The organism is Plantactinospora sp. B24E8, from assembly GCF_039871735.1.
In the GTDB taxonomy this organism is placed as follows: domain Bacteria; phylum Actinomycetota; class Actinomycetes; order Mycobacteriales; family Micromonosporaceae; genus Plantactinospora.
Genome location: NZ_JBDPMH010000001.1, coordinates 227,614 through 282,123 on the forward strand (window position 1 = coordinate 227,614; position 54,510 = coordinate 282,123).

The 54,510-nt window shown below is 71.2% G+C and carries 57 protein-coding genes and 1 pseudogene (1 of these 58 only partly in view); 26 read left to right on the forward strand and 32 right to left on the reverse strand.

Annotated elements, in window-relative coordinates:
- Positions 1–679: the 5' portion of a flagellar basal body protein FliL gene (locus ABGB21_RS01045; RefSeq protein ID WP_347675995.1), read on the reverse strand. It extends 245 nt beyond the left edge of the window; only the first 679 of its 924 coding nucleotides appear in the window; it begins with the start codon at positions 677–679; the stop codon falls past the left edge of the window.
- Between the two features lie 145 nt (positions 680–824).
- Here ABGB21_RS01045 and ABGB21_RS01050 point away from each other — a divergent pair, with 145 nt between their 5' ends.
- The gene (locus tag ABGB21_RS01050; RefSeq protein WP_347655177.1) at positions 825–1,571 is read left to right on the forward strand and encodes an A24 family peptidase; all 747 of its coding nucleotides are present in this window, start codon (positions 825–827) and stop codon (positions 1,569–1,571) included.
- Positions 1,572–1,575: 4 nt separating this feature from the next.
- Here ABGB21_RS01050 and ABGB21_RS01055 read toward each other — a convergent pair whose 3' ends face one another.
- Both ABGB21_RS01055 and ABGB21_RS01060 read right to left on the reverse strand, forming a co-directional pair.
- On the reverse strand, positions 1,576–4,818 hold the full coding sequence (locus ABGB21_RS01055; protein ID WP_347655178.1) for a UvrD-helicase domain-containing protein: 3,243 nt from the start codon (positions 4,816–4,818) through the stop codon (positions 1,576–1,578).
- 193 nt (positions 4,819–5,011) lie between these two features.
- Positions 5,012–6,112, reverse strand: a complete 1,101-nt coding sequence (locus ABGB21_RS01060) for a hypothetical protein (RefSeq protein WP_347655179.1) — start codon at positions 6,110–6,112, stop codon at positions 5,012–5,014.
- A gap of 622 nt (positions 6,113–6,734) precedes the next feature.
- On the opposite strand from ABGB21_RS01060, the gene ABGB21_RS01065 reads away from it, so the two are divergent.
- The 4 genes from ABGB21_RS01065 (at position 6,735) to ABGB21_RS01080 (ending at position 9,523) form a co-directional block, all read left to right on the forward strand.
- Positions 6,735–7,580 carry a hypothetical protein gene (locus ABGB21_RS01065; RefSeq protein ID WP_347675997.1) on the forward strand — a complete coding sequence of 282 codons (846 nt, stop codon included), beginning with the start codon at positions 6,735–6,737 and terminating at the stop codon, positions 7,578–7,580.
- A complete protein-coding gene (locus ABGB21_RS01070) occupies positions 7,580–7,930 on the forward strand; it encodes a type VII secretion target (protein WP_347675999.1) in 351 nt (116 codons plus the stop codon). Before ABGB21_RS01065 ends, ABGB21_RS01070 begins: the two co-directional genes overlap by 1 nt.
- Before the next feature lie 114 nt (positions 7,931–8,044).
- Positions 8,045–8,809 carry a hypothetical protein gene (locus tag ABGB21_RS01075; RefSeq protein WP_347676001.1) on the forward strand — a complete coding sequence of 255 codons (765 nt, stop codon included), beginning with the start codon at positions 8,045–8,047 and terminating at the stop codon, positions 8,807–8,809.
- A gap of 279 nt (positions 8,810–9,088) precedes the next feature.
- Positions 9,089–9,523: a hypothetical protein gene (locus ABGB21_RS01080; protein ID WP_347676003.1), complete on the forward strand. Its 435-nt coding sequence runs from the start codon at positions 9,089–9,091 to the stop codon at positions 9,521–9,523.
- Positions 9,524–9,677: 154 nt separating this feature from the next.
- On the opposite strand, the pseudogene ABGB21_RS01085 reads toward ABGB21_RS01080, so the two are convergent.
- Positions 9,678–10,004, reverse strand: a pseudogene (locus tag ABGB21_RS01085) (MerR family transcriptional regulator); the annotation flags it as partial.
- Positions 10,005–10,102: 98 nt separating this feature from the next.
- On the opposite strand from ABGB21_RS01085, the gene ABGB21_RS01090 reads away from it, so the two are divergent.
- The 3 genes from ABGB21_RS01090 to ABGB21_RS01100 all read left to right on the forward strand — a co-directional run bounded on the left by ABGB21_RS01090 (position 10,103) and on the right by ABGB21_RS01100 (position 12,974).
- On the forward strand, positions 10,103–10,810 hold the full coding sequence (locus ABGB21_RS01090) for an SDR family oxidoreductase (protein WP_347676005.1): 708 nt from the start codon (positions 10,103–10,105) through the stop codon (positions 10,808–10,810).
- A gap of 125 nt (positions 10,811–10,935) precedes the next feature.
- The gene (locus ABGB21_RS01095; RefSeq protein WP_347676007.1) at positions 10,936–11,607 is read left to right on the forward strand and encodes a helix-turn-helix domain-containing protein; all 672 of its coding nucleotides are present in this window, start codon (positions 10,936–10,938) and stop codon (positions 11,605–11,607) included.
- A complete protein-coding gene (locus ABGB21_RS01100; protein WP_347676009.1) occupies positions 11,604–12,974 on the forward strand; it encodes an MFS transporter in 1,371 nt (456 codons plus the stop codon). The genes ABGB21_RS01095 and ABGB21_RS01100 overlap by 4 nt, the downstream gene beginning before the upstream one ends.
- Positions 12,975–13,079: 105 nt before the next feature.
- Here ABGB21_RS01100 and ABGB21_RS01105 read toward each other — a convergent pair whose 3' ends face one another.
- On the reverse strand, positions 13,080–13,307 hold the full coding sequence (locus ABGB21_RS01105; protein WP_347655188.1) for a winged helix-turn-helix domain-containing protein: 228 nt from the start codon (positions 13,305–13,307) through the stop codon (positions 13,080–13,082).
- Between the two features lie 437 nt (positions 13,308–13,744).
- Here ABGB21_RS01105 and ABGB21_RS01110 point away from each other — a divergent pair, with 437 nt between their 5' ends.
- The 3 genes from ABGB21_RS01110 to ABGB21_RS01120 are packed head-to-tail and all read left to right on the forward strand — an operon-like array spanning position 13,745 to position 16,382.
- Positions 13,745–14,035 (forward strand): DivIVA domain-containing protein, encoded by a 291-nt coding sequence (locus ABGB21_RS01110; protein ID WP_347676366.1) that lies wholly within the window; start codon positions 13,745–13,747, stop codon positions 14,033–14,035.
- A complete protein-coding gene (locus ABGB21_RS01115; protein WP_347655189.1) occupies positions 14,032–14,292 on the forward strand; it encodes a hypothetical protein in 261 nt (86 codons plus the stop codon). The genes ABGB21_RS01110 and ABGB21_RS01115 overlap by 4 nt, the downstream gene beginning before the upstream one ends.
- Positions 14,289–16,382 carry a hypothetical protein gene (locus ABGB21_RS01120; protein ID WP_347676011.1) on the forward strand — a complete coding sequence of 698 codons (2,094 nt, stop codon included), beginning with the start codon at positions 14,289–14,291 and terminating at the stop codon, positions 16,380–16,382. Before ABGB21_RS01115 ends, ABGB21_RS01120 begins: the two co-directional genes overlap by 4 nt.
- 13 nt (positions 16,383–16,395) lie before the next feature.
- On the opposite strand, the gene ABGB21_RS01125 is transcribed toward ABGB21_RS01120, so the two are convergent.
- Complete coding sequence (locus ABGB21_RS01125; protein ID WP_347655191.1) at positions 16,396–17,580, reverse strand: low temperature requirement protein A; 1,185 nt, start codon at positions 17,578–17,580, stop codon at positions 16,396–16,398.
- Between the two features lie 151 nt (positions 17,581–17,731).
- Between ABGB21_RS01125 and ABGB21_RS01130 the strand changes: the two genes are divergently transcribed.
- A complete protein-coding gene (locus ABGB21_RS01130; protein ID WP_347676013.1) occupies positions 17,732–18,094 on the forward strand; it encodes a low temperature requirement protein A in 363 nt (120 codons plus the stop codon).
- Here the strand turns inward: ABGB21_RS01130 and ABGB21_RS01135 are convergent.
- The 7 genes from ABGB21_RS01135 to ABGB21_RS01165 all read right to left on the reverse strand — a co-directional run bounded on the left by ABGB21_RS01135 (position 18,006) and on the right by ABGB21_RS01165 (position 24,420).
- Positions 18,006–19,025: a low temperature requirement protein A gene (locus tag ABGB21_RS01135; protein WP_347676015.1), complete on the reverse strand. Its 1,020-nt coding sequence runs from the start codon at positions 19,023–19,025 to the stop codon at positions 18,006–18,008. The genes ABGB21_RS01130 and ABGB21_RS01135 overlap by 89 nt on opposite strands.
- Positions 19,026–19,204: 179 nt before the next feature.
- Positions 19,205–19,579, reverse strand: coding sequence for a hypothetical protein (locus tag ABGB21_RS01140; protein ID WP_347655194.1), 375 nt, complete (start codon positions 19,577–19,579; stop codon positions 19,205–19,207).
- 4 nt (positions 19,580–19,583) lie between these two features.
- Entirely contained in the window at positions 19,584–20,102 is a 519-nt protein-coding gene (locus ABGB21_RS01145; protein ID WP_347676017.1) for a SigE family RNA polymerase sigma factor, read from the reverse strand.
- A 750-nt stretch (positions 20,103–20,852) separates the two neighbouring features.
- Positions 20,853–22,196 (reverse strand): metallophosphoesterase, encoded by a 1,344-nt coding sequence (locus tag ABGB21_RS01150; protein WP_347676019.1) that lies wholly within the window; start codon positions 22,194–22,196, stop codon positions 20,853–20,855.
- A gap of 9 nt (positions 22,197–22,205) precedes the next feature.
- A complete protein-coding gene (locus ABGB21_RS01155) occupies positions 22,206–22,478 on the reverse strand; it encodes a MoaD/ThiS family protein (protein ID WP_347655197.1) in 273 nt (90 codons plus the stop codon).
- Positions 22,475–23,506, reverse strand: coding sequence for a GTP 3',8-cyclase MoaA (gene moaA, locus ABGB21_RS01160; RefSeq protein ID WP_347676368.1), 1,032 nt, complete (start codon positions 23,504–23,506; stop codon positions 22,475–22,477). The genes ABGB21_RS01155 and moaA overlap by 4 nt, the downstream gene beginning before the upstream one ends.
- A gap of 23 nt (positions 23,507–23,529) precedes the next feature.
- Positions 23,530–24,420 (reverse strand): fructosamine kinase family protein, encoded by an 891-nt coding sequence (locus ABGB21_RS01165; RefSeq protein ID WP_347676021.1) that lies wholly within the window; start codon positions 24,418–24,420, stop codon positions 23,530–23,532.
- A gap of 194 nt (positions 24,421–24,614) precedes the next feature.
- Between ABGB21_RS01165 and ABGB21_RS01170 the strand changes: the two genes are divergently transcribed.
- The 3 genes from ABGB21_RS01170 (at position 24,615) to ABGB21_RS01180 (ending at position 26,897) form a co-directional block, all read left to right on the forward strand.
- Entirely contained in the window at positions 24,615–25,778 is a 1,164-nt protein-coding gene (locus tag ABGB21_RS01170; protein ID WP_347676023.1) for a DUF4192 domain-containing protein, read from the forward strand.
- Positions 25,779–25,869: 91 nt separating this feature from the next.
- On the forward strand, positions 25,870–26,580 hold the full coding sequence (locus ABGB21_RS01175; protein WP_347676025.1) for an NTP transferase domain-containing protein: 711 nt from the start codon (positions 25,870–25,872) through the stop codon (positions 26,578–26,580).
- On the forward strand, positions 26,577–26,897 hold the full coding sequence (locus ABGB21_RS01180; protein ID WP_347655201.1) for a DUF6457 domain-containing protein: 321 nt from the start codon (positions 26,577–26,579) through the stop codon (positions 26,895–26,897). Before ABGB21_RS01175 ends, ABGB21_RS01180 begins: the two co-directional genes overlap by 4 nt.
- A gap of 71 nt (positions 26,898–26,968) precedes the next feature.
- On the opposite strand, the gene ABGB21_RS01185 is transcribed toward ABGB21_RS01180, so the two are convergent.
- A complete protein-coding gene (locus ABGB21_RS01185; RefSeq protein ID WP_347676027.1) occupies positions 26,969–27,562 on the reverse strand; it encodes a PadR family transcriptional regulator in 594 nt (197 codons plus the stop codon).
- Between the two features lie 242 nt (positions 27,563–27,804).
- On the opposite strand from ABGB21_RS01185, the gene ABGB21_RS01190 reads away from it, so the two are divergent.
- The 3 genes from ABGB21_RS01190 to ABGB21_RS01200 all read left to right on the forward strand — a co-directional run bounded on the left by ABGB21_RS01190 (position 27,805) and on the right by ABGB21_RS01200 (position 30,899).
- Positions 27,805–28,656 carry a PHB depolymerase family esterase gene (locus ABGB21_RS01190; protein WP_347655203.1) on the forward strand — a complete coding sequence of 284 codons (852 nt, stop codon included), beginning with the start codon at positions 27,805–27,807 and terminating at the stop codon, positions 28,654–28,656.
- Positions 28,657–28,664: 8 nt separating this feature from the next.
- Complete coding sequence (locus tag ABGB21_RS01195; protein ID WP_347676028.1) at positions 28,665–29,606, forward strand: phosphotransferase; 942 nt, start codon at positions 28,665–28,667, stop codon at positions 29,604–29,606.
- Positions 29,607–29,795: 189 nt separating this feature from the next.
- Positions 29,796–30,899, forward strand: a complete 1,104-nt coding sequence (locus ABGB21_RS01200; protein WP_347676030.1) for a hypothetical protein — start codon at positions 29,796–29,798, stop codon at positions 30,897–30,899.
- 84 nt (positions 30,900–30,983) lie between these two features.
- On the opposite strand, the gene ABGB21_RS01205 is transcribed toward ABGB21_RS01200, so the two are convergent.
- The 5 genes from ABGB21_RS01205 to ABGB21_RS01225 all read right to left on the reverse strand — a co-directional run bounded on the left by ABGB21_RS01205 (position 30,984) and on the right by ABGB21_RS01225 (position 35,183).
- Positions 30,984–33,005 (reverse strand): beta-propeller domain-containing protein, encoded by a 2,022-nt coding sequence (locus ABGB21_RS01205; protein WP_347655206.1) that lies wholly within the window; start codon positions 33,003–33,005, stop codon positions 30,984–30,986.
- 127 nt (positions 33,006–33,132) lie between these two features.
- Positions 33,133–33,840 carry a DUF4386 domain-containing protein gene (locus tag ABGB21_RS01210; protein WP_347676032.1) on the reverse strand — a complete coding sequence of 236 codons (708 nt, stop codon included), beginning with the start codon at positions 33,838–33,840 and terminating at the stop codon, positions 33,133–33,135.
- A gap of 115 nt (positions 33,841–33,955) precedes the next feature.
- Positions 33,956–34,180: a helix-turn-helix transcriptional regulator gene (locus ABGB21_RS01215; protein ID WP_347655208.1), complete on the reverse strand. Its 225-nt coding sequence runs from the start codon at positions 34,178–34,180 to the stop codon at positions 33,956–33,958.
- 2 nt (positions 34,181–34,182) lie between these two features.
- Entirely contained in the window at positions 34,183–34,602 is a 420-nt protein-coding gene (locus tag ABGB21_RS01220) for a hypothetical protein (RefSeq protein WP_347676034.1), read from the reverse strand.
- A gap of 122 nt (positions 34,603–34,724) precedes the next feature.
- Entirely contained in the window at positions 34,725–35,183 is a 459-nt protein-coding gene (locus ABGB21_RS01225; protein ID WP_347655210.1) for an Lrp/AsnC family transcriptional regulator, read from the reverse strand.
- Positions 35,184–35,250: 67 nt separating this feature from the next.
- Here ABGB21_RS01225 and ddaH point away from each other — a divergent pair, with 67 nt between their 5' ends.
- Positions 35,251–36,075: a dimethylargininase gene (gene ddaH, locus ABGB21_RS01230; RefSeq protein WP_347655211.1), complete on the forward strand. Its 825-nt coding sequence runs from the start codon at positions 35,251–35,253 to the stop codon at positions 36,073–36,075.
- 49 nt (positions 36,076–36,124) lie between these two features.
- Here ddaH and ABGB21_RS01235 read toward each other — a convergent pair whose 3' ends face one another.
- Both ABGB21_RS01235 and ABGB21_RS01240 read right to left on the reverse strand, forming a co-directional pair.
- Positions 36,125–37,327, reverse strand: coding sequence for an ABC transporter substrate-binding protein (locus ABGB21_RS01235; RefSeq protein WP_347655212.1), 1,203 nt, complete (start codon positions 37,325–37,327; stop codon positions 36,125–36,127).
- Between the two features lie 83 nt (positions 37,328–37,410).
- Entirely contained in the window at positions 37,411–38,148 is a 738-nt protein-coding gene (locus ABGB21_RS01240; protein WP_347655249.1) for an alpha/beta hydrolase, read from the reverse strand.
- A 223-nt stretch (positions 38,149–38,371) separates the two neighbouring features.
- Between ABGB21_RS01240 and ABGB21_RS01245 the strand changes: the two genes are divergently transcribed.
- Positions 38,372–38,965, forward strand: coding sequence for a bacterial proteasome activator family protein (locus tag ABGB21_RS01245; protein ID WP_347655213.1), 594 nt, complete (start codon positions 38,372–38,374; stop codon positions 38,963–38,965).
- A gap of 33 nt (positions 38,966–38,998) precedes the next feature.
- Here the strand turns inward: ABGB21_RS01245 and ABGB21_RS01250 are convergent, their stop codons facing one another.
- Complete coding sequence (locus ABGB21_RS01250; protein ID WP_347655214.1) at positions 38,999–39,910, reverse strand: alpha/beta hydrolase; 912 nt, start codon at positions 39,908–39,910, stop codon at positions 38,999–39,001.
- 67 nt (positions 39,911–39,977) lie between these two features.
- Between ABGB21_RS01250 and ABGB21_RS01255 the strand changes: the two genes are divergently transcribed.
- A complete protein-coding gene (locus tag ABGB21_RS01255; RefSeq protein WP_347676036.1) occupies positions 39,978–40,526 on the forward strand; it encodes a helix-turn-helix domain-containing protein in 549 nt (182 codons plus the stop codon).
- On the opposite strand, the gene ABGB21_RS01260 is transcribed toward ABGB21_RS01255, so the two are convergent.
- Entirely contained in the window at positions 40,474–41,940 is a 1,467-nt protein-coding gene (locus ABGB21_RS01260; protein ID WP_347676038.1) for an MFS transporter, read from the reverse strand. The genes ABGB21_RS01255 and ABGB21_RS01260 overlap by 53 nt on opposite strands.
- 123 nt (positions 41,941–42,063) lie before the next feature.
- Between ABGB21_RS01260 and ABGB21_RS01265 the strand changes: the two genes are divergently transcribed.
- Positions 42,064–43,236 (forward strand): Lrp/AsnC family transcriptional regulator, encoded by a 1,173-nt coding sequence (locus ABGB21_RS01265; protein WP_347676040.1) that lies wholly within the window; start codon positions 42,064–42,066, stop codon positions 43,234–43,236.
- Here the strand turns inward: ABGB21_RS01265 and ABGB21_RS01270 are convergent.
- The 4 genes from ABGB21_RS01270 to ABGB21_RS01285 all read right to left on the reverse strand — a co-directional run bounded on the left by ABGB21_RS01270 (position 43,205) and on the right by ABGB21_RS01285 (position 47,267).
- Positions 43,205–44,056 carry an HAD family hydrolase gene (locus ABGB21_RS01270; protein WP_347655219.1) on the reverse strand — a complete coding sequence of 284 codons (852 nt, stop codon included), beginning with the start codon at positions 44,054–44,056 and terminating at the stop codon, positions 43,205–43,207. The two genes, ABGB21_RS01265 and ABGB21_RS01270, sit on opposite strands and share 32 nt — an antisense overlap.
- Positions 44,056–44,877, reverse strand: coding sequence for an HAD family hydrolase (locus ABGB21_RS01275; protein ID WP_347655220.1), 822 nt, complete (start codon positions 44,875–44,877; stop codon positions 44,056–44,058). Before ABGB21_RS01275 ends, ABGB21_RS01270 begins: the two co-directional genes overlap by 1 nt.
- A 145-nt stretch (positions 44,878–45,022) precedes the next feature.
- Positions 45,023–46,288, reverse strand: coding sequence for a serine--tRNA ligase (gene serS / locus ABGB21_RS01280; protein ID WP_347655221.1), 1,266 nt, complete (start codon positions 46,286–46,288; stop codon positions 45,023–45,025).
- 106 nt (positions 46,289–46,394) lie between these two features.
- Entirely contained in the window at positions 46,395–47,267 is an 873-nt protein-coding gene (locus ABGB21_RS01285; protein ID WP_347655222.1) for a hypothetical protein, read from the reverse strand.
- A 160-nt stretch (positions 47,268–47,427) separates the two neighbouring features.
- On the opposite strand from ABGB21_RS01285, the gene ABGB21_RS01290 reads away from it, so the two are divergent.
- The 3 genes from ABGB21_RS01290 to ABGB21_RS01300 all read left to right on the forward strand — a co-directional run bounded on the left by ABGB21_RS01290 (position 47,428) and on the right by ABGB21_RS01300 (position 49,166).
- The gene (locus ABGB21_RS01290) at positions 47,428–47,859 is read left to right on the forward strand and encodes an OsmC family protein (protein ID WP_347655223.1); all 432 of its coding nucleotides are present in this window, start codon (positions 47,428–47,430) and stop codon (positions 47,857–47,859) included.
- Positions 47,860–47,981: 122 nt separating this feature from the next.
- Positions 47,982–48,344 (forward strand): metallopeptidase family protein, encoded by a 363-nt coding sequence (locus ABGB21_RS01295; RefSeq protein ID WP_347655224.1) that lies wholly within the window; start codon positions 47,982–47,984, stop codon positions 48,342–48,344.
- An 87-nt stretch (positions 48,345–48,431) separates the two neighbouring features.
- Positions 48,432–49,166, forward strand: coding sequence for an AIM24 family protein (locus tag ABGB21_RS01300; protein WP_347655225.1), 735 nt, complete (start codon positions 48,432–48,434; stop codon positions 49,164–49,166).
- Positions 49,167–49,253: 87 nt separating this feature from the next.
- Here ABGB21_RS01300 and pheA read toward each other — a convergent pair whose 3' ends face one another.
- The 4 genes from pheA to ABGB21_RS01320 form a co-directional block, all read right to left on the reverse strand.
- Entirely contained in the window at positions 49,254–50,210 is a 957-nt protein-coding gene (pheA, locus tag ABGB21_RS01305; RefSeq protein ID WP_347655226.1) for a prephenate dehydratase, read from the reverse strand.
- Positions 50,211–50,249: 39 nt separating this feature from the next.
- Positions 50,250–50,774 (reverse strand): hypothetical protein, encoded by a 525-nt coding sequence (locus ABGB21_RS01310; protein WP_347655227.1) that lies wholly within the window; start codon positions 50,772–50,774, stop codon positions 50,250–50,252.
- A gap of 163 nt (positions 50,775–50,937) precedes the next feature.
- Positions 50,938–51,429 (reverse strand): hypothetical protein, encoded by a 492-nt coding sequence (locus ABGB21_RS01315; RefSeq protein WP_347655228.1) that lies wholly within the window; start codon positions 51,427–51,429, stop codon positions 50,938–50,940.
- Positions 51,430–51,613: 184 nt separating this feature from the next.
- Positions 51,614–52,351 carry a hypothetical protein gene (locus tag ABGB21_RS01320; RefSeq protein ID WP_347676042.1) on the reverse strand — a complete coding sequence of 246 codons (738 nt, stop codon included), beginning with the start codon at positions 52,349–52,351 and terminating at the stop codon, positions 51,614–51,616.
- A gap of 164 nt (positions 52,352–52,515) precedes the next feature.
- Between ABGB21_RS01320 and ABGB21_RS01325 the strand changes: the two genes are divergently transcribed.
- Positions 52,516–53,724, forward strand: a complete 1,209-nt coding sequence (locus tag ABGB21_RS01325; protein WP_347655230.1) for an arginine deiminase — start codon at positions 52,516–52,518, stop codon at positions 53,722–53,724.
- An 8-nt stretch (positions 53,725–53,732) separates the two neighbouring features.
- Here ABGB21_RS01325 and ABGB21_RS01330 read toward each other — a convergent pair whose 3' ends face one another.
- Entirely contained in the window at positions 53,733–54,026 is a 294-nt protein-coding gene (locus tag ABGB21_RS01330) for a flavin reductase (protein WP_347655231.1), read from the reverse strand.
- Between the last annotated feature and the right edge of the window lie 484 nt (positions 54,027–54,510).

Below are 54,510 nucleotides of genomic sequence, written 5' to 3' on the forward strand. Positions count from 1 at the left end.
TGGACGGCCCCGGCACCGGGGTCGTCGGGGCCGGCTCGGTCGGCTCCGGCCATTCCTCACCCTCGACCACGGCACCGGTCGGTTCGCTGGTCGGCAGCACCGTCGGGGTCACCGGTTCGCCGTCCGACAGGTAGATGCCGAGGCCGATCCCGCCGAGCGCCAACACCAGCAGGGTCGCGACGACCCCGAGGACAAGCCGTCCGCCACCCCGTTTCGGGGGCGGCACCGGCTGGGGCGTGGACCAGTTGGCGTCCGCGGCGGGCGGCGCCCACATCGGCTCGGGTTCGGGCGGTGTCCAACCGGGCGGTGCGCCGACCGCCCCGCCGGCGTGGTGCGGCGGGGTTCCGTACCCGACGTCGTGCCGACTGGTCTGCGGATAGCCCGGGTCCGGATATCCGCCGCCGCCGGCCGGGCTCGCGCCCGGATAGCCGGCGCCGGCTCCCGGCTGGCCGGGCGGACTCTGGTACGGATATCCGGGGTGGCTGACCGGCGAGCCGGGACCGCCGGGCGGGACGGACGACGGGGTGCCGCCCCAACGCTGCTCCCCACCGGGCTGGTCCTGACCGCCCCACGGGTCGGCCGGTTGACCGTACTCGTCGGTGGCCTCCCGGTCCGGTCGCGGCCAGGGCTCCGGGGACGAGCCGGGGTACGGCCCGCCCGGCGGTCCGTAGTTAGCCATCGGAGGTCCTCCTGGTACGCCGTCGGTGAGAGGCATGCCACTCGCCGGTTACGCGATTGCTGTGGTCACCGTAGCGTGACCCCCCGATGAGCTCACCTCCCGGAAACGCGCCAATCGTCGCGCCGAACGGTGGAACGGGCCGACCGTGACCCCGGGCGTGGCGGCGACCCTGGCCGGGCTCCTCGGAGTCCTGCTCGGACCGTCGCTGCGCGGACAGATCCACCGGTACGCCGTACCGGCCGGTGAACCGGGGCGGCGACACTGCCCGCACTGCGCCACGATGCTGCCCCGCCCCGGCTTTCCGCACCGGCTCGGTGTGCTGTCCCCCACCGGCCGCTGCGCACGGTGCCGCCAGCGGGTCGGCCCCCGTACCGGGCTCGTGGAGGTGCTCGCCGGCGTACTCCTCGCCGCCCTCGCCTGGCGGATCGACGAGCCGGTGCCACTGCTCGCGTACGGCTGGCTCGCGCTCTGCGGCATCGTGCTCGGCTCGGTCGACGTGGCGGTACGTCGGCTTCCGGACCGGCTCACCGGACCGGCGACCGGCGGCACCGTGCTGCTGTTCGCCGTCGCCGTCCTCGCCGGGGAGCCGGCGACCCGGCTCGGCGTCGCGCTGGCCTGCGGACTCGGCGTTGCCCTGCTCTACCTCGCGCTGGTGCTCGCCTCCCCGACCGGGCTCGGTGCCGGCGACGTACGACTCGGGTTCCTGCTCGGCACCGCGGCCGGCTGGTACGGCTGGCCGACCACGCTCAACGCCGTGCTCGCCGGTCTGCTGCTGGCCAGTGGCACCGCCGCGATACTGCTCGGGCTGCGCCGGATCAGCCGCCACGACCCGCTGCCGCACGGTCCGGCGATGCTGGTCGGCACCTTCGGCGCGGTGCTGCTCGCCACCTGACAGTTCACAGCAGGCGGAGTTGGCGGTCCTTCGGGCGGCGCGGGGCGGTGTCGCCGAGTCGTTCGAACAGGCCCGGGTCGATGTCGGCCAGGAACGGGGAGGGGAAAGAGTCCCGCTCCTGCCCGTGTCGGAGCCGCCGCCCGACATGACTGACGTAGAGCCGGTCCTGGGCGCGGGTCAGGCCGACGAAGAAGAGCCGGCGTTCCTCCGCCACGTCGTCGTCGGTCGGGGTCGAGCCGGGGAACCGCATCGGCAGCAGCCCGTCCTCGCAGCCGACCAGGAAGACGACCGGGAACTCCAGGCCCTTGGCGGCATGCAGGGTGAGCAGGGTGACCGCCTCGGCACGTGGGTCGAGCGCGTCGACCTCGGCACCGGTGGCGAGCTGGGACAGGAACGACGTCAGGTCGTCGCCGCAGCGTTGGGCGAGCGGGGTCAGCACCTCCACCGCCGACCAGATGTCCTCCGGGCCGACGCCGCCGGTGACGTCGAGGGTCGGTGCGGCGTACCGCTGCGCGAGGACCTGGCCGGCGAGGCGTACCCGGGCGGCGACCGAGCCGCCGAGCCCGTCGGCGTGCCGCAGTTCGCGGGCGATGACGGAGACACCGGGCCGGTCCCGCAGCCGGTTGTGCGACCGTTTCTGCACCGGCACGTTCGCCCGGGCCAACGCGTCCCGGATCGGTGCCGCCTGGGCGTCGGTGCGGTACAGCACGGCGATGTCGGAGAACGAGATGTCGGTGTTGCGGCCGTCGATCTTTCCCGAGTCCAGTGACCGGTGGGAGAGGCCGCCGACGAGTTCGTCGATGGTGCGGACGACGAAGTCGGCCTCGTCGGCGACGGAGGCGGCCGGGTAGCGGCCGACCAGCGGCGCCTCCGGGTCCAGCCGGGCCGGGTCGAGCCGCCGGCCCCGGACCAGCGACGAGGGCGCGATCGCCTGGACGGCGGTGGCCAGGATCGGCGCCGACGACCGGTAGTTGCGGGTCAGCCGGACCAGCCGGGCGTCGACAAAATCCTCGGAGAAGCGCAGGAAGTACGCGACGTCCGCGCCCCGGAACGAGTAGATCGCCTGGTCCGGGTCGCCGATCGCGCAGAGGTTGCCGTCCGCCGGGCTGAGCAGCCGGAGCAGTTCGTACTGGGTGGCGTCGACGTCCTGGTACTCGTCGACGAAGATCCACCGCCACCGGTCCCGGTACTTCTCGACCAGCGCCGGGTCGGCGCGCAGCAGCTCGACCGGCAGGGTGACAAGCTCGTCGAGGTCGACCAGGTCGGCGGCGCGGAGCAGTTTGACGTACGTGGCGTCGTCGTCGCCGGCCTCGGCCCTGGCGGTCGCCCGTTCGGTGTCGTCGGCGATCCGGAAGGTGACCGGCAGTCCGGCCGCCTTGGCGTTCTCCCGCAGGATGGTCAGGCCGAGCGAGTGGAAGGTGCCGACGGTGACGTCCTCGGCGACCGGCCCGAGCAGCCCGTCGAGCCGGTGCCGGAGTTCCTCGGCGGCCCGCCGGGTGAAGGTGATCGCCAGGCAGTGTTCCGGATAGACGTTCAGTTCGGCGCAGAGGTACGCGATCCGATGGGTCAGGGTGCGGGTCTTGCCGGTACCGGGGCCGGCGACGATCAGCAGCGGTCCGCCGGGGGCGGACGCGGCGACCCGCTGCATCGCGTCGAGCCGGTCGAGCAGCCCGGTGCCGACCTCCTCCATGCCGGCGAGCATCGGTTCGAACGGCTCGTGTGGTGAGGGTGCCGGCGGCAGCGGCGGGACCGGCTCGGCCGGGGCGGTCGGCTTCGACCGCCGCCGTGGCGTCGGTTCGGTCGGCGTGGCGGCCGTCGTGCTCTTCGCCCGGGGTGCCGCCTTCGGTTCCGCCGCCGGTCGCGGTTTCGGCACCGGTACGTCGAAGAGCGCGTCCGCGAACAGGGTGTCGGCCTGCTGGCCGCCCCGCCCGCCGGGCAGCTCACCGGGCTCGAAGAGAGTGATCACGCCGTACTCGCCGTCGTAGCCCGGCACCCGGCGGACCTGGCCGAGGCGGAGCCGGCCGATCGCCTCGGCGAGCAGTTCGCCGCCGACCCGGCGGATCTCGTCGACCGGGGTGACGGTGAGGATGTCCAGCTCGGCGCCGAGCCCGGCGACCAGGGTGTTGAGCTGCCCCTCCACCGTCTTCGACTTCGGTCCGACCCCGTTGACCTCGCCGAGGATCTCGGCGAGCTGGATCAGGTGGGTGACCCGGGGAGCGTTTGCCGGTCGGTGCCCGTCCGGTCGGTCGGCGAGGTCCTCGACCCGGCTCAGTACGCCGACGGTCAGCGGTTTGCCACATTCCGGGCAGCTGCCGCCCGCCTGGCGGGTCCGTTCCGGTTCCCAGTTGACCCCGCAGAGCCGGTGCCCGTCGGCGTGGTACTTCCCCTCCTCGGGGAAGAACTCGATGGTGCCGTGCAGCCCGTCGCCGGTCCGCAGCGCCTCGCGGACGGCGTAGTAGTCAAGATCGGTGCTGAACTGCGTCGCCTCCCGGGCCAGTGCGGCCGGGGAGTGCGCGTCCGAGTTCGAGACCAGCCGGTAGGCGTCCAAACTAGACACCCGCCAGTTCATCGCCGGGTCGGAGGAGAGCCCGGTCTCGACGGCGAAGATGTGTTCGGCAAGATCGGCGTAGCAGTCGGCGATCGCGTCGAAGCCGGACTTCGAGCCGAGCGCGGAGAACCACGGGGTCCAGATGTGCGCCGGCACCAGGTAGCCGTCCGGGCTGGCTTCGAGAACGATCTCCAGCAGGTCGCGGGAGTCGAGGCCGAGGATCGGCCGGCCGTCCGAACCGATGTTCCCGATCCGCCCGAGCGTGGCGTTGAACCGGGCCACCGCGTCCAGGTCCGGCAGGTAGACCAGGTGGTGCACCTTCCTGGTCCGGTCGCCCCGCTTGTAGATCGTGGAGATCTCGACGCTCAGCATGAACCGCATCGGGGCGGACTCGGCGACACTCGCCAGTCGGGGTGGCAACCTGCGGTTGATCTCCCGTTCCGCGTCCGGGGTGAGCCGGTGCAGGCCGGGCTCGGCGGGATGCAGCGTCTCGCGCAGGTGCTCGTACCAGGCCGGGTGGGTGAAGTCACCGGTGCCGAGCAGGCTGATCCCCTTGCGCCGGGCCCACCAGGTGAGGTTCGGCAGGGTCAGGTCGCGGCTGCAGGCCCGGGAGTACTTCGAGTGGATGTGCAGGTCCGCGACGAAGGGCACGGCGGCGCTGGGGGAGCCGTCAGCGGGTGCGGCGCGCAACGGAGACACGCCGCATCCTGTCACGGGCCGGTATGTGAGCGCCTGTCGCCACGCGCGAGTGTGATTTCTCGCCTGTGTCGCCGTCACCGTCGACGACGGCGATCTGACGACGAGCACCGCCACCTGGAGTGACGTGTCGGCAACGCCCTGTTCGATGGGCTCGGGCCCCGGGGCGTCCTCGGTGGGTGGCCGGCCGGTACGGTCAGCAGCTACGACTGACCGTACCGGTCGGGTAGTGGATCTGCTTCCCGTTGACGGTGGCCTGGACGTACCAGCTGGTGGACGAGCGGGTCAGTTCGCTGTCGCCGACCGCCGGGTAGACCTCGCCGGAGAACGAGGTGCCGCTGCCGATGCCCGATCCGACGTACGCGTAGTCGTCGCCCTGGGCAAATCCCCACACGATGCTGGCACTGCCGTTCTTCACCTGTCCAGTGATGCGTACCGCCCAGGTGCCGTCGCCGTAGCAGACTGCCGTCGCCGAAGCGGTGATGGACGGCGGCTGTGCGGGTGGGGCCTGCGTCCGGGGCGCCCTCGGTGGGTTCGTCGTCCGTCTCGGCGTCGGTTCCGGCTGGTTGTCGTCGGCGGACGGTCGTCGTGTGTCGTCCGCCGGCTCCCGGTCACCGGCCGGCTCCCGGTTGTCGTCGTGCCCGCCGCCGTCGCGCGGTCGGCCCGACCCGCCTGGCTTCGTCGGCGGTGAGGTCGGCGCGGGTTCGACGCTCGGCAGACTGCTCGGCATCGGTTGGCCGACCGGTGCGGGCGGCGGCGGTACGGTGGCCTGCTGCCGCGCCGGGTTATCGTCCCGGCCGAGTACGACAACCGTCCCGACCAGCATCAGCCCGAGTACGGCGGCGGCGACGGCGGCGATCCGACCGATTGGTCTCGCCGGGCCCTCCTTTGGTCCCATCGCGTCGTCGTCCGGCCCGGTTCCGGCGCTCTGCCGGCCCGTCGGACCGTTCCCGGGCGGTGTTCCGCCACTGCCCGGCTTCGCGGCGGCGCTGGCCGGTTCTGCGGCGACGGCACCCGGTTTCGGGCCGACCTTGCCCGGTCCCGTGGCGGTGTCGCCCGGTTTCGCGCCGAGGCTGCCCGGCTTCGCGGCGGTGTCGCCCGGTCCCGTCGGGGCCTGATCCGGCGTCGTGCCCTGCTTCTTCGAGGGGTCCGCTGCGTCACTTCCGGGGGCGCCCGCCGTTTCGGTGCGTTCCTCCTGCTCCGCGATGTCGGTCAGGGGCAGGCGGGCTCCGCACTCGGGCCGCAGGCAGTACGTCGCCCCGGGCTCGGCGACCTCTCCACACTTCGGACAGCTCATTCGGCCCGCCTCGGTCGATGGATCAGCATGACTGGGCGATGTTATTAGAGGAATGGGTCTCGGCGGGCCCGGCCGCCCTCCCGCTCCCCGGCCGGACCGGGCCTCGATGACGGTCGAGCCTTCCGACACCGGATCCGTGTTCCCAGGTCGACGGCCCGGCGGACGGGTACGGACACGGGATCGGCCATCGCGCTCCGCCCCGATGGCCGAGTGTCGGCCACCCGGGCGGTCCGTCAATTTAGTGGATCGCGTAGACGTGGATGATCGTCTGCCCCACCGCGTTGCCGGCCGAGTCGGTCGCGCTGGCCCTCAGCGAGACGAATCCGGATCCGGCGGAATGCCGGAGGTGTGCGGTACGGTGCAGACCGCTTCCGCTCAGCCGTACCGGACGCCAGGTGGCGCCGTCGTCGTACGAGACCTGGACGGTGAGTGCGGTCAGGTTTCCGTACGCCGGTGTCGGTCTTCGGGTCGAACGCGCCCTCGTACGTCAGTTTGCCCTGCCCCAACTACTCTCCACCCGATTCAAGATCGCAGATCTTGGACGAAAACCGTCGTGCCAACGACGGTTTCGACGCAAAGCTTGAGATCTTGGAGCGGTGGCCCGCCGGTTCCGGATGGATAGGTGTCGGGTAGTGGTCATATCGGCTGGGACGGGGCAGTCAATATTGAACTACTCCACTATGCTTCGGAACCTGTTCGGACAGTAGCGGGGCGGGGCCGCGAAGCCGCGACCAGTCTCGTCTACCTCGCTGAGCCGAGAGACAGCCTTCATGAGGAGCAGAGACCAGTGCGGCTGCACGGCCACCAGAATGACCCTGACGCCCGTACCCAGGATTCGGAGATATTCGTCCAGAACCTGGAGGAAACTGTCGCCGCCACCCAGCCGGGTACGCCTGTCCCGAATCTGAGCCGGATCGACGGCGTCGACGCCAGCGGGACAATCCACTGCACGGTCGACCTGGCCGGGGCGCTGCTCGATCTGCAGATCGACCCGGGCTGGTGGTCAGCCTTGGGGCCGGAACGAGTCGCCGCCGGCGTTCTCGAGGCACTCGAGCACGCCAGGACCAAAGTGGTCGTGGCGGTGATGGCGCTCAACCGTCACGGGCACCAGGCGCAGCCGGCGCCCGGACCGGACTTCGCCGCACAGGTCGCGGGCCCGCCGATCGACGTGCCGCACCTCGACTCGCCGGACTTCGAGCGCACGATCGAGGCGAAGATCGCGCGGGGTTTCGCCGTCCTGGAAGCCGCCCGGCGTCTCCGGCAGAGGCTTGACGACCCGCAGCGGCGGATCGTGTCGGGGCCGCGCGGACTGTTCCGGGTCGTCGTGGTCGGGACGGCCGTACAGGGCGCGGAGGTGGACCAGGACCGGCTGGGTCCGTACGGCGGAAACCAACTCGCTGATGATGCCCGCCCCGCGCTGCAGGAGGCGTACGACTATTCCCGCTTGACGCATCTTCGGGGGATCTGATGGGCGACTACACGACCGGGGAGATCCGGATCGCGGCGGATGCGATCCGTGAAGAGGCGAACAAGTTCTACAAGCTCTCCGAACGGATGGGAAAGGTCCGCGAGACAACCGCCGCCTTGCCGCTCCCGCAGTCCTCGTTTCTGATTGCTGACCCGGCTACCGGCGAGATCACCGCCGCCGACCTGAAGGACGCCTACGACCGGATGCACGGCAAACTGACGATGCTCTTCCAGCAGGCTACGGAACAGTTCGAGCTGTTCGGTGACGCCCTACGGAGGGCGGCCGACTCGTACGAGCGGACCGACGCCGAGTCAGCGGTCAACCTCAAAGAGATCTGGACGGGAAAGTAGGCGTCGATAATGAGCGAAGAAGGTGTGCTCCGCCGGCTCACTCCCTCGACCGGCCAAGGGGGTAGCGCGGCCGCGGAATATATGCCACGCTCCCTCGAGATGTTGCGTATGGGAGTGGAACTCCTCGTGCAACTCCTCGAGGAGATTCGCTCCGCGTGGGGTCGTCTACTTGGCGAGGTCAACGCGTTCCTGATCAGAGCGAATAACGAGGTTCAGCGAAGCATCTTGGCCCGGGTAGTGGAGTGGTGGACCGACGAGGTCGCCAGGACCCTGGAAGAGATACGGCAGACGCTGGAGCAGGTCAGGGTCGGCGTCGACAAGATCCTGTCGATGTTGCAGGAAGCTGTCGAGAAGTCCGGAGCTGTAGGGCTGCTGTTCGAGCGAGCGATCGTCTACGTCACGTGGCTCAACAGCGAACTTTCTGACATTCCTGAGGAGATGGACGGCGGGATCAACCTTGCCTACTGGGGTGGGCCCGCCCGAATCGCCTACGACAAGAAGTTGCAGGACCAGGTAAGTGCGGTAAAGAACACCCACGCTAAAGTGAAAGACACGGGCAAGTGGCTGGCTTCGGTCGGCAAAGAGAACATCGCCTACCTCGCCGAACTCGGGGATCGGGTGGCGACGATATCGGGCCCTTTCGCTGCTGCGATTGCAAATTCCTCACAGGCCGCCGCAGGAAACGCCCCCCAGGCCCTGTTCGCCCTGCATTCACTTTCAGAGGTCATCGGACAGACGGTTGCAGAGTCTCTTCAGTACGGCGTCAATCTCACAAGACGTCTTTCCGAGGTGTCTGCGCAGGTGGTCGATCTGCACAGTAGCACCGCAGACAACAGCGGCCTGAGCGGAGGGAACTGGCCCCGTGTTGCCGCAGTATAGGTCGCAGTTGGCGCCGCTTGATCGAGAGGGTGTTGGTCGATGGAATCGCAACAAGTCGGCGTGTCTGCGCTGATTGGTGTAGTCTCCGCACTGCTGGTCCTGGGTTGTTCTGCAGAAGCTCCAGAGCCCATTCCGTCAGACCTGCCTGGAAATTCGAGCCTTGGGCCTGACCCAACATCTTCGTGGGTGCCATCAGGTCGATGGCAGGGCTTGAACGCCAAGTGTCCGGTGATTGAGGATGACCTGCCTGGACTTCCTGGGGTTGGTGGGGAGGGTCAGGTGAACGACACCTATGCAGAAAGTCGCACGAACCTCTTGGCCTCCTGTTCGTGGAAGAACGACGGTGATGACGGGCCCCATCTCATGGCTACGGTTCGTATTTTCCGTCGAGCTGGAGACCTGGATGTTGAAGAATTGGCGCTGAATGCTCTGCGAAAGGCCCGGGACGAGGCGGAGAAGCGGGCATCCGAGGACCCTGAGTACTACCAGCCTCCGGCGGACCTGCCGGGGTTGGGTGACGGGGCATACCTGACCCTTGACCCCGTGAGCATGGCGATCGAGGTCAAGACGCGTTCCGAAAACGCGTTGGTCACCACGACGCTGTGGCTCACGGGTGTTTCGACGTACGACACGGAGCGCCGGCGGGAGGTGTTGCGGGCGCAGCAGTCCAACATCATCGCGGCGACCCGGGACGTGCTCGACGACCTACGGTGATCGGGTGCAGGTTTTCTTCTGCTGGTGAAAGGGGCCGACCGGGTCAGCTCCGGGCGGTCCGCCGCTGGGCGTCGACGCGCGCTGACGAACACCGGGCGGTCCGCCGCTGGGCGTCGACGCGCGCTGACGAACACGAACTGGCGGAATCGCTGGCGGCGGCGATGACGGCGTCGAGGCGGTCGCGGGCGGCGATCAGGCCGTCGATCTGCAGGTTGATGCGGTCGCGTTCGGCGACCAGCCGGGCCATCGACTCGGGGGTGCTGACCCCGGCGTCGACACAGGGCAGCAGCTCCAGGATGGCTTTGCTGGCCAGGCCGGCGGCATACAGTTGCTGGATCAGGTTGACGCGTTCGACCGCGCTGTCGGGATAGTGGCGCTGGCCGCTCTCGCTGCGCAGGGCGGGAAGCAGCTGCTGCTCCTCGTAGTAGCGCAGGGCCCGGACGCTCACCCCGGTCTTCTCGGCCAGCTCTCCGATCCGCATGTTCCTGCCCTCCCCCCGGGTGACCCCGCTCACGGAACTTGCCTCTGACGTCAACGTCAGGTTTTAGCGTAGCGGCAGGTCCAACCAGGGAGGCAAACATGAAGGTTTCCGGTTCTGTCGCGCTCGTCACCGGCGCCAACCGTGGCATCGGCCGGCAGTTCGCCCGACTGCTGCTCGAACGGGGTGCGAGCAAGGTCTACGCGACCGCGCGCAACCCCGAGGCGATCGACGTTCCCGGCGTGCAGGCGCTGCGGCTCGACATCACCGACCCGGCGTCGATCGCCGCGGCGGCGTCGGTCGCGACCGACGTCGACCTGCTGGTGAACAACGCCGGCATCTCAACCCACACCAATCTTGTCACCGGTGACCTGGACACGATCCGGCTGGAGATGGAGACCCACTTCTACGGCACCCTCGGCATGATCCGGGCGTTCGCCCCGGTGCTGGCGGCCAACGGCGGCGGCGCGATCGTCAACATGCTCTCCGCGCTCTCCTGGTTCTCCCACGACGGCGACAACGCGTACGGCGCGGCCAAGGCCGCCGAGTGGAGCCTCACCAACGGCGTGCGCCTGGAACTGGCCAAGCAGAAGACGCTGGTGACCGGCGTGCACCTGGGGTTGGCCGACACCGACATGGTGGCCGACTTCGACGGTCCCAAGACGGACCCGGCCGACGTGGTCCGTGCGGTACTCGACGGTGTCGAGGCCGGCAAGCTGGAGGTGCTGATCGACGACTGGAGTGCCCACGTCAAGGCGTCCCTGGCCCGCGACCCGTTCGAGTTCTACGGCCCGTCGCTGTCGAACTGAGGTGCCGGGATTCGTGGTGTCAGGTCGTCGTGCCCACGACGATCCGGCACCACGATCCGGGCGGCGCGCCGAAAAAGCACAAAAACTTTTGCGCAAATTTATTTGTGGACTGGTAGCCTGCGGGCATGGCGGACGAGCGGACCTCCGAGCCGGCTGAGAGCACGCCGGCGATCACCGACCTGAACGTGCTGCGGGCCATCACCAACCCGATCCGGTTCCGGCTCTACGAGGTGCTGGCCACCCGGGGGCCGGCCACCGCCGCCCGCCTCGCGGAGTACGTCTCCGCGGCGCCCGGGTCGTTGAGCTACCACCTGCGGCAGTTGGCCGCCGCCGGTTACGTCGAGGAGGCACCCGACCTCGGTGGCGACGCCCGGGAACGCTGGTGGCGTGCGGTGCCGGGCGGCATCCGGTTCTCCCCGGCCGACTTCCTGGACACCCCGGCCGCGCGTGCGGCGGTGGACGCGGCACAGCAGCTTGCCGTCGGCCGTCGCCTCGACCGGCTACGACGGTGGCAGGAGACGGCGGTCGACCGGTGGGGCGCCGAATGGCTCGGCGCCGCGGTCTCCAGCGACATGATGCTGTACCTGACCCCGGACGAGCTGCGACAGTTCGGCGCCGAGGTGGGCGAACTCATCGACCGGTGGGCGGAGCGCTCCCGCGACCATCGGGCGGCACAGTCGGCGCAGGGCACAGCGAGTGCACAGAGCGCAGAGACCGGGTCGGACTCCGGCCGCGAGGAGATCTTCCTCTTCGTACACGGGTTCCCGGTCGACCCGTCCGAGGAGCCGCGGCCATGACCAGCGTCCGACCGGAGCCGGATCTGACCGCCGCCACGGCGGAGAGCGCCCGGGCGGCGGACGTCACCGCATCCGACGCTGCCCCACCCGACTCCGCCGTCCCACCCGACGCCGCCGGACCAGCGGCGGGTCCGCCGTCCCGCCGGATGTTCCTGCGCTACCTCGGCGGGTTCGGGCTCTCCCTGCTCGGCGACCAACTGTGGTTCATGGCCCTCGCCTGGGCCGCCGTCCGACTGGGCGATCCGACCCAGACATCGTTGGTGATGACGATCGGCGCGGTGCCGAGGGCGACCCTGCTGCTCGTCGGCGGCACCATGGCCGACCGTTGGGGAGCACTGCGGGTGGCCCAGGCCAGCCAGGTGCTCCGGCTGCTGGTCATGGCAGCCGCCGCCGGCACCGCGCTGGCCGTCGGCCCCGACCTTGTTGTCCTCGCGATCGTGGCGTTGGTCTTCGGTGCGATCGACGCCGTACACCTGCCGGCGGTCGCGGCGCTGCCACCGCAACTGCTCGCGCGGGACCAGTTGCCCGCCGGCCAGGGGCTGGTGCAGACCCTCGAACGGGCCGCCACGATCGTCGGCGCGCCACTCGGTGGTTTTCTCGTCGCCTTCGGCGGCTTCAGCCTGACCACCGCGATCAACGTGGGACTGTTCGGCCTCGCCTTCCTCGTACTCCGGACGCTCCGGCTGACCATGGCATCGAGCGTGCCGACAAAGGACGACCCCGGCGCGGCTCGGCCGGAGGGCACTTGGCGCTCGCTGTGGGCGGGTCTGCGGTACGTGGCCCGCGACTCCGTGCTCGGACCGATCCTGCTGGTGGTCAGCCTGCTCAACCTGATGCTCACCGCGCCGCTGAACGTCGGTGTCGCGCTGCTCGCCCAGACACGCGGCTGGGACGCCAGCGGGTTCAGCGGGATCATCGCCGGGTTTGGCGCCGGCGCCACCCTCGGCGCCCTGTCGATGCTGCGGTGGCGGCCCCGACGTCGCCCCGCCGTCATCGGGCTGCTCTGGGTCGCGCTCGGCAGCGGCTGCCTGGCGGCGATCACCCTCAGCCCGAACCTGCCGACCGCGATCGGAGCCGGCGCCGCGCTGGGCTTCAGCGCGGGGCCGGCCAGTGCGTTGCTGCTCGGACTGGTGCAGGCCCGCACCCAGACCAACTATCTCGGCCGGGTCATGTCGCTGGTCACCTTCTCCGCGCTCGGCCTCGTACCGATCGGCTACAGCGCGTTCGGGCTGCTGGTCGAGGCGACGAACCTGACAGCCACCTTCCTCGGCTGCGGCGCCGTCGGGCTGCTCACCGCACTCGCCGCCCTGGCCCTGCCGGCCCTGCGGGACGCCGACTTCGCGGAACCCGCGCCGGGTACGCCGTGAGGTGAGCGTCGATCGCCCCTCACATTCCCGAGATCTTGGACGCCTGGCGTTGCTGCAGCGACGCTAAACGTCCAAGATCGCGGGTTGGCTGGGTACCTTGAGTCGCTATCTGGCTTCAGTTTCGGCTACGAAGACGCCGCGTCCTGGTCGGCCTACCAACAGACCGCGTTGGCGTAGCTTCGCGGTGGCGCGTTGGATGGTCGCGGGCGAAACGTTGTAGTGGTCAGCGAGAGCTTGGCCAGAGGGCAGCTGAGTTCCGGGTGGGAACTCTCCCCGTTCGATCCTCGCGACGAGATCGTTGAGCAGCTCTTCCATGGTCGGCGGGATAGGCACAGTTCGCCCCTTGCGGCTCGGTTGGCCCATCCAGTATCGATCATGAATCTGACATAGGCAACGCACGTGTCATAACTGAGCAAGGTGATGAGGTGAGGAGGTGATGGAAAAGATGTGCTGATGTCCTTGACTGATTTGAGCGAGCATCAGTACTGTCATCGATGGTGGTTGTCGGGGTGGTTGCGGTCGGTTGGCACCTTTCGCAGGTCACGACACCCGCCGAACGACCGGGCTGACGTGCTGGTGGGCGCCCCTCCGTTCACCAGCGCTGCGTCTCGCCCGGAGCTGAGTCCCCCGCGTGGCAACCCCGGTGCCGTACCCGCCGATCGAGGCTGCGGTGTCGGGGTGGGGTGGTCCGGCCGGACCCGAAACGGCCGGACCACCCCTTCCAATCAAGACGTGAAAGGAGTCCTGACATGCGCAAACTCCTTCGAAAGATGCTCAGACGGAACAGCGCGCAGCGGCTGCTCTCGACCGTCGGCCAGTACCGGTCGGCGACGTACGCCCCGTTGCGGCCCTGGCAGGTGCGGGGCCGGCGGTTCGCGGTGACCTGGCGTGGCCTGGACCCGGACGAGGTCGGCGCCTTCCTCGACCGGGTGGCGCACGATCTGACCGGGGTCTACGCCGAGCTGGCCCGCAGCCGCGAGGAGAACCAGCGGATCAAGGACGCGTTGCGCCGCTGGCAGTCCAGCCAGGCACCGAGCATGCGGGACCTGGCCCGGCGATGAGCGGGGAAGAGAACAACCGGTACGTCATCCACCTGCCGGTTGTCGCCGCCGACCTGGCCCGCGCCCGGGTTCTGGCGCGTACCGCCGCGCGGGCGCTCTCCTTCCTCGCGGTCGACGCCCGGGAGACGACCGTTTCCGAGGAGGACAACCAGGGCGTACACCATCGGGTTTTCTGTGATCGGTTGCTGGCCGACGGCCGGCGCTGCGCGTTGCGGGCCGAGCACGCCACCGGGTGTGCGCCGAGGGTGCCACGATGAGCGGCCCGCCGGTCGTCACCTGCGCCGGCTGCCAGGGCCTGACCTTCGGTCTCGTCCGCTGCCGGTGCACCTGGCACGGCGACCGGTTCCTGGTCGACTCCTCCGTCGACGAGGAGTCTGCGCCGGGGCGGCGGGGTGCGGCATACCGGGACTGTCTGCTCTGCCAGGGCACCGGCACGGTCACCCGGGGGTGCCACGAGTGCGGGCAGCGCGGCGAGCGGCGGGCCCAGATTGTCCTCACCGTGGTCAACGCCGACACCGGGGCGGTCGCCTCGGCCAGCATCACCCCAGGATCCCTTGAACCCACCCCGGCGTACGGCCGCTGGCGGCTCACGTTCAACCCGGTGCTGGACGAGTTGGCCGCCGCCGTGGCAGCCACCGGGCTGGTCGAGCTGACCGGCGGCGGCCGGCCGGTCGGCGAGCAGGATCTGCTGCTGCCCCGACAGTGGCATCCCGCGCTCCCCGCCGCCCAGCGGGACGCCCTGGTCGCGGCGGCCCTCGCCGACCATGGCCACAATCCGTGGCGGGTCTTCCAGGGCCGCACCGTCGCGCCGCCGCCGGTCGACCCCACCGCCCGGCTCACCGCGCTGTGCCGGCTCGCCGACCAGCTCCATGTTGACCTCGTGGTCGAACTGCGGCGTACGGAGTGGGGTGGAACGGACTGGGACCTGCGCTACGAGCTGCCGGGCGCGCCCGTGTCGACCACACCCCGGGTACGGGGCGACGACCTGCCCGCCGCCGTTGTCGCCACCACGGTCGCCAACGCCTTCGACGGATTCGAGCCGCGCAACCTCGCCGCGCCGGGGTACTTCCTCCGGCCCGGTATCGAGCAGGTTGAGCGGGCCGAGTCGATCGACCTCGACCTCGACCTCGATCTCGACCAGCTCGAACGTCGGATGCTCCGGGACGCCGATGACCAGTCTGGCGCCCAGGCGATCTGGCGCAACCGCCGGTGGTGGCACACCTCGCTGCGCCGCGACCGGCTCGCCGAGGAACTCACCGAGGAGCCGACCGGCCAGGTGACCCGGCGGGTCACCGCCGTACTGGTCCGGGGATGGGAGCCGCCCGTCCCCGAGTGGTGGGGCGAGCCGATCCCGTACCACGACTGTCCCGACTGTGATCCGGGCAGTCTGCTCCGTACCTGCTGGTGCCGGCTCGGCGGTCGACCGGCAGACCCGGACTGCGCGGACTGCGGCGGCGCCGGCGTCCGCGCCCAGCGGCTGCCCTGCCACAGTTGCGGCGACAGCCACCGGATCCAGCACGGTGCGGTGGTCAGCGTGACCGATCTCGCCGGCCGCGTCGTGCACGAGAACTGGACGCCGCGACCGGTAACGGCGGAACTCGTCGCCACCCAGCCCGGCGGCAAGCCGGTCGTCCAGCTTCCCGAGGCGTACCGGATCGCCGGGCTCGCCGAACGGATCGGCCGGGCGCCGGCCGACCTCACCGAGCTCGACCTCGGACAGCCGCTCTGTCAGGACCTGCGGGACGGGGTCGTCACCCTCGACAACCCCACCGACGATCCGGTTGCCATGCAGCTCGCCCGCGCCACCCGGGGCCGGCCCGGCGGCCGGTTGCTGCTGGCGGCCCGGCCGGTGGAGGCACCGCCCCTGGCCGAGCTGATCCGGGTCGCGCTCGGTCTGCGGCTGGCGGTCGCGATCACCGTCCAGGACCACCGGCTCAACGATGGTGACCCGCTGCGGATCCACGGCGAGAGCTGGGCGGTCGAGGTGCTCTCCGTCGACCCGGTCGCCCCGTTCACCGACCTGCCGACGCAGCCGAGCCTGGCGGCGGCGGTGGCGAGCTGCGTGACGTACCTCGAAGTGGCGCTCGCGGCGGCGGTGCCCGCCGACCCGCGTCGACCGATCCCGGTGCCGCAGACGCCGGTGCCGGCGCCGGCCGCCGACCCGGGCCCGCTGGTCGCGCGACTCGGCCACCACTTCTCCGGCCGGCCGGTCACCGTACGCCTCGACGGTGCCGGCTGCACCGTCCACCTGCACGAGTACGGCGTCACCCAGCTGCTGGCCAGCGCACCCACCGTGCCCGCCGCCCTCAGCGCGCTCGGCCTGCGGGTCGCCGATTGGCGGTGTTGAGCGGTACGGCTGGTCACAGTCGACGGGGCAGGTCCTGGTCGCCGGGTTTGATGCCGGCGCTCCGCAGATCCCAGCCGACGATCGCGGCCAGGACCACGGCGATCAGGCCGATGATGGTCACGGTCGGCAGCCCCACCAGTGCCGGAGCCACGGCGACGAGGACAACGGCGGCGATCAGCCGGGGGGCGGCGACCGTGAGGAACAGGTGACGGGCGAGCAGCGCGTGCCCGGCGAGGAAGAGGGCGGGGCCGGCGACCAGGACCGCGACCATGGCGGCCCGGGCCGGCTCCGCCGGATTGGTGATCACCTCCTGGTCGGCCGTGGTGAGGGCGACGATCCCGGCCACCATGACCAGGTGGGCGAAGCCGGCCTCCCGGGTCCGGACGTCCGGGTCCGGTGCTCCGGAGAAGCTCGGCCCGAGTTTCTCCCGGATCCGGTGGAAGTAGATCCAGTAGAGCATCACGCTGATGATGAAACACAGCGCGAACGCGACGCCCCGGTGCGGGCTGAAGTCGTTGTCGTGGAAGGTGAGTCCGGTGACGGCGATGGTCTGGCCGAGCGCGATGATGATGAACTGCCGGTAGCGTTCGGCGAAGTGTTCGCTGGCGAGGTTGAGCTCCCGGGTCGGGGTACGACCAAGGCCGGGCGTCGGCCAGCCGAGCAGTGCGGCCAGGTAGTCGATCGTGATGGCGAGGCTCCAGAGCGCGATCCGGGCGTTGTCCTCGACCAGCGCGCCGGCGAACCAGGGCACCGCCGAAACGGTGAACCAGAACGCGGCCCGGAGCGGCCGGAGACCAAGCTCGTCGTGCCGCAGTGCGTAGGCGAGGATGCCGCTGCGGCCCAGGTTGACCGCGACGTAGCTGATCGCGAAGAGCAGGCCGCGCGCGTCCCACGACTCCGGGATGGCGGCGGAGAGGGCAAGAGCGCCGAACATGGAGCCGATGACCAGCAACTGGAGTCGGAGGCTCCGGGAGTCGAGGCTGTCGGTCAACAGGTTCGTGTACGCCCAGATCCACCAGGTGGCCATGAGGATGAGCAGGATCTCGAGGCCGCCGATCCAGTGGAGCCGTTCGGACAGCGCCTCCGAGAGCCGGAACAGGGCGAACACGAAGGCGAGGTCGAAGAAGAGTTCGACGTACGTGATGGGTTTCGGGCGCTGTAGTTGCCGGACGAGTTCGGCTCGCCTGCCTCTGGTCATCCGCTCGCCCCGCCTGCTTCCCGCCGCCTTCCCTGCGTCGGTTACCTCGTCCAGGGTATCGGCAAATAGGTAATCTGCTGCTATAACGGGCATTGTCGAGTGCGGTGGCAAACGAAGCCGGAAGGGGGGCTAGAAGAGGTATAAAAAGGACATGAAGCGGCGGCGTGTCGGCCAGTCGGTGCCAGCGATCCGCCGTCCACCCGGCGAGGCCGAACCTCCGTCGTTCCTCGAACTCTTTTTTGATCTCGCCTTCATCGTCGTCTTCGCCCAGCTGTCACAGGAACTGGCCGGGAATCTGTCCTGGCGCGGCGCGTTCGAGATGGTCCTGCTGCTGCTCACCGCGTGGTGGGTCTGGGTACTGACCGTCTGGCTGACCGACCTGTTCAACCCACGCCTGTCAAAGATCCGGCTGGTCACCATCCTGATCATGTTCGGCGTCCTGCTGATGGCACTCGTGATGGCGACCGCGTTCGAGACGCGCCGGCCAGGAAGAGTGCCGGCCCGCCGAGCATGACCGCGCCCCAGTTCGGGTGCGGACGGTCCAACGGGTCGTTGATGACAAGTGCGGTCCCGGCCGCCGTGAGGATGAGGCCGGCGATCATGACGAGATGTCCCACCACCGCGAACTGGCAGAACCTGGACGGATCGGGGGAGGCGACGATCGCGTCGGGTAGCGCCTCACCGGCCCGGAAAATGTAGATCCGCCACATCAGCACCGACGTCGCGAACGCCACGCCGAAGGCGGCGAGCCGGTGGGCCGTGTGGTTTTCGGGGCCGACCGTCAGCGCGGCTATGAAGATCGACATACCGAGCGCGATCACCATGAGTTCCCGGTAACGTTCGGCGACACGCTCACCGACGAGTTTCCACTCCCAGTCGGAGGAGCGGCCGAGTCTCGGGGTGGGCCAGCCGAGCACGGCCGCCCCGTACTCGATCGAGATCGCCAGCGCCCACAGCGCGGTGCGCGGCGTACCGGGAACGAACGCGCCGGCGAGCCAGGCTGTCCCGGAGATGCTGACCCAGAAGAGGATCCGACGGTTGCGGATCCGTAGCACGTGCTGGCGACCGGCGACGGCGAGGTACGTGCTCGACCCGAAGTGGATGGCGAGATACGCGACCACGAAGAGCAGCCCTCGCCGGTCGAACGACTGCGGCACCGCCGTCGACATCACCAGACTGCCGGTCATCACCCAGAAAACCTGCACCTGGCCACGCGGATGGTTCAGGTTGAAGGTGTCCGCCGCCCACGAGGTGAGGGCCCACACCAGCGAGAACGCCAGGAACAGGATCAGCGTCTGTACGGCGGCCGACCCGGTCGGTGTCGCGGACAGGTTCGCCGCGAGCACGATGAGCGCAAGGACGAACACCAGGTCGAAGAAGAGTTCGAGAAAGGCCGGGCGATGTTCTCCCGTTGCCTCCCGTACCACGCCGACGTCATCAGCCATCGGGACTCAATATGCCAGAATTATCCTCAATGCTCGTGGTAACGCCGCTGTTGGTCAGGGGGTGCGGAGTTCGACCAGGGTCACCTGCGGTGGGGCGCCGACCCGGACCGGCGGACCCCAGAAACCGGCGCCGTTGGTGACGTACGGCTGGGTGCCAGAAGGTCGGCGATGACAGGCGGCTACCGAGGCGTACGCGAGAGGGGCACGGGGTTGGCCGGGACATGCGTTTGGAGTACGGGAGCGGGCGGGACAAGTGACGGCGCGTTGGTCGGCTCCGAGATCGTCGGGGATGGCGACGGTGCCGGTGTCAACGGCGGTGGTGGTTGCTGCCGCATGCTGAGCGCGAGCATCAGACCGCCGGCGACGACCGCCATGACCGTCGCCGCGACTCCCGCCAGGACGACACGGCGAACGGTGGAGCCGCCGGCCCGGGCCACAAGGGTCTCGACCGGCGGTGCCACGAACGACAGGTTCGCCGTCTCCCGGTAAGCCGTCAGCAGCCGCGCCACCCGGCGATCGGCTTCGGGATCGAGATCGGGGGTAAGGCTGGTCATGACGTCACCGCCTGTGGTCGTCTGACATGAGGTGGGCAGCGAGTCGAATACGGCCGCGGTGCAGCCATGACAGCACTGTGCCTCTCGAAACTCCGAGGTCGTCGGCGACCTCGGCCACACTCAGATCGGCGAGGTAGTGCAGCACGACCGCTCGGCGGTGCCGGTCCGACAACGTACGTAACGCGGCGACGAGGGCCACATGATCAGGGCCAAGTTCCGGTACGACCTGCGGGTCGGCGTGGCGGCGAAGCATCCGGGCAGCGACGGTCAGCCGGCGCAGGCGGCTGGTCGCCAGGTTCCACGCGACCCGACGTACCCAGGCTGCTGGATCGTTGTACCTGCCGATCCCCGACCATCGCTGCCAGGCCCGGACGAACGCCTCCTGCACCACGTCCTCCGCCTCCGCGCGATCGCCGAGGTAGGCGTGCAGTTGACTGGCGAGGCGACTGTACGACGCCTGGTAGAAGCTCTCGAATTCGCCGCGTTCGTCGTCCGGGTGACTGTCCGGCCGTACCGCCCGCACCGGTGGTCGATGCCTCCCGTCCACGATCATCCGTACCGCCAATCCCGCGTCCGTCCTGTCGCGACATACCAGTAGTCACGCTTGTGCGGGTCGGGTGATTGCACCGGGAGACGTAGCTCGCTCCACCGCAATCCGATGGGCGCGGGAGGCGTGTGAGTGTGGAATGCGGCGCGCTTCGGCCCGTCGCGCAGCAGAGTCTGGACGAAAGGTAACTGTATGCGTATCCGCCTGGGTGTTGTCGGTGCCGTCGTGGTCGGCCTGGCTGGCTTGGGGCTGCTTGCCGGGCCAGCGCTAGCCGACTCCACCCCTTCGCCCAACTCGACGCCGCCTGCTCCGGTGTTGGCCGACCCGCAGCCGGCCGACTCGACGCCGGCTGCTCCGGTGCAGTCTGGTTCGACGCCGCCTGCTCCGGTGTTGGCCGACCCGCAGCCGGCCGACTCGACGCCGGCTGCTCCGGTGCAGTCTGGTTCGACGCCGCCTGCTCCGGTGCTGGCCGACCCGCAGCCGTAGTCGCATGAGGCACTTCTGACCTGGCCGTACGCGGTGTCGCGGCCCGGTTGGAGGGCGATGTAAGACGGGTGTGGTTCTGTTGATGATCACGGGGTTGCTGAGACACCATGACACCGACAAGGACCACACCCGGCCCTCATCATCGATCGATGGTCGACATGATCCATCAGCACGGGCCGCGTCCGGGCCGACACCACATCCGCCGAGCCCGCCGCGAACGGAACGGTTTGTCGCCCGAGTTCAGGGTGTGCGGAGTTCGACCAGGGTCACCTGCGGTGGGGCGCCGACCCGGACCGGCGGACCCCAGAAACCGGCGCCGTTGGTGACGTAGAGCTGGGTGCCGTCGATCGTGGCGTGCCCGGAGACGACCGGCTGCTGCAGGCCGACCACAAGACTGAACGGCACGATCTGACCGCCGTGGGTGTGCCCGGACAGCTGCAGGTCGACGCCGTGCTTCGCCGCCTCGTACACGTTGACCGGCTGGTGGGCCAGCAACACCACCGGCCGGTTCGGATCCCGTCCACCGAGCGCGGCACCGAAGTCCGGGCCCTGGGCGAAACCGAGCCCGGCACCGGCCGGATCGTTCACCCCGGCGAGGTCGAGAGCCCCGCCCCGAGCCAGGATCTCCTGCCGCTCGTTCTGCAGCACCCGCAACCCGAGCCGATCGACCTCGACCACCCACTCCTCCACCCCGGAGTAGTACTCGTGGTTGCCGGTGACGAAAAAGCTGCCGTACCGGGATCGGATGCCGCGCAGCGGGGCGGCGGCGTCGCCGAGTTCGGCGACCGTACCGTCGACCAGGTCACCGACCACCGCCACCAGGTCGGCGTCGAGCCGGTTGATGGTGGCGACGATCCGCTCGGTGTGCGCCCGGCCGGCCAGCGGCCCGATGTGGATGTCGGAGACGGTGGCGATCCGCAGCCCGTCCATGCTCCGGGGAAGCTTGGCGAGCGGGATCTGCACCCGGTCGACCTGTGGCGGGCCGAGCGCGGTACAGACGCCGTAGCCGACGATCGCCGGGGCGGTCAGCCCGGCGAAGATCGCGGCACCCCGGGCCAGCAGTCGACGTCGGTCCGGATCGTGTCCCGGCTCGACCGGCGGCGCGTCCCCGGACGCTGGCGGTGCCCCGGCGGGCTGCGGCGGTGCCCCGGCCGCGGCGGCGGTGGCCGGCTCGGCGGTCACGGCCGGCGTCGGGTCGTCCGGTGCGGCCGAGGTCTGCTCCGTCGCCCCACCGGCGGCCGGTACGGCCACCAGCGGCGCCGCGACCGGTGCGGCACGGCGGGCACGCCGGAACAGCACCAGCCGGGTCGCCAGCATCGGCACTTCCAGCACGACCAGGATGACCAGCAGGTAGAACATCACCGCGAGCCACAGGTAACCCGGCCAGGCGAGCCAGTAGAGCCCCTGTCGGGTGCTGATCAGCGTGGCCGGAGCGAGCAGGGCCAGGACCAGCGCGGCGATCGTCCCGAGCCGGCGCCAGCGCCCCGGTCGGGTGGTGTCCCGGATCAGCCGCTTCCAGAGGTAGAGGTGGATCAGGCCGGTGACCAGCACCAACGTCCCGACAAAGCCCAGGACCCCGAACACCCGGCCTCCTCAGCCGCCGGCGAACGGCGGCAACACGTCGATCGTCGCGCCCGGCGGCAGCAGCGCCTCGCGATCATGGCAGGCGACGCCGTCGACCAGGAAACTGGCCAACCCCAGCACCTTGCCGAGCTGCGCACCGTGCCGGTCGGTCAACTCGGCGACAAGATCGTCGAGGGTACGTCCGCCGGGCAGGGTCTCCTCGGCGGTCCCGGCCGCGGCCCGGGCGGCCGCGAAATAGCGTACGACCACGGTCGTCCCCGTCGCTGTGCCGTCCACTGTCAACCCCCGATCGCCGACATCGGGCGTACCGGCTGCAGGAAGCTCGGATCGTCGATGCCGTGCCCGGCCCGCTTACCCCACATCGCCACCCGCCACCGGCGGGCCAGTTCCTCGTCGTCCGCCCCGCCGCGCAACGCGGCCCGCAGGTCCGACTCCTCGGTCGCGAAGAGGCAGTTGCGGACCTGACCGTCGGCGGTGAGCCGGGTCCGGTCGCAGTCGCCGCAGAACGGCCTGGTCACGCTCGCGATCACCCCGACCTTCGCCGGGCGGCCGTCGGCGGCGGTCCAGCCGTCGACCAGCCAGGTCTCGGCCGGCGCCCCGCCCCGCTCGGCCGGATCCGGCAACAGGGTGAACTCGGCCCGCAGCGCGGCCAGGATCTCCTCCGCGGTGACCATCGTCGACCGGTCCCAGCCGTGCTGGGCGTCCAGCGGCATCTGCTCGATGAACCGCAGCTCGTAGCCGTGCGCCAGGGCGAAGCGCAGCAGTTCCGGCGCGTCACCGTCGTTGACACCCCGCATCAGCACCGAGTTGATTTTGACCGGGGTGAGCCCGGCGGCGACCGCCCCGGCCAGCCCGTCGACCACGTCCGACAGCCGGGACCGCCGGGTCAGCGCGGTGAACCGGTCCGGATCGAGGGTGTCCAGCGAGACGTTGACCCGGTCGAGCCCGGCCGCGCGCAGCGGCGCGGCGAGCCGGTCGAGCCCGATCCCGTTGGTGGTCACCGAGATGACCGGCCGGGGCTCCAGCGCGGCGACCGCGGCGACGATCTGTTGCAGGCCGGGACGGATCAGCGGCTCGCCGCCGGTGAACCGGACCTCGGTCACGCCGAGCAGGCGTACCGCGACGCCGACCAGGCGGATGATCTCGTCGTCGGTCAGCACCTCCGACTTCGGCAGCCAGGGCAGCCCCTCCGCCGGCATGCAGTAGGTGCAGCGCAGGTTGCACCGGTCGGTCAGCGAGACGCGCAGATCGGTGGCCACCCGGCCGTACCGGTCGACGAGTCCCCCGACCTCCGGCCGGGAACCCGGAATGGTCATCGTTCGACGGTAGCGCGTCACACCGACAGCGCGGCGCGAGCCGTCGTACCTACCGCATCCCGATACGTCCCCCCGAAGAGCGCGGTGTGCACCAGCAGCAGGTGCAGCTGGTGCACCGGGATCCGCTCCCGCCAGCCGTCGGCGAGCGGCCACACCTCCTGGTACGCGTCGAGGATCAGCTCCAGGTGCGGGGCACCACCGAAGAGCGCGAGCTGGGCCAGGTCGGTCTCCCGGTGCCCGCCGTGCGCGGCCGGGTCGACCAGCCAGACCCGCCCGTCGGCACCCCAGAGCAGGTTGCCGGGCCACAGGTCACCGTGGATCCGGGCGGGCGGCTCGGCTGCGCCGTACCCGTCGATCCGGGAGACCAGCCGCTCGACCAGGGTGACCTCCGTCGCGGAGAGCGCGTTGTTGTCCACCGACCGCCGCAGGTACGGGACGAGCCGGTGCTCCGCGAACCAGGGTGCCCAGGCGCCGCCGGTCGGCGTGTTGTCCTGTGGCAGCGCGCCGATGAAACCCGGCCACCCGGCGCCGAACGTGGGCGCGCCGGCCCGGTGCAGGGCGGCGAGTCCGGCGCCGAACCGGCGGGCCGCCGCCGGGGTCGGCTCACCCGGCTCCACCCATTCCAACGCCAACAGGCCGGGCAGGGCCACGATCAGCTCGTGCACCGGGACCGCCTCCGTCTCCCGCAGCCACCGCAGCCCGGCCGCCTCGGTGCTGAAGAAGTTCTCCGGCACACCCTGAGCCGCCCCCTCCGGCCAGCTCTTCGCGAAGATCGAGTTGCCGTCGTCCAGGGTCAACCGGCTCGCGGTGCAGATGTCCCCGCCGGCCACCGGCGTTTCCCGGATCCGCTGGTGGGTGAGGAAGAGCGGGAGCTGCCCGGGGTGCGCCCGCAGATACGCCAGGTCCATCAGGGCAAGGTAGCCGTCCCTGAGGGAAGGGCTCCTTCCGGTCGCTTCGAAATTCTCGTAGGCGTCAACGGCAATCCGATTCGCCCCTGAGCAGGGGGACTACGGAACGTAGCTGTGGATAGTCGGGCGTGTCGTCCACAGGCGCGCAGGGGGCGCACTTCTGATCATCGATGTGCTTCGCCAGGCTGCCCGGCATGACTCCGACCGATCAGGCCACCCTCTCCGTCCGCTCCACCGCCGACCTGCTCGCTGCCGTACCGTTCCTGCTCGGCTTCCACCCCGCCGACAGCGTCGTGGTGATCGCGTTACGGGCGAACCGCATCGTCTTCGTGGCCCGGGGAGACCTGCCCGACTTCCTCACCGCGCCGCCACCTTCCGCCGGTGGAGCCGGCGAGGCCGCTGCCCGTGGCCCGGGTGAAACCGCTGCCCGTGGCCCGGGTGAAACCGCTGCCCGTGGCCCGGGTGAAACCGCTGGTGGCCCGGGTGAAACCGCTGGTGGCCCGGGCGAAGCCGCCGCGCAGCTCGCGGCCGTCGTCGCCCGCCAGGGTGTCGAGACGGTCACGATCGTCGGGTACGGCCCACCCGCCCGGGTCACCCCGGTCATCGACGCCGTGACCGGGGCACTCGGCCGCTTCGGCCTGCCGGTCCTGGACGCGCTGCGGGTCACCGGCGACCGCTACTGGTCGTACGTCTGCGCCGATCCGGGGTGCTGCCCGCCGGAGGGGACCCGGTTCGACGCCTCGGCCAGCCAGTTCGCCGCCGCGGCCACCTTCGCCGGTCAGGTGGCGCTCCCCGACCGGGAGACGCTGGTCCGACAGGTGTCGCCGGTCGACGGTCCGGCCCGGGAGGCGATGCGCCAGGCCACCCGGCGGGCGGAGAGCCGGCTGCAGAAGCTGCTGGACCGGGCCGCACCGGCCGATCCGCGGGGACGTCGGGCGTTGCGCCGGGCCGGGCGCTCCGCCGTACGGATCGCGATGCTCCGGCACCGCACCGGGGGGCGGCTCACCGACGACGAGCTGGCCTGGCTCAGCCTGCTGCTGGTGCACCTGCCGACCCGGGACGAGGCGTGGCAGCGTACCGGCGGGGAGGACTGGCAGCTGGCGCTCTGGACGGATGTGCTCCGCCGGTCCGAGCCGGATCTGGTTGCCGCCCCGGCCACCCTGTTGTGCTTCGCGGCCTGGCGGGCCGGGCAGGGGGCCTTGGCCAGCGTGGCGGTCGAACGGGCGCTGGAGGCACAGCCCGACTACTCGCTCGCGCTGCTGCTCGCCGAGACACTGCGGGCCGGCATCCCACCGTCCACACTCGACGGCTGGGACGCGCCCGACCGGTCACGACAGGAGGTCCTCCGTGCCCGGTAGTGGGGCGGTCGGCGGTGGGCGTACGTGCTCCGACACGACCGCTTCCGGCACCGTCGACCGTACGGCGGCAACCCCGGTTACCGTTGCCAGGGTGACAGGGGCTACGGGAGCGTCGCGCTTGGCGGCGGTGGTGCTGACCGGTGGCGCCGGCCGCCGGATGGGTGGCGTCGACAAACCGGCGCTGCCGGTGGGCGGCCGCTCGATGCGGGAACGGGTGCTGGCCGCCGTCGCCGACGCGGAGCCCCGGATCGTCGTCGGCACGACCGACGGCCTGCCGCCCAGGGTGCACGGGATCCGCGAACGTCCGGCGGGCGGCGGACCCGTCGCGGCCACCGCGGCCGGTCTGGCCCTGCTGGTCAGCAGGAGCACGAGCGGCAACAGGGGCCCAGCCGTCGTGGAGTGGGCCGCCGCCGCCGAGGACACCGTCGACGGGGGCACCGTTGTCGGGAGTATGCCGGCGACCGTGGCGCTGCTCGCCGCCGACCTGCCGCTGCTGACGGCGTCGGCGGTGCACGACCTGCGTACCGCGCTGGAAGGGGCGCCCACCGCCGACGGTGTGGTTTATGTCGACGACACCGGACGTCCGCAGTGGCTGTGCGGAGTTTGGCGGACCGCGTCGCTGCGGCGTGCCCTGGGCCGGCTCGCGACCCGCCACGACGGCGTGCTCACCGGTACGTCGGTGCGGGCGCTGATGGCCGAGCTGACCGTGGCCGAACTGGCCTGGCGGGGTTCGGGGCCGCCACCCTGGTTCGACTGCGACACTGACGAGGACCTACGCCGGGCGGAGGAGTGGATTCGATGAGCAGGATGGACGACTGGGTGGCGGCGGCCTGCGCCGAACTCGACCTGGCCCCGACCGAGGTCGACGTGCGGATGGTGCTGGACCTGGCCCGCGACGTCGCCCACCACGTGCTCCGGCCCGGTGCGCCGGTCACCGCGTACCTGCTCGGGATCGCGGTCGGTCGGGGAGCCGATCCGGCGACGGCGGCGGCCGCCCTGGCCCGGCTCGCCACCGGTTGGCCGAGCGCCGACTCTGACGCGACCGCCCCGGCCGGCACGGGCGCGGCGGGCGAGCCCGGCGCGCCCGCCAGCGACTCCGGAGCGATCGCGCCGGCCTGACCTCCTCGACCAGCCGGGTGTCGGCGGGCCGGTCGGGGTGTTCCGGAGGCGGCCGACGGACTGGTCGAGGACTAGTCGGGTGTCGGCGGGTCGGTCGGGGTGTTCCGGAGGTTGCCGAGTTCGGTCATCTTCTCGGCCAACCAGCGGTACCAGGCGATCCGGGCCGGGAAGCTGGCCAGTGCCAGCTCCAGGGTGGCGTACGCGCCGAACTGTGGATGCCGGACGTCGTCACCGTGCCGGGAGAGCAGTTCGGCGTGCTGTGCCCGGAAGTCGTCGAGCCGTCGCTGGTACGTCTCGGCCTCGGCGAGATAGAACCGCCGCATCCGTACCGGGTCGGCCGCCGCGAGGGCGTACGTCTTCAGCACCGCCTCGTCCCGGGGAGCGCGCGGGGCGGGCGGCTCGACCAGCCAGGCGGCCAGTGCCTCGCGCCCGGCGTCGGTGAGCCGGTGCGTCTTACGCTGCCTCGGCCCCGGACCCGCCTCGGCCTCGTGCTCGATCAGCCCGGCGGTCGACAGTCGGGCCAGCTCGGGATAGATCTGGCTCTGCTGCGCCGTCCAGTAGTAGCCGATGGGTTTACGCATCCGCCGCACGATGTCGTACCCGGTCAGCGGGCCGCGATGCAGGGTGCAGAGCAGGGCGTAACCCAGCGTGCTGACAGTGGCCAAACTGTTACCTCCCGGTACCTCCCGGCTGCAGCATAGCTATGTCAACTTTGACATAGCTGTCGTGGAGACGACCCAGCGGAACAACCGACGATCGGCGGCGGGTCGGACGTCCACCAGGCGCCAGTCGGGACGCCGGGCATCCGGATACCCGCGGCAGGACACGATGACGCAGTGAATCGAACGGGGGACACATGTCGTGGAGGCTCGGACGCGGAATCCTGACGGCGGTCACGGTCACGGCCATGCTCGGTGGCACCACCGGCTGCGGCACGGACGAGGCGACGGGCCCGGGCGGCTCCCCGGGATCGTCCCGCCCGGCCCGACCCGAGGTGTCGCCGGCACCCGGTGACCACACCATGGGGCTCGACCAGGCGGGCGCCGAACGCACCTGGGAGCTGCACGCCCCGCCCGGATACCGACCGGGCATGCCGACTCCGCTGGTCGTCGCCCTGCACGGCACCGACCAGAGCGTCGAGGGCCTCCGCGAGAGCAGTGGACTCGACGCGATCGCCGACCGTGAGGGTTTCCTGGTCGCCTACCCGAAGGCGAAGGGCCGCCAGTTCAGCCGCCTGCCCGACCAGGGCGACGACATCACCTTCGTCCGGGCGCTGGTCGGCGAGCTGGTGGAGAAGTGGTCGGTGGACCCCAACCGCGTGTACGCGACCGGCTTCTCCTCCGGCGCCGGCATGACGTACAACCTCGGCGTCGAGGCCGCCGAACTGTTCGCCGCCATCGCCCCGGTCAGCGGCCCGTTCGCCGGTGGCCCCGCCGGGCACGACCCCGGCTACAAGCCGTCCCGGCCGGTGTCGCTGCTCACGTTCATCGGCCACGACGACCGTAACGCAGCCCGGATGTACAGCGGGCTGACCAACTGGCAGAAGAACCTCGGTTGCCAGGTCGGCGAGCCGGTCTGGGTCGACCGGGGGAAGACGGTGAACCGTACGGTCAGCAAGTGCCCGGACGGTAGTGAGGTGGTCGACTACACGGTGAACGAGATGGGCCATGCGTGGCCCTCGCCGACCGGGTACCAGGCGGCCGTCGACGGCACCCAGGTGATCTGGGAGTTCTTCGCCGCCCACGCCCGCCGCGCGTAGCTGTGACCATGAACGTCGGCCGGGTCGCCGAACCCGCCCGGCTGATGGTCATGGAGTTCGGCGGTGTGTACGGCAGCGCGCAAGGGAGAGGGCCGGCGATGCGGGCGTTGGAGACTCAGCGTGCGGTGGCCGCCGCCATGTCGATCGCAGCATCAGTCGGCTTGGCGGTCGACGACGCTGTCGTCCTTCAGGACTCGAACAAGCTGACTCTGCGTCTGCTGCCGTGTGACGTCCTGGCCCGGGTGGCACCTGCAGCGGATCAGATCGCGTACGCCGAGATCGAGCTTGCGCAACGGCTCGCCGAATCCGGGAGCCCGGTAGCCGCGCTTGAGTCTCGAGTGGAGCCACGTGTCCACGAGCGCGACGGGTTCGTGGTCACGCTGTGGACCTACTACGAGTCTGCGACGTCCCGCGAGGTCTCGCCAGCCGACTACGCCGATGCACTCGGGCGGCTGCATGCCGGCATGCGCAATCTCGATCTCCCCACGCCGCACTTCACGGATCGAGTCGAGCAGGCCCAGCAACTCGTGGCAAGCCGCGACCGCACCCCGGCCCTGCGCGACGTGGACCGGGAACTCCTCGGCGACACGTTACGAAGCCTGCGGCGAGTGATCGGCCGACGTGGCGGCGCCGAGCAGCTACTGCACGGCGAGCCGCACCCCGGCAACGTGCTTGCCACGAAGGACGGGCTGCTCTTCATAGACCTCGAGACGTGCTGCCGTGGTCCGGTCGAGTTCGACCTCGCCCATACGCCCGAAGACGTCGGCGGGCACTATCCAGGTGTTGATCAAGGACTGTTACGTGAATGCCGGATCCTCGTGCTGGCGATGATCACAACGTGGCGCTGGGATCGAGGCGACCAACTCCCCAACGGGCGCCGGCTGGGTACCGAGTGGCTCAGCCAGCTCCGGGCGGCGATCGACCGCACCGGCCTGGATATCCGAAGCTGACAGCTCGCACGTCAACAGACCGCGGCATGGCCCGATCTCGGCAGGAGCCGCGGCCGCCGCGGCCGCCGCCGTTGTGTCGCCGGGTGTTTCCGTCCTGACGGCGGCCTACTGTCCGATCCGGGTCCGCAGTGTCCCGCCCTCCCGGTTCGCTGGGTAGGGTGTGCGGTGCCTGACGGACGGAGGCGACCGATGACGGCTGACAACCCGGAACTGCCGGGAGGCGAGGTAGTCGAGGGCAACCTGGCCGATCAGTACGAGCCGATCCTGCTCGACGAGCCCACCACCGCTGACCTGCGGGTCAAGGTGACCGAGGCGTGGCAGGACTTCGCTCGGGCGTTGGCCAACCAGGTGCGGAGTCTGCCGCCCGGGACGCAGATCGCGCTGACCCTCGATCCGACCGCCTCCGGCACCGGGGACGCCGTCTACTCGGTCAGCATCGAGGTCGGCGAGGACGGCCGGATCGACGTACGGGCGGTGGGTAACGCCGCGCTGCCGCAGGGCTACCGGCTCGACCGGTCCGCGGTCGCCGACATGATCGCGCTCGGCTGGTCGCCGCCCGGGGTGGTCGAGGGTTCCGGTGACCACTTCGGGATGCGTACCACCACGGCCGAGGCGAGCCGGCTCGCCACCACGGTCTCGCGCACGCTGCGTGACGTGTACGGCGCCCCGCACCCGGCCTTCCTCGTCTTCCTGGTCCACGACGCCGAGGACGAGCCGATTCCGGTGGAGCCGCTCGGCACCGCCCGGCCGGAGGTGGCGGCGGACGCGGGCGTGGAACTCGACCTCGACGAAGCTCTTGCCGCCGCCCGGGCCGTGCGGGCCGCCGACGATTCGATGGCGTTGGAGGAACGGGTCAAGACCGTCGTCTCGGCGATGCTGAAGTCGTCGGCGGACCAGCTCCAGGTCGACTCCGACGGCGACATCGGCATCCGGGCCGGCTCGGCGATGGTCTTCGTCCGGGTCCGGGACAACCCGCCGCTGGTCGACGTCTTCTCCCCGGTGCTCACCGAGATCGAGCCGACCGAGCAGCTCTACGTCAAGCTCTCCGAGCTGACCAACCGGATGCCGATCGGACGGCTCTACTGCACCAACGACACCGTCTGGGCCTCGATCCCGGTCTTCGGACGCAACTTCCAGGCCACCCACCTGATGCTCGCCGTACAGGTGATGACCGGACTGGCCGACGAGCTCGACGACCGGCTGCACGGTGAGTTCGGCGGTCGGCGGTTCTTCGGCGAGGGGGACAAGTCGGGACAGCGGGACAGCGGGCACCGTACCGGGATGTACCTGTAACCGGACCGCCGCCGGGCGTGGGAACAGCTCCGTTCCCACGCCTGGCAGGCGGCGGTGCCCGGCCGTGGCGGGCCGGTCAGGGTTTCAGAGTCGGACCACGCCGAGCGTGCCGAGGGTGGTCAGGTCGGTGGCCTTGAGGGCGCTGTCGGAGACGGTCCAGAGCACGTTGCCCACCACCAGTGACCGGCGGATCGAGCCCGGCTCCGGGCCGGTCGTCCCGGCGTGGTCGACCAGACCCGCCTCGGTCAGGCTGGTGGCGCCGACCCGCAGCACCATCGCCCCACCACCGGGCGAACCGCCCTGCGGCTGGTACGTGGTCAGCGGCACCACCAGGGTGCCGTCGGCCGGCCAGTAGAGGAACGCGTGCGGGTCGAACTCGGCTTCGGAGTGCCCGTACCGGACGTGGTGCTGGGCGATCCGGGTCGGCCGGGTCGGATCCGAGACGTCGAAGAGCGAGACCTGGGTGCCCTGGGTACGCCCCTGGTTGTCCGCCTCCTGGCCGATCCCGATCAACCGGCCGTCGCCGACCGGATGCAGGTACGCCGAGTAGCCGGTGATCTTGAGTTCGCCGGTGACCTTCGGTGCCCGGGGATCGCGGAGGTCGACCGTGTAGAGCGGATCGGTCTGCCGGAAGGTGACCACGTAGCCGGTGCCCTGGACGAAGCGGACGCTGTAGATCCGTTCCCCCTTGCCGAGCCCGGTGACCCGACCGGTCTCGGTCAGCGTCGACCCGTCGGCACGCAGGACGTACACCCCGGAGCTCGACTTCGGGTTCTCGCCCCAGGTGCCGCCGGTGGTGGTGGCGACCCGGAGGTGACCGTCCCACTCGGACATCGCGTACTGGTTGACCAGCCAGCCCGGCACGGTGGCGGCGGTGACGTACCGGGGTCGGCCGGTTCCGGTGGTGTCGAACTGGTAGATCTCGGTCTGCTCGTCCTTCGGGTCGGGCGTGGCGACGGTGCCGTCGCCACGGGTCGGCAGCGCCCGCCAACGCTGGTCGGCGGCGATGTAGAGCCGGGATCCGTTGCTGTAGACGGTGTCGCCGTCGGCGGCGACCGTGACCGGGTCGCCGTCGCCGATCCGGCCGGTGCCGAGGTCGAAGCTGAGCAGCGAGAGCAGCGAGGTGCCGGAGTAGACCGCCGGTCGGCTCAGCCGTTCGCAGTCGACCCGCCCGGAGCTGACCCGGCCGTTCTCGATCGTCTCGTAGCGGGGCAGCCAGGTCTCGATGCCGGCCCGTTCGACGATCTTCCGGTTGGCGGCGCGGCTCTTCTCCTCGTCGACCGGCTTCGCGCCCTTGTACATCGGGAAGTCCAGCCGTGGTCCGGAGCGGACCACCACCCGTACCATCGCGCCGACCTGGCGGGCGTCGAGCAGGTCACCGTCGATCCGGTACTCGCCGAGCACCTTCGGCGCGCCGGCCAGGTCGACCAGGATCAGCCGGGGTCCGACCACCGTCTTCTCGTCGATCGGCGGCACCTCCGCCCCACCTCGGCGGATCGCCGGTTCGGGCAGCGCGAACCCGGACTGGCGGACCAGCACCAGGGCGCGGTCGCCGTGCAGCAGCAGGTTCGCCTCGGGCCACCCGTGGCGGTCCGCGCCGGGGTCCAGGTCGAGGCTGCCGGTCACCCGTCGACTCGTCGGCTCGACCACCCGGAGCACGCCCCGGCTCACCGTGACGATGCGCCGGCCGTCGGTCTTCACCAGGTCGGGCTCGTCCACCCCGGCCTCGTGCGTGTTGGTGCCGGAGTAGCCGGATCCCCCCGGCCCGGCCTGCTCACTGCCCGCGTCGGCGGCCCGTTCGTTGCCGCCGGCGGTGTCCCGGGCCACCTCCGGGATGCCGAACGTCCAGGCCCGGCCGTTCTGGAAGCCGTACGGTCCGACGGCCGCGCTGGCCGCGGCCCGGAGCCCGGCCAACGCGTCGGCGCAGGAGCTGAACGAGACGAGTCGCATCCCACCGGCCGCCGGTACGCCGGGGTCGTGTGGTGGTGACGCCACCGGATCGGGCTCGGCGGTGCAGCCGGCCAGCAGCGTACTGGTGAGCAGTGCCAGCCCCGCGAGCAGCGCGGTGCCGACGGTGACAGAGCGGCTTCCCCGGTCAGCGGTCATGCCGGCTCTGACGCGCCGGTCGCCGCTCGCGTTCCCACCACCCGCCATGACCCGTGCCTGCGCATGGTGACCGGCGGCTGGCCGTGCGTTGTCTGCGGCAGGTGAGCGCGCCCGCGACCCGAGCGCGTCAGCCCGCCACCGCTGCCGGTGGGTGGACGGGTGGCGGCGCGGCGTCCGGTGCCTTCCGGCCCACGCCACGGACGAGCAGGTAGCCGACCATCCAGAACTCGCCTATGGACGCGGGGTACGCCATCGCGTCGAACAGGACCTGTGCGTCGCGAGCGAGGTAGAGGACGAACGGGCTCAACACGTACCCGACGCCGCCGACCATGAGGAGCCATCCCAGGACGCGGGGCATCCAGCCGGAGCGCAGCACGCACCAGCCCATCGGGATCAGCCACAGGCCGAAGAACAGTGCTCCCACGCCCCACATGTTGAGGCTGACCAGGTACAGGATCTGGACGGTGGCCGTCGGCTCGCCGACCGGGTCGGCGGAGACCTGGATCGCCGTGGCCAGCATGACCGCGCTCACGAGGCCGACGACCGCGTTGACGAGGCCGAAGGCGGCGATACCGCTCGCGGCGAAGGAGTTCACGGTGCGGAAGAGGCGGTAGAACCAGGCGGCGGTGAGGGCCTGGGTGACGACCATGGCCATTTCCAGGGCGACGCCCGCGCGGGCGAGCGAATCGTGGGTGACCAGGTTGGCCAGCGTCGCGTCAGGGTCGCCGGCCACGAAGAGCTGCGGGCGGATGACGAGGAAGCCGAGTACGGCGGTGATAGCCATGCCGAGGTAGAACAGCCCGGTCATCCGGGCGGTACGGGTCAGCTCGTGCATCGGGGCTCCTTACGATCCGGACGAGGCGTTGGGGTTGTGCGCGTTCTCTCCCTGATTTCGGGTGCGTGGAACCGGGCCGCGAGCCGTCTTCTCGCGTGCCGTGTCGTGGGTCGGCTCACTGGTCGGTGTCGGGGTATCCGAAGACGTCGTCGAGTGGCACCCGGAACACGCGTGCGATCTGGAAGGCCACTTCCAGCGACGGCGAGTAACGACCCTGCTCGATGGCGATGATGGTCTGGCGGGTCACCCCGATGCGATCGGCCAGCTCCGCCTGGGTCATCTCGTCGTGGGCGAAGCGGAGCGCCCGGATCGAGTTGGTGACCCTGGTCGGCTTGCCCATGGCTACCAGCCCCGCCGGTACGCGTCGATCTTCACGGCCGCCGACGCCAGTGCGGCCAGGACGAACGCCAGGTAGAGCGCGTGTGCGATCCAGAAGTGCTCGACCTTCGCCATCGCGAGGGCCAGTGGCACGATCGCGACGATGCTCATGACGTAGAAACCGACGTGTTCGCCCCGCCGATTGATCTCCCGGTCCCGTTCGTCGGTCCTGTCCGCATCCTTCGGCGAGGCCATGGCGGTCACGACGGCCAGGACGATGCCCGCGCCGATCCCGACGCCGATCGAGGTGAGCATCGGCCCTACGTAGGCGATCCTCGACACGTCCGTACCCGGCACCTTGGACAGGACGATCGCCAGGTAGGCGACCGGTACGGCGACGCCGACCACGGCAGAGATCCAGGTGCGCTTCTTCTCGGAGGACATGTCCCGCTCCTCATGTAAAAGAAACCTGACATGTCAAAAGTAAAGATTCATCGACATGATGTCAAGAATCTTTGACTCCTCCTGTCGGCCACCGGCCCAACTGCCGGTCCCCGGCGGGCGGATCAGGCGGGCGCGGAGATCACCGTCGGTGAGTCGACCAGGCGGGACAGCACGATCATGCTCCGGGTCGAGGTGACGAAGGGTTCGGCGCGCAGTCGCTCCAGGGCCTGCTCCAGGTGGGCGATGTCGGCGGCCCGCAGATGCACCAGGGCGTCCGCCTCGCCGGAGACGGTGTACGCGCCGACCACCTCCGGGTGTCGCCGGGTCGCCACCGCGATCTGCGCCGGGGTGGTCCGGCCGGTGCAGAAGAGCTCGACGAACGCCTCGGTGTTCCAGCCGACCGCGGCCGGGTCGATGACGGCGGTGAATCCCCGGATGACCCCGACGGCCCGGAGCCGGTCGACCCGCCGCTTCACCGCCGGGGCGGAGAGCGAGACCCGGGCGCCGATCTCCGCGTACGACATTCGGGCATCCGCCACCAGTGACGCAATGATTCGCTGGTCGACGTCGTCAATCTGCAACGTTCCGCCTCTCTCAGGCAACAGTTCCGGCTGTTAGTTAACCTGCACCGTACCTACCCTTGGATTCGTGAACCAGCCGAGGATCCCCAGAAAGCGGACATACCTTCTCTGTTCGCCGGAGTACTTCACCGTGGAGTACGCGATCAACCCCTGGATGGACGTCACCACCCCGGTCGACTCCGAACTCGCCGCCAAGCAGTGGCACCGCCTGCGGGAGACCCTGCTGGACCTCGGCCACACGGTGCACGAACTCGCCCCGGAGCCGGGGCTGCCCGACATGGTCTACGCGGCCAACGGGGCGTTCGTGGTGGACGGCGTCAGCTACGGCGCCCGGTTCCGGCACCGGCAGCGGGCCGCCGAGGCCGCCGCCCACCAGGCGTTCTACCAGGCGTACGGCTGGCGTCACGTGCCGCCCGTCGAGATCAACGAGGGGGAGGGCGACTTCACCTACCTCCCCGACGCCTACGGTGGCCTGATCCTCGCCGGGTACGGCTTCCGTACCGCCACCGCCGCACACGCCGAGGCGCAGGAGGTGCTCGGCCGACCGGTGATCTCGCTGCGCCTGGTCGACCCGCGTTTCTACCACCTGGACACCGCGCTCGCCCCGCTTGACGACCGGACCGTCGTCTACTACCCCGAGGCGTTCTCGCCCGCCTCGCAGCAGGTGCTGGCCCGGCTCTTCCCGGACGCGATCCGGGCCGACGAGGCCGACGCGGTCGCGTTCGGGCTCAACCTGGTCAGCGACGGCCGGCACGTCGTCCTGAACAGCGAGGCGACCGGGATGGCGGCCAAGGTCGCGGCAGCCGGGTACGTTCCGGTGCCGGTCGAGTTGTCCGAGCTGAAGAAGGGCGGCGGCAGCGTCAAGTGCTGCGTCGCCGAACTTCGGCCGTAGTCGTAGTCGTAGCCGGCCGGACCGGAGTGGACCGGTCCGGACGCGGCCCTCAGCCCAGCGTCGCCAGCTCGTTGATCAGCACGTTCGACAGCACCTGACCGTCCCGCTGCACCCGCCGCAGGTACCACTTCTGCTGCGGGGTACGGGGCTGGTTGAACTGCCACGGACCCCGCGGGCTGTCGATCTGCCCGACCCGACCGAGCGCCAGGTTCAGGGTCAACGGGGTGAGTTCGCTGTTGGCCAGCCGGATCCCCTTGTCGAGGACCTGTGCCGCGTCGTACGACGCCATCGCGTACGTCGTCGGCGTCGAGCCGTGGGCCTTGCGGAAGGCGGAGGCGAACCGGCGGTTGGCCGCGTTGTTCAGGTCCGCGGAGTAGTTGAGGGAGGTGACGATCCCCTCGGCCTCGCTGACCTTGAGCTGGTCGAGCACGGTGCCCTCGGTGAGGAAGCCCGGCGCGTAGATGTCGTTGCGGTAGCCGGCCTCGTGCAGCCGCTTGAGGAACTCGACGGCGGACTCGCCGGCGAAGGAGCAGTAGACCGCGTCCGGATTCCGGGCCATCACCTGGCTGATCACCGTGGCGTACGCGTTCTTGGCGGGCTTGCCCTTGACGTGTTTCGTCCAGATCACCGGCTCCGCGATCCGGTCGTCGGATTCGCCGAAGCTCTGCCGGAAACCCTGGACCGCGTCGAACCCGGCGTCGTGGTTCGGCGCGACGATCGTGATCCGACCACCGGCCGGGATCCGCTGTGCCATGTACGGGGCCAGTGCGCGGCCCGGCTCGTCGTTCACGTACGAGGTGCGCCAGATGTAGACGACGCTCTGCAGCGTGGCCGGGGAGGCGTTGGAGCTGACCAGCGGAACCTTCGACGACTCGACCTTCTCGCGGATCGCGGACATGACGTCCGAGTTGACCACCCCGGTCAGCGCCAGGACGCGCTGGCTGAGCAGGTCGTCCAGCGCGGCGGTGCCGGACTGGGGGCTGTCCCCCTCGTCGGCGATGATCAGGTCCACCGGGTGGCCGCCGAGCCGCTGGTCGTTCAGGTCGAGGTAGAGCTGGAAGCCCCGGACCATCTCGTCACCGATCGCCTTGTAGGCACCGGACTGCGAGGTGATCATGCCGATCCGGACCGGCTCGTCGCTGGTCGAGTCCCCGGTTCCGCCGTCGCCCCAGCGACCGCACGCGGCGGTCAGCCCGGTGGCACCCAGCGCGCCCAGCAACCTGAGGGCCTGTCTGCGGTCCATCTGCGACACGAATTTCCTCCCGGAGGGGCGGTCGGATCGCAGCCCCTCCGGCGTTCTACCGGCTACGCGACGCTGCGTCAATGGCGAGGAGATCACTCGACGAACGAATGTAACGCGGCTATCACCGCAGTCCACGCGGGGGATAGCGGGTCGATGACGGCGAAATGCTCACAGTCCGGCAACTCGATCAGACGCAACTCCGCCGTGGGAGTGCGGGACGTCGCGTACCCGACACTCAGCTCCACCGGCACCTGCCGGTCCTGCCGCCCGTGCACGATCACCGTGGGTACCGTTGGCGCGGCGCTCCGTGCCGGGTCGGCCGCCGCGTACCGGTCGGGCACCTCGTCCGGGCCGCCGCCGAGCAGTGCGGCGACCGCGCCCCCGTCCAGGTCCAGCCGGTACGCCTCGGCCAGGTCGACCACCGGCGCCAGGGCGAGCACCCCGCGTACGCCGTCCGGCGCCCGCAGCGCGTACCAGATCGCGAGGTGGCCGCCGGCGGAGTGGCCGAGCAGGATCGGCGGGCCCGGGGCGACCCGTCCGGCCGGTAGTGCCGCCCGGGCCAGCTCGGGCAGCGCGGAGACTCCGGCCAGTACGTCGTCGAGGGTGCCCGGCCAGCCGCCGCCCGGTTGACCGGTGCGCCGGTACTCCAGTTGCGCCACCGGCCAACCCCGGTCGGCGAGGTCGGCGGCGAGCGGACCGGTGTGTCGACGGTCGTACTCGGCCCGCCAGAAGCCGCCGTGAATCACCACGACCAGTGGCCGGGTCGGACCGGCCGCCGGAATCCGCAGGTCGGCGACGTGGTCGGGGTGGTCGCCGTACCGGATCTGCAGGTCGGGTGGCGGTGCCGGCCGGTCGAGGACGGCGCGTGGGTCGGCGGAAGCGGCGGCCGGATCCGGCGGATGGAGGTCGGCAGCCGGTGTCCCGGATCCGGCGGCTGGGTTGTCGACCACGCACGGACCGTACCGGGTGCGGTCGGCCCACCCCGCACCTGCCCGTCCGCTCCGGGGCGGTGCCGGCGCGCGCCGACCCGGCGGGTTGCGCAAAGATGGGAGCATGACCGACGTGCCACGCTCCCCGGAAGACAGCAACGAGTCGACCAGCGGTAACCGGCCCGGCGGTGCGGTGCTGGTGGTCGGCCCGGACGGACGCCCGGTCGGCACCGTACCCACCGACGGCGAGTCGTCGGGCGAGGACCCGGCCCGGCTGATCGAGCAGCCGGCGAAGGTGATGCGGATCGGCAGCATGATCAAGCAGCTGCTGGAGGAGGTCAAGGCCGCCCCGCTGGACGACGCCAGCCGGCAACGACTGCGCGAGATCCACCAGCGTTCGATCGTCGAACTGGAGGACGGGCTCGCCCCCGAGCTGCGGGAGGAACTGGCCCGGCTCTCGCTGCCGTTCGGCGAGGATGCCGCGCCGAGCGAGGCCGAACTGCGGATCGCCCAGGCCCAGCTGGTCGGCTGGCTCGAGGGCCTGTTCCACGGCATCCAGGCCGCACTGGTCGCCCAGCAGATGGCGGCCAGGATGCAGCTGGAGCAGATGCGTTCCGGTGGTCGCCCGGCCCTGCCGATGGGACCTGGTGGACTGCCCGGCATGCCCGGCGGCCACGGACACCCGGGCGAGGGTCAGGGCCCCGGCCAGTACCTCTGACGACCCGGCGAACCGTCGGGCCGACCCCGGCCGCTATCGCTGCCCGTTCACCCGGTCGACCAGGTCACGGATCGCCCGGAGTACGGCGTCCGGCTGTTGCACGTGCAGGAACTGGTGCGAGGCGTCCTCGACCACCCGGTGCTCGCCGTGTGGCACGGCGGCGGCCATCGCCGCGTGCATGGCGCGGATGCCGTCCTGGGCCTGGCGGATCAACTCCTCGGAGGCGAATCCCGCCCAGTACGGGTTGTCGCCGAGCGCGGTGAGCACGACCAGCGGCACGTCGGGTAGTTCGCCCCCGTGTCGGAGTTCGTCGTAGACCTCGGTCTCGAAGTTGAGGGTCTCCCGAGTGCCCGTCCGCCAGGTCGCGAGGTGATGGTCGACAAGAGCCGTCCGGACCGGCTCGGGCCATCTGTCGTAGATCTTCGTGTATTGCTGGCGGGCGGAGTGCACCTGCTCGTCGGTCAGCTCCGGTAGCCGGTCCAGGTCCGGCTTCATCCTCTCGCCCATCTCGGCTGCCTCGTCGGGCAGGTGGGCGAGGATGTCCTCGTGACCGGGGTCCAACAGGAGCAGGCCGGCCACCTCGTCCGGGAAGCGCTGGGCGTAGCGGCGCGCGTAGAACGCGCCAAGAGAGTGCCCGACCAGCAGGTAGGGCGCGGGTACCTCGCCTGCCCGCAGCAGTGACCGGAGTTCGTCGGTGACCGCACCGGGGGTGCGGGGCAACTCGACGTTGTCGCTCCACCCGGTTCCGGCACGGTCGTAGAGCACGCTGGTGGTGAAACCGGCCGTCGCCTCCTGTAGTTCGAGGAAGTCCAGACCGACCAGGCCGGCGCCGGGCAGGAACACGACGCTCGGGCCGCCGGTGCCCGACCGGTGCAGCATCAGTCGACGTCCGCCGACCTCGTGGTGCCGTCCCACCGGAGCTGGCTCGGATATCTGTTGGCGCATGCGGTCTTGTCGCCTCTCTCATCGTTCTCAACTTTGAGAACGGTATCAGATCTGAGATCGTCTGCTGATGGACAGGGTGGAACTGCTGGTGCATCCGGTACGGCTACGAATCGTGCACGCCATGGCCGGCGGACGGGCACTCACCACCGCCGAACTCTGCGCCCGGATGCCCGACGTCTCGAAGGCGACCCTCTACCGGCACGTCGGGCTACTCGCCGAGGGCGGCATTCTCGAGGTCGAGGCCGAACAGCGGGTACGCGGCGCGGTGGAGCGGCGCTACCGGCTCCACCGGGAACGGGCGGTGATCGATGCCGACACCGCCGCGTCGGCGTCGTCGGAGGACCACCGCCGGGTGTTCGCGATCGCGATGGCAACGCTGATCTCCGAGTTCAACGCCTACCTCGACCGGGAACACGCCGACCCGGCCGCCGACCTGGTGGGCTACCGGCAGCACGCGGTCTGGCTGACCCGGCAGGAACTCGCCGAGTTGATCGGTGAACTCCGCGCCGCCATCGCACCCCGGCTGGCCGGTCCTCCCACTCCGGACCGCACTCCCTACCTGCTCAGTCCGATCCTTTTTCCGATCGGCGAGCCGCCCGAGCCGGCACCGGAGTAGCCGCCGGCTCGGGTTCGGGCCGGTGTCCGGCGCCCGCCCGGTCACCCGGATCCGGTCGGCCGCCGGTACGGACGAGCCCGAAGGCGAGCACCGCACCCGCCAACCCCAGTCCGCCGGCGAGCAGATAGCTGGTGTTGAGCGCGGTGGCGACGTCGGCGGCCGGCCCGGCCGGCCCGTCGGCGGCGGCGAAGACGCTGCCCAGCACCGCCACCCCGAGCGCCAATCCGAGCTGGCGGGCGGAGTTCAGCGCCCCGCCGGCCATCCCGGCCCGCTCCCGGGGCACCGCACCGAGCAGCGCCGACGACATCGGCGGCAGCGCCAGTCCCGCGCCCAACCCGACACAGACCAGACCCGGGACGAGCACCCCCGCGCCCGAGTCGGCGTGCACCCGGGCCTGCAGCAGGTCGCCGATCCCGATCAGCAGCAGCCCGACCGACACCGACCAGCGGGCCGGGACAGCGTGCCCGAACCGTCCCATCAGCAGCGGCACCACGAACGAGACCACGCTCATCGGCATCAGCACCAGCCCGGTGGCGACCGGTCCCAGTCCGAGCCGGTCCTGCATCCAGATCGAGGCGTACGGGAACATCGCCCACGCCGACAGCGACAACACCGCCCCGGCGCCGACCAGCCCGACGAACGTCCGGTGCCGGAACAGTGCGAGATCCAGCATCGGCTCGGCCGTCCGCCGCTCCACGACGACAAACGCCGCCAGCGCCAGTGCCGCCACCAGCAGCGGCAGCCACGAACCCGGCTCCGCCCAGCCCGCCTCGCCGCTGTGGATCAGCCCGTACGTCGCCGCGCCCGCCGCGACCGTGAAGGTGAGGATCCCGAACGGGTCGAGTCGTCGTCGGCCCGTCCGGTCCCCCGGCCCGACGGTCAGCAGGGTGAGCAGGATCGCCGCCACCGCCACCGGTACGTTCACCGCGAAGATCCATGGCCAGCCCAGGTGTTCGGTGAGCAGCCCGCCGAGGATCGGGCCGGCTGCGGCGGCGGCACCGTTGACCGCGCCCCAGACGCCGAACGCGAGGGCCCGGTCCCGCCCCCGGTACGTCGTACCGAGCAGGGCGAGCGTGGTGGCGAACATCGCCGCCGCCCCGATCCCCTGTACCGCCCGGCCGGTGATCAGCAGTCCGGTCGACGGCGCGAGGGCGCAGCCCAGCGAGGCGAGCGCGAAGAGCCCGAGCCCGCCGACGTAGACCCGCCGGTGGCCGAGCCGGTCGGCGACCGTACCGGCACCGAGCAGCAGCGCGGCCAGGGTCAACGCGTACATGTCGACGACCCACTGCAGGCCGCCGAAGGACGTACCGAGGTCGGCCGACATCGCCGGCAGCGCGACGTTGACGATGGTGACGTCGACCAGCAGCATGAACGCGCCCAGACCGACCGCGACCAGTGGACACCACTTCCGCATGGGGCTGCTCCCGAGGGATCCGAGCCGACAGGTGCCGGTGACCCACTCTGCGGTCGGCACACCCGGAACGACCCGCCCCACCGCCTACCACGGCGGAAACCCGTATTCGTCCAGACTGAAACGGTGGAAAACGTCCTGGACGAGCGTGACCAGTGGATCGTCCAGGCACTCCAGCTCGACGGCCGGGCCTCGTTCGAACAGATCGGCCGGGCGCTCGGACTGCCCGCCCAGACCGTCGCCCGCCGCTACCAGCGGCTCCGGGCCGACGGCACGGTACGGGTGGTCGGACGCAGCCCGTACTGGGCGGTCGGCGGGACACCGTGGCTGCTGCGGATCCAGTGCACCCCCGACCGGGCCGACCGGATCGCCTCGGCGCTGGCCGGCCACCCGGCCACCACCTGGGTACGGACCTCCGGCGGAGGCGAGATCGTCTGCGGTCTGCGGGCCGGTTCGGCCGAGGAGGAGGAGAACCTGCTGACCCGGCTGGACCGGACTCCCCGGGTGGTGGGCTTCGCCGCGTACTGCATCCTGCACCGGTTCCGGGCCGGCCGGGCGCCGTGGCGCGGCTGGCCCGCCCCGCTCGACCCGGCCGCGGCGGCCCGGCTCACCGCCGACCAGCCGGAACCGTCGACGGACGCGGCACCGCCACAGGTGGGGGGCCGGATCGCCCGCGACGGGATCAAGCCTGACCGCCCAGAGCGGGTGATCCGGCCCCCCACCCCCCACCCGGCAGCGCAGGGCCGGGCCCACCGGCCCCAGGACGCCGCGCAACGGCGAAGACCCGACCTTAGCCCGGTCGACGAGCACATCCTCGCCGAACTCGGCCGCGACGGTCGTACCCCGGTCAGTGACCTCGCCGCCCGGGTCGGCGTCTCCGAGTCGGCCGCCCGGCGCCGGCTCCGGGCACTGCACGAGACCGGCGTGCTCCATTTCGAGGTCGACTTCGACCCCCGGGCGGTCGGGATGCGGACCGGGGCGATGCTCTGGCTCACCGTGCCGCCGTCCGCACTCGCCGAGGTCGGCGACACCCTCGCCGGGCATCCCGACGTCTCGTTCGCCGCCGCGACCAGCGGCCCGGTCCCGCTCGTGGTGAGCCTGCTGCTGCCCGACCTGGCGGCCGTCTACGCCCACCTGACCGGCACGGTCGGGGCGCTGCCGGCGGTCAGCCGGGCCGACACCACGATTTTCACCCGCACCTGGAAGCGGCAGGGTGGCCCACCCGTCACCGGTCAGTCCCCGACCCGCCGACCAGGCCCGCCGCCGTTCAGGGGCGTGCCGGGTCGGGGCCCGGGCTGACCGGCCGTCCGGCGGTCGCGAGCAGTGTCTCCAGGTACGCGGCGACCCCGTCGGCGTTGTGGTCGTCGGTCACGTCGTCGGCGATCTCCCGTACGGCGGGGTGGGCGTTCGCCACCGCGACCCCACGACCGACCCAGGTCAACATCGGTACGTCGTTCGGCATGTCCCCGAAGGCGATCACGTCGGCGGCGTCCAGCCCGTGCTGGGCGCAGTACCAGGCGAGCCCGGCCGCCTTGGTCACCCCGGCCGCCGAGATCTCGACCAGTCCGCTGTACGACGAGTGGGTCGCCTCGGCGAGCCCGGCCAGCGCACCGGCGACCACCCGGAGGAACGCGTCCGGATCCTGCCGGCCGGAGCGGACCAGCAGTTTGACCGCCGGTGCGGCGTGCAGTTCGGTCGGGTCGCCGATCATCCGGCTGGTCGGGACCCCGGCGTCCCAGCGCAGCTCGTAGCCGGATTCGTGCCGGAACTCCCGACCGTCGGTGATCTCGACGGCGAAGCTCGCCCCGGGCACCTCGGCCCGGAGTCGCCGGACCACCTCGGCGAGCAGTTCGGGGGCGAGCGGGTCGGCGCGCAGCACGGTGTCGGTGTGCGGGTCGTACACCACGGCACCGTTGGCACAGATCGTCGGCAGCGGCGCGTCGAGTTGGTCGTACACGTGGTACAGCCAGCGGATCGGCCGGCCGGTGACCAGGACGACGCCGACCCCGGCGGCGGTGATCGCGGCCAGCGCCTCGACGGTACGCGGGCTCAGCGTCCCGTCGGAGCGCAGCAGCGTGCCGTCGAGGTCGGTGGCGACCAGCCGGGGCAGTTCTCCCATCAATGGGAGAGTAGTCGATCGAGGTAGACCGCCACCCCGTCGTCGTCGTTGCGCAGGGTGACCTCGTCGGCGGCCCGCCGGACCAGCGGGTGGGCGTTGGAGACCGCCACCCGGCCCCAGCCGGCCCACTCGAACATCGGCAGGTCGTTCGGCATGTCGCCGAAGACCAGGACCTCGGCGGGGTCGACACCGAGGGACTCGGCGACGACGGCGAGCCCGGTCGCCTTGTCGACCCCGGGCGGGCAGATCTCGATGAACCCGAGACCGGCCTGGGTCACCGTGGCCTGGGCCGGCGGCACGATCCGGCGGGCGATGTCGAGCAGGGTGTCGACGTCGTGTCCCGGCGCCCGGGCGAACGCCTTGATCACGTCACCGCTGAGGCAGTCGAGCCGGGCCCGTGGCTCGAACCGGTCCTGGTAGGGCCAGGTCTCGTCGTAGTCGCCCCAGAGCGGGGCGTTCGGCGCGTCCGACGCCTCGACCATCACGGTCAGCGGGCCGACCTCGGCCTCCAGCGCCCGCAGCAGCGCGGCCAGCGTCGTACCGGCCAGCCGCTCGTCCCGCAGCACCACCGGGCCGGCCGGGTCGGTCTGGTCGACCACCCAGCCGCCGCCGGCCATCACCAGGAAGTCGGCGGCCCGGATGTCGTTGCGGGTGAGTTCGGTCAGCCGGGGGCCGCGTCCGGTGGCGCCGACCACCGGGATGCCGGCGGCCCGCACCCGGTCCAGCACCTCATGGGTGTACGCCGAGACGGTGTCGTCGGTACGCACCAGCGTGCCGTCGAGGTCGGTGGCGATCAGCTTGGGCAGTCCGGGTCGGGGCATGGCTCCTCCTTCGGCCCTGCCACCCGTCGGCCGCCCGTGAACAGCGGAAACGCCGGTTCTACCGGGTCAGCTGGCGATGGCGGGGCAGCAACCGTACCTCACGTTGTGCTGCCTTCCCGTGACTTTTGTGTGAAGTGCGGCTCGCCTACGAGGGTCGGACCGGTTCCAGGACGTCCCGGCCGCCGAGGTACGGCTGGAGGGCCTTCGGGACCCGGACCGAGCCGTCCGGCTGCTGGTGGTTCTCCAGGATCGGGACCAGCCAGCGGGTGGTGGCGAGGGTGCCGTTGAGGGTGGCGGCGGTCTGCGGTTTGCCCTGTGCGTCCCGGTACCGCACGTTCAGTCGACGGGCCTGGAACGTGGTGCAGTTCGAGGTCGAGGTGACCTCGCGGTAGCGGCCCTGCGACGGCACCCAGGCCTCGCAGTCGTACTTGCGGGCCGCGCTGCTGCCGAGGTCGCCGGCGGCCACGTCGATCACCCGGTACGGGATCTCGACCTTCGCCAGCATCTCCTCCTCCCAGGCCAGCAGCCGCAGGTGCTCGTCGTGCGCCTCCTCGGGCCGGCAGTAGGAGAACATCTCCACCTTGTCGAACTGGTGCACCCGCATGATGCCCCGGGTGTCCCGGCCGTACGAGCCGGCCTCCCGCCGGAAACACGACGACCAGCCGGCGTACCGGATCGGCCCGGCCAGGTCCAGGATCTCCCCCGAGTGGTACGCGGCGAGCGCGACCTCGCTGGTGCCGACCAGGTAGAGGTCGTCGGCCTCCAGCCGGTACACCTCGCTGGCGTGCGAGCCGAGGAACCCGGTGCCCTCCATCGACTCCGGCTTGACCAGGCTCGGGGTGATGCTGGGGATGAAGCCGTACTCGACCGCCTGGGCGACCGCGAGCTGCAGCAGGCCGAGCTGGAGCAGCGCGCCGACCCCGGTCAGGTAGTAGAAGCGGCTGCCCGACGCCTTCGCGCCCCGTTCGACGTCGATCGCCCGCAGTCCCTCACCCAGCTCCAGGTGGTCCCGCGGGTTCTCGATCTCCGGCCTGGTGCCGACCTCGCGGAGCACCACGTAGTCGTCCTCACCGCCGGGCGGCGTGCCGGGCTCGACGACGTTCGGGATCGTGTACTGCGCCCGGCGCAGCGCCGCCTCGGCCTCGCCGACCGCCGCCTCGGCCGCCTTCACCTCGGCGGCGAGTTCCTTGGTCCGGGCCAGCAGTTCCGCCTTCTCGGCCGGGTCGGCCTTCGGCATCCGCTTGCCGAGCTGCTTCTGCTCGGCCCGCAGGGCCTCGAAGCGCTGGACCGTCGCCCGCCGCTCCTCGTCGGCACGGAGCAGGTCGTCGACCACGGATTCGGATTCGCCACGGGCACGCTGGCTGGCACGTACGGTGTCCGGGTCGTCGCGGAGCAGGCGCAGGTCAATCACGGGAACCGAGCCTACCGGGGGCGGCGGCACGGCCGCATCGACATATGGCCCGCCCTGGGACGGGGCGGTTCCCGGCCCGGGGACAGGGGGCTCCCGGCCCGGCTGACTAGCGGACGAAGGGCCTGGTCGGGGTGACGGTCAGGTCGATCGGCGCTCCCCGACCGTCGTCGTCCGGCTCCGGTCGGCCGGCGGGGCGCGGCCGGCGCCACGGCCAGTCCGACTGCTCCGGCTGGTCGGCGTCGGTCGTACCGGCGGAGGTGGAGGTGCCGGCCGTGGTCGGGGCCGGCCGGTCGGCGCCGGGCGCCGGGACGAAGCGGCCGGCGAGCAGCAGGACGAGGCCGAGGATCCCGGTGCAGACGTACGCCAGGATCAGGCCGCGGCCGTGCTCGGTGACCAGACCGTCGATCTCGCCGTACACCTGCCAACGGTCCAGCGCGATGCTGTCGAGCGAGCCGGTGGCCCCGGCCAGGATGGCGAGCACCGCCCCGGCACCGGCCAGCCCGGCGACCCGGGCGTTGTGTCGCAGTCCCGGCGTACCGAAGAGGACCAGCGCGAGACAACCGAGTACGCCGAGCACCCCGACCAGGTATCCGGTGCCGAACGTGCTCATCTGGCCCACGCCGCTGGTCAGCTCGATCATGTTCTGGGGGATCTCGCTGTCGTCCGGGATCCGGGTGACCGTCCACTCCTCCACCAGGGAGCCGAAGAACGCCAGCGCGCCGAGAGCGGCGACCATCGGCAGCGGGCGTCCGTCCCGGGCGAGCCGGCCGAGGGCCCGTCCGGCCCGCCCGCCGCCGCGTACCGGCTCGCCGGAGGAGACGACCACGGCGTCCGCGTCCGGTGTGGCCCACGCCGGTGCGGCCGGATCGGGCGAGGCTTCCGGGGTGACGGTCACGGGTGGTGCGGGCTCCCGGTGGCCGGTCGGCTCCCCGGGCCGGGAGACGCCGTCCTGTCGGGGAATGGGGAACCCGTCGGACATCTCCTGCCCCCTCACGCGGCGCGTGTTGCCTGACGTCGATGATGGCACAGCAACCGCCCGACACCCCTGACCGGCAGGCGCGCCGGGCTGCCCAGTTAGTCCCACCACGCCGCGGTGGAGAGCATCGCGTGGGCCACGCCCATGAGCTAGCGTCGTGACCATGCCTATCCGCACCGCATCCGCCCGCTGGCAGGGCAATCTGACCGAAGGTACCGGCACGATCCGCACCGGCAAGGGCGGACTCGAGGGGGCCTACTCGTTCAAGTCGCGTTTCGAGGAGGGGGAGGGCACCAACCCCGAGGAGCTGATCGGGGCCGCCCACGCCGGCTGCTTCTCGATGGCCTTCTCGAAGGCGCTGGCCGACGCCGGCCACACCCCGACCTCGGTGGAGACCACCGCCAAGGTGCACCTGGACAAGACCGACGCCGGCATGACGGTGACCCGGATCGACCTCGACACCGTCGGTGAGGTTCCCGGCATCGACGAGGCCGAGTTCCAGAAGCTGGCCGAGGCGGCCAAGGCCGGGTGCCCGATCTCCCGGCTGCTCTCCCCGGGCGCCGACATCTCGCTGACCGCCCGTCTCGCCGCCTGATCCGAATCCCTGTCCGGTCGCGGTGACCGGCCCGTGGCGGTGTACGTCGGCCCGGGTCCCGGTCACCGCGACCGTCTGCGGCCGGTCGCGGGCCGCCCCGACCGGCGTACGGGTGCGGCACAATGGGGACCGTGCCGGTCGAGATGAGCCGCGAACGTTTCGAGGAACTGGTCGCCGAGGCTCTCGACGAGGTGCCCGAGGAACTGCTCGGCCTGATGAGCAACGTGGTCATCCTGGTCGAGGACGAGTCGCCGGAGGACGAGCCGGAACTGCTCGGCCTCTACGAGGGGCACGCGCTGACCACCCGGGGCTGGGACTACGCCGGGGTGCTGCCGGACCGGATCCTCATCTACCGCAACCCGATCCTGCGGATCTGCGACAACGACGACGACGTGGTCGACGAGATCGCGATCACCGTCGTACACGAGATCGCCCACCACTTCGGGATCGACGACGACCGCCTCCACGAACTCGGCTGGGCCTGAGCCGCCGGGCCGACCCGGGTAAGCGGGACGATCCGTTCTTGCGCGGGTTGCCTACCCTCACCTCAGCGAACCCTCAGGAGGAACGTGATGCGCAGCGCCCTGTTTTCCGCGGAGAACCTGGAGAAGGAATCCCACCAGCCCGGCATGCGGCTGCAGAACTCGAAGATGTTGAAGATCGAGCTCAACGGCGAGGCGATGGCCCGGGTCGGCTCGATGGTGGCGTACCAGGGAAACGTGCAGTTCCAGGCGCTCGGCTCCGGCGGCCTCGGCAAGTTCCTCAAGCAGAAACTCACCGGCGAGGGCGTGCCGCTGATGAAGGTGTCCGGCCACGGGGACGTCTTCCTCGCCGACTACGCGGCGGACGTGCACCTGATCGACCTGGAGCCGGGTGACGCGCTGTCGATCAACGGCTCCAGTGTGCTCGCCTTCGACTCCACCCTGCAGTACGACATCAAGATGGTCGGCGGCGCCGGGATGATGTCCTCGTCCGGCCTGTTCAACTGTGTCTTCACCGGTTACGGGCGGATCGCGATCACGACCAAGGGCACGCCGGTGGTGCTCAACGTCGACGCCCCGACGTACGTCGACCCGCAGGCGGCGGTCTGCTGGTCGGCGAACCTGCAGACCGGCTACCACCGGGCCGAGCAGCTCGGCCTCGGCACGCTGCTCGGTCGTCGTACCGGGGAGGCGTTCACGATGAGCTTCGCCGGGCAGGGCTTCGTGATCGTCCAGCCGTCCGAGGAGCCCCCGCTGATGGGCAGCGGCCAGCAGGGCGGCAGCCAGGGCGGCGGCGGCTTCCTCGGCGGCCTGCTGGACGACTGACCGACGCGACGGAAGGGCTGACCGACCCGGCGGGCGGCCCCACCGACCCGGCGGGCGCGACTGTCGGCGGCGGCCCGCCCGGTGGACTCAGCCGAGTCCGCCGGCGCGGAGCCGGGCCAGCCAGGCCGCCGCGTCCGCGTAGTCGTGGTCGGAGAGCCCCGCCGGGGCCGGCACCGGCCGGTCGGCGGCGCCCGCCGCGCGCCGGTGCCTCGGGTACGACCCGAGGAACCGTACCTCGGCGCAGATCCGGTGCAGCCCCTGCAACGCCTCGCCGACCCGGTCGTCGGCGACGTGCCCCGTGCAGTCGAGGAAGAACGCGTACCGGCCGAGCGCCTCACCGGTCGGCCGGGACTCGATCCGGGTCAGGTTGACCCCGCGTACCGCGAGTTCCATCAGCACGGCGAGCAGCGCGCCGACCCGGTCGTGCGCGATGTAGACGGCGAGTGAGGTCAGGTCGTCGCCGGTCCGGGGCGGCGGCGGTCCGGGGCGGGTGAGCAGGACGAACCGGGTCACCGCGTCGTCATGGTCGGCGATCTTGTCCGCGAGTACGGCCAGCCGGTGCCGGGCGGCGCTGAACGGCGCGCAGACCGCGGCGTCCTGCTCGCCGTCGACCACGGCGGCCGCCGCGGCGGAGTTGGAGAGTACGTCGACCACGGCCGCCTCGGGCAGGTGCTCCCGCAGCCAGCGTCGACACTGGGTGGACGCCTGTGGGTGGGCCGCCACGGTCCGGATCTCGCCGAGGCCCCGACCCGGCCGGGTGGCGAGGACGAACTCGACCGGCAGCACCACCTCACGGGTGATCACCAACGGGTCGCCCTCGACCATCTCGTCCAGGGTGACCGCGACCGCCCCGCCGATCGAGTTCTCCAACGGCACCAGGGCGGCGTCGGCGTCACCGGCCCGGACGGCGTCCAGCGCCTCGGGCACACTGCGGGCCGGCGTACGCGTCCCGCGCTCGGCGGCGGGGATGGTCCGTAGGGCCTGCTCGGCGAAGGTCCCCTCGGGGCCGAGGTAGACGAAGCGGGTCGGTGGCGTTCCGGGCATGGCGTCCAGCCTACGGAACCGTGGACCGGTCGGCGGAGGTCACGCGCAGGCGAGGGTACGGATTCCCGGCGGTGCTTCGACGCGTACCTTGATGTTGCACACGTCGTTGCCGGCGGTGACCAGCTTGAGGTTGTCGGCCGGGCCGGTGGTGACCACCTGGAGCAGGTCCCGGCCGGGCACCTCGATCACGCTGTACTGCCAGTCGGCGGCGCAGACCGGCGCGTTGCGGAAGGTGACCCGGGCGCTGCGGGGCAGCAGGTCGACCCGGCGCAGCAGCGCGACGACCTGGTCGCGGCTCGGCCGCCCGCCGCAGTCGACCGCGATCGTGCCGTTGCCGGTCGGGGTCACGGTCGGGGTCGGTGGCAGGGTCGGGCCGACGCCGGGGGTGCCGGTGACCGTCGGGGTGGGGGTCGGTGCGGCCGGGGTCGCCGCGCGGGACCGTTCGAGTTCGGGCGGCACCCCGCAGGCCGCCGTCGCGACGCAGCCGACCAGGGTGAGCAGGACGGCGAGCGGTACGCCGCCGGTCCGTCGGCGGGCCGCCGGGGTGTCACGTGACGCGGACATGGAAGGGCCGGATCCTCGGGCGTAGGTGGACGCCGTGGTGCTGCGGCGAGATCTTCCGGCCAATGGTAGGTCGTGCCGTCCGGTCGGTGACGCCGGTGCCGTCCCACACGGTCCCGGTGCCGTCCCACACGGTCCCGGTGCCGTCCGACAACAGGTGGAGGGCTCAGACCTCGGCGAAGAAGGTCAGCGAGCCCATGACCTCACCGTGCGACAGGATCGGGGTGGCGATCGCGTCGACGGTGGCGTCGGTGCCGTCCGCCCCGGCCCGGTCCACCCGGAGCAGTCCCCGGGCGAGCCGCTGCGAGCTGACCGCGAGCAGCGGAGGGATCTTCTCGACGTCCTGCTCGGTCAGTTCGCCCCGAGACGCGGTGAAGTCGAGCAGCCGGAGGGTGCCCAGCAGCGGACGGCCGAAGACGGCGACCGGACTACCGAAGCCGAGCAGTTGGCAGCAGGCGGGCGAGACCGCCGCGACGGTGGTGTCCCGGGCGATCAGCAGGCAGGGTTCGGCGGCGTCGGCGACCGTGTCGCACCAGCGGTCGAAGCCGTCGCCCCCGGGCCCGTCGTCGGGCTCCGCGAACCCGGCGGGGTGCTGACCCGGCACCGAGGTCACTGACGGCGCGAACGCCTCCGAGATCGAGAGTTCGACGTGGGCCACCCGCGCCTCCTATTCACCTGACCGCCACCCACGCTAGCCGGTCCGTGCCGGGAATCGCGACTCCCGGCACGAATCGGACGAACGGGGTCGTCCCGTCGCTCCACCGTCGACCCGTGTCCCGCCGCTGACGGTCGGTGACGTCGTACCGGCCGTGGCGGTCCGGTGGATGCGTCGGGTGGTGACGCTACCGCCGACCGGCCGGCTTGTCAGCGGCCGTTCGGCCGCCCTCGTACCACCGGTAGTCCGCGGCCGAACGGTAGGGGGCGTTCAGCCAGGTCGCCGGCGACTGGGCGACCCGGGACAGCTTCTCGGCGGTCGCCGCGCTGATCCGGTTGCCGCCCGCCACGAGCAGCCGGTCCAACTCCCGGTGGGTCGCGACGAGACAGTCCTTCGGCAGCCCGTAGACGCTGAGGTCGCCGGAGCCGACGAAGGTCAGCACCGGCGTCACGGGGATGGTGAGGCCGACGGCGGCGGAGAGCGCCTTGCTGGCCCGCTTCGCGTCTCGGCGGGCCTCGCTCACGTACGCCGGTCGCTTGCCGTTGATCTGCACGACGTCGCCGGCGATCAGGACCCGGGACCGCCCGTGGTCGGCCACGGTGACCGCGAACAGGCCGCCGGGGCCGATCGCGAGGAAACCGGCCCGTTCGTCGCGGGAGCGGTAGTCCAGGTCGAGGAGACTGGCGTCGGTGAATTCGGTACGCGGCCAGTCGACGACGTGCCACGATGGACCGAGGTGGTCCAACCTGCTCAGTGCCCGGGCTCCGGCCGCCTCGATCCGTCGTTCCACCCGCTCGGCCCGCCGCCGACGTGCCCAGTCCATCGGGGTCGGCCGCACGGCCTCCAGCGCTGGTGGCGCGCCGGTCGGGGAGGGGGGTAGCGCCCGGGGTGCGGGCACCGCTGATCGTGCAGAGAAGACAGTCATCGTGACCTCCGGCAAAAGGTCCCTCGAAGTTATCTTCTCACTACGGTACGTGGCCAGCCCCCTGGGTCGGCAAGTCGAAGCGCCGGAGTGAGTGTGGATGAATGCCCCATTCATCCGAAGCCCTTTTTCCCGGATGGCGCCAACTACTGCCTTACCCTGCGAGGATGACCCATTTCGTGGACAGCGAGGTGGGGCGTCTGCGTACCGTCCTGCTGCACCGCCCCGGACCGGAACTCGCCCGACTCACGCCCCGGAACAACGACTCGCTGCTCTTCGACGCCATCCCCTGGGTCGGCCGTGCCCAGGAGGAGCACGACGCCTTCGCCGCCGCCCTGCGGGAGCGCGACGTCGAGGTGCTCCACCTCGGCACGCTACTCGCCGAGACGCTGGCGGTGGCCGACGCCCGAGCGGAACTCACCGAGCGGGTCCTCGCCGACCCGCGACTCGGCGACACCCTGCGGCGGCGGGTCGGCGAACACCTGTCGTACCTGGACCCGGTCGCGCTGGCCGGGGTGCTGATCGCCGGACTCGCCCACGAGGAACTGCGGGTCGGCGCCGACCGTGGCGGCGGACTGGTCTACCGGCTGATGGACCGGCAGGACTTCGTGATCGACCCGCTGCCGAACCTGCTCTTCACCCGGGACTCGTCGACCTGGATCGGCGACCACGCGGTGGTGACCAGCCTGGCCATGCCGGCCCGCCGCCGGGAGACCACCCTGACCGACACGATCTACCGGCACCACCCGCGGTTCGTCGGCACCCCCTTCGGGTACGCCCCGACGCTGGAGCCGCTGGAGGGTGGCGACGTCCTGCTGCTCGCCCCCGGAGTGGTGGCGGTCGGGGTCGGCGAGCGGACCACCCCGGCCGGTGCCGAGCGACTCGCCCGCCGGGTCTTCGCCGCGAATCTGGCGCACACCATCCTGGTCGTACCGATCGCCCAGGAACGGGCCACCATGCACCTGGACACCGTCTGCACCATGGTCGACGTCGACGCGGTACTGATGTATCCACAGGTGGCGGACAGCCTGTCGGCGTACACCGTGATCGCCGACGCGGAGGGGGAACTGCAGCTCGACGGGCCGGCCCCGTTCCTGCGGGCGGCGGCGGACGCGATGGACCTGGACGTCCTGCGGGTCATCGACACCGGACTCGACCCGGTCACCGCCGAACGGGAACAGTGGGACGACGGCAACAACACCCTGGCGATCGCACCCCGGCTCTGCGTGGCGTACGAACGCAACGTGGAGACCAACGCCCAGCTGGAGCGGGCCGGCATCGAGGTGATCCGGATCGCCGGCTCGGAGCTCGGCTCGGGCCGGGGTGGCCCTCGCTGCATGTCCTGCCCGCTGGTCCGGGATCCGCTGCGGCCGTAGCGGGTGGGTCAGCGCCGGCGGGGCACCCAGTGGAGGAGCTGCCCGACGATCAGCGCGGGGTGCCGGTCGGGCAGTTCCCGCATCGCGTGGGCGAGGTGGGCGCCGAGGTACATCAGCAGCCCGACCCGGTCGCCCTCGAAGCCGAGGAGCAGGGACAGGCGGGCCTCCCGGCACGGCCACGGGTGTTCGCACTCACCGCAGTCGTAGGTCCGGGTCGGAAGGTGTACGCCGGCCCGGCGCTCCTGCTGTCGTAACCGTCGTCGCGCCGCGGCCCGCTCCCAGCGTGCCCATGGCCCGATCACCGGTCACGCCCGTCCACCGCGCCGGGCGCGGTGCTCCTGTCCCGGGGTGAGAGCCCCTGGGCGCCCGTTGCTCAGGTACGGGCGGGTCGGCGCGTTCCAGGCGGGCCGCTGGTTGGTTGCCCGGGGGTGGTTCGGGGTTGGCGGTGTTGGCGGGGTCTGCGACGTCAGGGCGCGGATCTCGGCCCGTTCCGCCTCGGTCAGCTCGACCGGCGCAGGCGACGGCGACAGTGGCGGCGCAGGCGACGGCACCTGCGGCGGCGTGGCAGCTGGCTTCGGCGGTGCGGGGCGGCACCGGTGACCACACCGGCAGGAGCGCCAGAGCTGCCACCAGGCGCGGCGGTGTCGAGGTGTGACAGGGCGGGCGTGTCTCATCTGTTGCCTCCCGTTGGCGAGATGGAGACGGGGTGCGGCGCCGGCCTCGGACCGGCACCGCACCCCGTGGGCGCTCCGCCCGGAGTGGAGGGGGCACTGAGGGGGCGAGCGG

Bases quoted from the DNA above. Each gene is read 5' to 3' on its own strand.
- ABGB21_RS01095 (WP_347676007.1), top strand. From the start codon at position 10,936: ATGGCGGACGAGCGGACCTCCGAGCCGGCTGAGAGCACGCCGGCGATC.
- ABGB21_RS01140 (WP_347655194.1), bottom strand. From the start codon at position 19,579: ATGACCAGCCTTACCCCCGATCTCGATCCCGAAGCCGATCGCCGGGTG.
- ABGB21_RS01210 (WP_347676032.1), bottom strand. From the start codon at position 33,840: ATGCACGAGCTGACCCGTACCGCCCGGATGACCGGGCTGTTCTACCTC.
- ABGB21_RS01310 (WP_347655227.1), bottom strand. From the start codon at position 50,774: ATGTCCGCGTCACGTGACACCCCGGCGGCCCGCCGACGGACCGGCGGC.
- ABGB21_RS01300 (WP_347655225.1), top strand. From the start codon at position 48,432: ATGCGCAGCGCCCTGTTTTCCGCGGAGAACCTGGAGAAGGAATCCCAC.
- ABGB21_RS01285 (WP_347655222.1), bottom strand. From the start codon at position 47,267: ATGTCCGACGGGTTCCCCATTCCCCGACAGGACGGCGTCTCCCGGCCC.
- ABGB21_RS01220 (WP_347676034.1), bottom strand. From the start codon at position 34,602: ATGTCCTCCGAGAAGAAGCGCACCTGGATCTCTGCCGTGGTCGGCGTC.
- ABGB21_RS01130 (WP_347676013.1), top strand. From the start codon at position 17,732: ATGAAGCGGCGGCGTGTCGGCCAGTCGGTGCCAGCGATCCGCCGTCCA.
- ABGB21_RS01070 (WP_347675999.1), top strand. From the start codon at position 7,580: ATGGGCGACTACACGACCGGGGAGATCCGGATCGCGGCGGATGCGATC.
- ABGB21_RS01090 (WP_347676005.1), top strand. From the start codon at position 10,103: ATGAAGGTTTCCGGTTCTGTCGCGCTCGTCACCGGCGCCAACCGTGGC.
- ABGB21_RS01215 (WP_347655208.1), bottom strand. From the start codon at position 34,180: ATGGGCAAGCCGACCAGGGTCACCAACTCGATCCGGGCGCTCCGCTTC.
- ABGB21_RS01255 (WP_347676036.1), top strand. From the start codon at position 39,978: ATGGACAGGGTGGAACTGCTGGTGCATCCGGTACGGCTACGAATCGTG.
- ABGB21_RS01275 (WP_347655220.1), bottom strand. From the start codon at position 44,877: ATGCCCCGACCCGGACTGCCCAAGCTGATCGCCACCGACCTCGACGGC.
- ABGB21_RS01165 (WP_347676021.1), bottom strand. From the start codon at position 24,420: ATGGACCTGGCGTATCTGCGGGCGCACCCCGGGCAGCTCCCGCTCTTC.
- ABGB21_RS01170 (WP_347676023.1), top strand. From the start codon at position 24,615: ATGACTCCGACCGATCAGGCCACCCTCTCCGTCCGCTCCACCGCCGAC.
- ABGB21_RS01200 (WP_347676030.1), top strand. From the start codon at position 29,796: ATGACGGCTGACAACCCGGAACTGCCGGGAGGCGAGGTAGTCGAGGGC.
- ABGB21_RS01180 (WP_347655201.1), top strand. From the start codon at position 26,577: ATGAGCAGGATGGACGACTGGGTGGCGGCGGCCTGCGCCGAACTCGAC.
- ABGB21_RS01115 (WP_347655189.1), top strand. From the start codon at position 14,032: ATGAGCGGGGAAGAGAACAACCGGTACGTCATCCACCTGCCGGTTGTC.
- ABGB21_RS01205 (WP_347655206.1), bottom strand. From the start codon at position 33,005: ATGACCGCTGACCGGGGAAGCCGCTCTGTCACCGTCGGCACCGCGCTG.
- ABGB21_RS01290 (WP_347655223.1), top strand. From the start codon at position 47,428: ATGCCTATCCGCACCGCATCCGCCCGCTGGCAGGGCAATCTGACCGAA.
- ABGB21_RS01120 (WP_347676011.1), top strand. From the start codon at position 14,289: ATGAGCGGCCCGCCGGTCGTCACCTGCGCCGGCTGCCAGGGCCTGACC.
- pheA (WP_347655226.1), bottom strand. From the start codon at position 50,210: ATGCCCGGAACGCCACCGACCCGCTTCGTCTACCTCGGCCCCGAGGGG.
- ABGB21_RS01245 (WP_347655213.1), top strand. From the start codon at position 38,372: ATGACCGACGTGCCACGCTCCCCGGAAGACAGCAACGAGTCGACCAGC.
- ABGB21_RS01125 (WP_347655191.1), bottom strand. From the start codon at position 17,580: ATGACCAGAGGCAGGCGAGCCGAACTCGTCCGGCAACTACAGCGCCCG.
- ABGB21_RS01100 (WP_347676009.1), top strand. From the start codon at position 11,604: ATGACCAGCGTCCGACCGGAGCCGGATCTGACCGCCGCCACGGCGGAG.
- ABGB21_RS01195 (WP_347676028.1), top strand. From the start codon at position 28,665: ATGAACGTCGGCCGGGTCGCCGAACCCGCCCGGCTGATGGTCATGGAG.
- ABGB21_RS01110 (WP_347676366.1), top strand. From the start codon at position 13,745: ATGCTCAGACGGAACAGCGCGCAGCGGCTGCTCTCGACCGTCGGCCAG.
- ABGB21_RS01135 (WP_347676015.1), bottom strand. From the start codon at position 19,025: ATGGCTGATGACGTCGGCGTGGTACGGGAGGCAACGGGAGAACATCGC.
- ABGB21_RS01250 (WP_347655214.1), bottom strand. From the start codon at position 39,910: ATGCGCCAACAGATATCCGAGCCAGCTCCGGTGGGACGGCACCACGAG.
- ABGB21_RS01260 (WP_347676038.1), bottom strand. From the start codon at position 41,940: ATGCGGAAGTGGTGTCCACTGGTCGCGGTCGGTCTGGGCGCGTTCATG.
- ABGB21_RS01325 (WP_347655230.1), top strand. From the start codon at position 52,516: ATGACCCATTTCGTGGACAGCGAGGTGGGGCGTCTGCGTACCGTCCTG.
- ABGB21_RS01270 (WP_347655219.1), bottom strand. From the start codon at position 44,056: ATGGGAGAACTGCCCCGGCTGGTCGCCACCGACCTCGACGGCACGCTG.
- ABGB21_RS01060 (WP_347655179.1), bottom strand. From the start codon at position 6,112: ATGAGCTGTCCGAAGTGTGGAGAGGTCGCCGAGCCCGGGGCGACGTAC.
- ABGB21_RS01295 (WP_347655224.1), top strand. From the start codon at position 47,982: ATGGGGACCGTGCCGGTCGAGATGAGCCGCGAACGTTTCGAGGAACTG.
- ABGB21_RS01320 (WP_347676042.1), bottom strand. From the start codon at position 52,351: ATGACTGTCTTCTCTGCACGATCAGCGGTGCCCGCACCCCGGGCGCTA.
- ABGB21_RS01190 (WP_347655203.1), top strand. From the start codon at position 27,805: ATGCTCGGTGGCACCACCGGCTGCGGCACGGACGAGGCGACGGGCCCG.